A 55,023-nucleotide genomic window follows, 5' to 3' on the forward strand; every position below is an offset into this window, starting at 1 on the left:
GCCGGCCACAACCCAGCCCCGCCGGCGTTTGAGGCGCAGGGGCCCGGGGACTGGTCCCCGGCAACGGCGCCGCACCCGAGCCGCCAGGATTACAGCAGGCCCGCCGCCGCCAGGAGGTACGCGACCATCGGGTCGTAGAAGCGCGGGTCGCGGACGTGGTCGTCCAGGGGGACCGCCACCTGAAGGGTGCCTTCGGCCTCGGCCAGGAAGAGCGCGGGGTCGTTGCAGTCGGCGTAGCCCACCGCGTCCAGCCCGCGCTGCGCCGCGCAGCCCGCCCAGCCGTGGTCGGCGACGACCAGGTCGGGCTGGGGGCGGCCCAGCGCCGCCAGCGCGTCCAGGATCGCCGCCATCGGCTCCGGCGAGTGGGTGTGCCAGAGTGTCGCACCCCGCTCCAGGACCGCGACGTCCGCGAACTGCCACACCGAGCCCTCGTCGGCGACCAGCCCCTGCGGGATCACCACGATCTCGCAGCCCGCCGCGCGCAACGCGTCGGCCGTGGCCCGGTGCACGTCCAGCAGCCCGCCCGGGTGCCCCGTGGCCAGCAGCACGCTCTGCCGGTCCAGCGCGGCCTTGCGCAGCCGCGCGGCCATCCGGTCGAGGGCGGCCACGGTGAGTTCGGGGTCGATGGTGTCCTGGCCGACGCGGTGCCCGGGGTCGTCCACGACACCGCAGCGCTCGGCCATCACCGCGAGCACGTCCTGCTCGTCCGTCCAGCGGTCGCCCAGCTCCAGGCCCAGCCAGTAGTGCCGGTCGCCGTTGGCGAGCTTGCGGTAGTGGGAGAGGTTGTTGTCGCGCGGGGTGGCCACCTCGCCCGCGATCCGCGTGCGGACCAGGTGGTCGATGAGTTCGGCTCGGCTGGGGACAGGCGTCTCTATCGGCTTCGGCATGCGGCCCATTCTGCCGCCGCGTGCCCGGAGCCGTCCCTTCCATCCCGGCCCCCGTCCCGACCCGCGGACGCGCCTCGTCATCCCGACAGCGCCCCGAAGGCTCCGTTCGCGAGCCGGCGCAGCAGCGACTCCGTCGCGTCCCGGCCGAGCGCGGCCAGGTGCGGGGTGGAGTTCAGCAGGCCGAAGACCGCGTGCACGGAGACGCGTACCTCCGCCTCGCCCACCTCGGGGTGCAGCTCCCGTACGACGTCGACCCACAGCTCGACGTACTTGCGCTGGAGCTGCCGCACGAGCTTGCGGTCGGCCTCGCGCAGCCGGTCCAGCTCCCGGTCGTGGAGGGTGATCAGCGCCCGGTCGTCGAGCGCGAAGTCGATGTGGCCGTCGATGAGGGAGGCCAGTACGCCGGACGGGTCGCCGGCCGCCTCCTCCACCCGGCGCCGGCCGCCCGTGAGCAGCCGTTCGCTGATGCCGACGAGCAGCTCGGCGAGCATCGCGTCCTTGCCCGCGAAATGCCGGTACAGGCCGGGGCCGCTGATGCCCACCGCGGCCCCTATCTCGTCCACGCCCACGCCGTGGAAACCGCGCTCGGCGAAGAGGCGCGCAGCCTCGCCGAGGATCTGCTCGCGCCGGGTCGGGGCGGCTGCTCTGGTGCTCATGGGAATCCATTCTAGACAGGGCCGTTAGCGGTCGTTAACCTAAGTCCCACATGCGTTAACGCTCATTAACCGAATGAACCAGAGCGCACCGAGCAAGGGAGCTCGACCGATGCAGCAGGCACCAGTGCTGACGAGCGCCGCCGACCCGGCGTCCGATGCCTGGCGGGCCAACGAGGCCGCCCACCGTGAGCTCTCCGAGGGCCTGCGGGCCCGGCTGGAGGCCGCCCGGCTCGGCGGCGGCGAGAAGGCCCGCGCCCGCCACACCGCCCGCGGGAAGCTGCTGCCGCGCGACCGCGTGGACGCCCTCCTCGACCCCGGGTCCCCCTTCCTGGAGCTGGCCCCGCTGGCCGCCGAGGGCATGTACGGGGGCGCGGCCCCGGCCGCCGGGGTGATCGCCGGCATCGGCCGGGTCAGCGGCCGCGAGTGCGTGATCGTCGCGAACGACGCCACCGTCAAGGGCGGCACGTACTACCCGATGACCGTGAAGAAGCACCTGCGCGCCCAGGAAGTGGCCCTGGAGAATCGTCTCCCCTGCCTGTACCTGGTCGACTCGGGCGGCGCCTTCCTCCCCATGCAGGACGAGGTCTTCCCCGACCGGGACCACTTCGGCCGCATCTTCTACAACCAGGCCCGCATGTCGGGGGCCGGCATCCCGCAGATCGCCGCCGTCCTCGGCTCCTGCACCGCGGGCGGGGCGTACGTACCGGCCATGAGCGACGAGGCCGTCATCGTCCGCGGCCAGGGCACGATCTTCCTCGGCGGCCCGCCGCTGGTGAAGGCCGCCACGGGAGAGGTGGTCACGGCCGAGGAGCTGGGCGGCGGCGAGGTCCACTCCCGGACCTCCGGGGTCACCGACCACCTCGCGCAGGACGACGCCCACGCGCTGCGGATCGTACGGAACATCGTGGCGACCCTGCCCGGGCGCCAGGCCCTTCCCTGGTCGGTCGAGGCTCCCGAGGAGCCCAAGGTGGACCCGTACGGGCTGTACGGCGCGGTCCCCGTCGACTCCCGCACCCCCTACGACGCCCGCGAGATCATCGCCCGGATCGTGGACGGCTCCCGCTTCCAGGAGTTCAAGGCGGAGTTCGGGCAGACCCTGGTCACCGGCTTCGCCCGGATCCACGGGCACCCGGTCGGGATCGTCGCCAACAACGGCATCCTGTTCTCCGAATCGGCCCAGAAGGGCGCGCACTTCATCGAGCTGTGCGACCAGCGCGGCATCCCGCTGCTCTTCCTCCAGAACATCTCCGGCTTCATGGTCGGCCGGGACTACGAGGCGGGCGGCATCGCCAAGCACGGCGCCAAGATGGTCACGGCCGTGGCCTGCACCCGGGTCCCGAAGCTCACGGTGGTGGTCGGCGGCTCGTTCGGCGCCGGCAACTATTCCATGTGCGGGCGCGCTTATTCGCCGCGCTTCCTGTGGATGTGGCCCAACGCCAAGATCTCCGTCATGGGTGGCGAACAGGCGGCGTCCGTTTTGGCGACGGTCAAGCGGGACCAGATCGAAGGCGCGGGCCACGAGTGGACAGCTGAGGACGAGGACGCTTTCAAGGCCCCGGTCCGAGCGCAGTACGAGGAGCAGGGCAACGCGTACTACGCCACGGCACGGCTTTGGGACGACGGGGTCATCGACCCGCTGGAGACAAGGCAGGTACTCGGACTGGCACTGACCGCGTGCGCGAACGCCCCGCTGGGTGATTCACACTTCGGCATCTTCCGTATTTGAATCCTCCCCCTCAATGAGGGGGATTCCTGGCTCACGCTGCTCTATCGCTCAGCGAACGATCGAGTCTTCTGCGATCAACACCAGCCGGGTTGAGACCAGCCCGGATATGACGACAAGCTATGGGATTTCACATGCGTGCTTGGTTCTCGCTACGCATTCCACGACCCTACCGAAGGTTTGGGTGACGTGAGGAACTTTTCGATGTTCAGCACTGTTCTGGTCGCGAACCGCGGCGAGATCGCGGTCCGGGTCATCCGCACGCTGCGGGAGCTCGGCATCCGTTCCGTGGCCGTCTTCAGCGACGCCGACGCGGACGCCCGGCACGTACGGGAGGCCGACACGGCCGTCCGCATCGGCCCGGCGGCGGCCGCCGAGAGCTACCTGTCGGTGGAGCGGCTGCTCGACGCGGCGCGCCGGACGGGCGCCGAGGCCGTCCACCCCGGCTACGGCTTCCTCGCGGAGAACGCCGCCTTCGCGGCCGCCTGCGCGGACGCGGGCCTGGCCTTCATCGGGCCGCCGGCCTCGGCGATCTCCCTGATGGGCGACAAGATCCGCGCCAAGGAGACCGTGAAGGCGGCGGGCGTGCCCGTGGTCCCCGGTTCCTCGGGCAGCGGGCTGTCCGACGCCGAACTGGTCTCGGCCGCCGAGAAGATCGGCATGCCGGTGCTGCTGAAGCCCTCGGCGGGCGGCGGCGGCAAGGGCATGCGGCTGGTACGGGACTCCGCGCTGCTCGGCGAGGAGATCGCGTCGGCCCGGCGCGAGGCGAAGTCCTCCTTCGGCGACGACACCCTGCTCGTGGAGCGCTGGGTGGACCGGCCCCGGCACATCGAGATCCAGGTACTGGCGGACGCCCACGGGAACGTGGTCCACCTCGGGGAGCGCGAGTGCTCGCTCCAGCGGCGCCACCAGAAGGTGATCGAGGAGGCGCCGTCGGTCCTGCTGACGCCGGAGCTGCGGGCCTCGATGGGCGCGGCGGCGGTGGAGGCGGCGCGGTCCTGCGGGTACGTCGGCGCGGGGACGGTGGAGTTCATCGTCCCGGGCGGGGACCCCTCCTCGTACTTCTTCATGGAGATGAACACCCGGCTCCAGGTGGAGCACCCGGTCACCGAGCTCGTCGTGTCCATCGCCGGGGGCGGGCTGGACCTGGTGGAGCAGCAGCTCCGGGTCGCGGCGGGCGCGGAGCTGGGCTTCGGCCAGTCGGAGGTCCGGCTGACCGGGCACGCGATCGAGGCCCGCGTCTGCGCGGAGGATCCGGCGCGGGGGTTCCTGCCGTCCGGGGGCACCGTCCTGGCCCTGTCGGAGCCGTCCGGCGGCTCCGTCCGTACGGACTCCGGTCTGGTGGCGGGGGTCGACACCGGGTCCACGTACGACCCGATGCTGTCGAAGGTCATCGCCTACGGCCCCGACCGGGCGGCCGCGCTCCGTGTACTGCGGGGTGCCCTCGCGGACACCGTGATCCTGGGCGTCCAGACCAACACGGGCTTCCTGCGGAGGCTGCTCGCGCACCCGGATGTGGTGTCCGGGGACCTGGACACGGGCCTGGTCGAGCGGGACCTGGCCGGGCTCCTCCCCGAGGGGGTCCCGGACGAGGTGTACGCGGCGGCCGCGCTGCTGGCCGGGGGCTCTTTCCCCCACCCCGCCCCTTCCCGGCGTGCCGGATTTGCGGCTCCGCCGCGTGGGGGCTCCGCCCCGGATCCCGGTCCTCAAACGCCGGACGGGCTGAAAGCGTGGGTCGACCCGTTCGACTCCGCCAACGGCTGGCGCCTCGGCGGCACCCCCGCCTGGACGGTCCACCACTTCCGCCTCCCGGGCCAGGACCCGGTCACGGTCCGCACCCGGCCCGCGGGCACGGGCGTCCCGGGACGGGGTCCCGGCGCACACGGCACGCAGGCCGAAATCCTCCTGCCCGCACCCGACGGCGGCGCCCAGCCAAATCCAGCCCCGCCGGCGTTTGAGGCGCGGGGTCTGGGGCGGAGCCCCAGCGCCCCGGCCCGGGGCCGGATCGTGCACCGCACCCCCGACCACCTCACGGTCGAACTCGACGGAGTCACGCACCGCTTCGCCCACGCAGCCTCCCCCGAAGGGACTTGGCTCGGCCGGGACGGCGACTCCTGGCACGTGCAGGCGTACGACCCGGTCGAGGCGAACCTCCGCGGAGCGGGACGCGGCGGCGCCGACACCCTCGCGGCGCCGATGCCCGGCACCGTCACGGTGGTCAAGGTCGCCGTCGGCGAGAAGGTCGCCGCCGGGCAGAGCCTGCTCGTCGTCGAGGCCATGAAGATGGAGCACGTCATCTCCGCCCCGCACGCCGGCACCGTCACCGAACTCGACGTCACCCCCGGCACCACGGTCGCCATGGACCAGGTCCTGGCCGTGGTCACCCCGGACGAGGAGGGGACGGGCGAATGAACGGGCTTCCGATGAGCTTCCCGGACGAGGGCCTCCCGGCCCGGATCCGGATCCACGAGGTCGGCGCCCGCGACGGGCTGCAGAACGAGAAGACGGCCGTCCCGACCCACGTGAAGGCCGAGTTCGTGCACCGGCTGGCCGCCGCCGGCCTCACCACCATCGAGGCCACCAGCTTCGTGCACCCCAAGTGGGTCCCCCAGCTGGCCGACGCCGAGGAGCTGTTCCCCCTCCTCGCCGACGTGCGGGCCGCGCTGCCGGTCCTCGTCCCCAACGAGCGCGGCCTCGACCGCGCGCTCGCGCTCGGTGCCACCCGGATCGCCGTGTTCGGTTCGGCCACCGAGACCTTCGCCTCCCGCAACCTCAACCGCACCGTCGCCGAGTCCCTCGCGATGTTCGAGCCCGTCGTGGCCCGCGCCAAGGAGCACGAGGCGCACGTCCGCGGCTACCTCTCCATGTGCTTCGGCGACCCCTGGGAGGGCCCGGTCCCGGTCCACCAGGTGGTCGGCGTCGCCAAGGCCCTCCTCGACCTCGGCTGTGACGAGCTGAGCCTCGGCGACACCATCGGCGTCGCCACCCCGGGGCACGTGCAGGCCCTGCTCTCCGCGCTCAACGAGGAGGGCGTGGGCACCGACCGGATCGGCGTCCACTTCCACGACACCTACGGCCAGGCCCTGTCCAACACCCTCGCCGCGCTCCAGCACGGCGTGACCACCGTCGACGCCTCCGCGGGCGGCCTCGGCGGATGCCCGTACGCCAAGAGCGCCACCGGCAATCTCGCGACCGAGGACCTCGTCTGGATGCTCGACGGCCTCGGCATCGAGACCGGGGTCGATCTGGCCGCCCTCACCGCCACGAGCCTGTGGATGGCCGAACAGCTGGGGCGTCCCAGCCCCTCCCGTACCGTCCGCGCCCTCTCCCACAAGGAGTAACGAAGACCATGGCCCTCGACCACCGGCTCACCCCCGAGCACGAGGAACTCCGCCGCACCGTCGAGGCGTTCGCGCACGATGTGGTGGCGCCCAAGATCGGCGACCTGTACGAGCGGCACGAGTTCCCGTACGAGATCGTCCGCGAGATGGGCCGCATGGGCCTGTTCGGCCTGCCCTTCCCGGAGGAGTACGGCGGCATGGGCGGCGACTACCTCGCCCTCGGCATCGCCCTGGAGGAGCTGGCCCGCGTCGACTCCTCGGTCGCCATCACCCTGGAGGCCGGCGTCTCGCTCGGCGCGATGCCCCTCTACCTCTTCGGCACCGAGGAGCAGAAGCAGCAGTGGCTGCCGAAGATGTGCTCCGGCGAGATCCTCGGCGCCTTCGGCCTGACCGAGCCCGGTGCGGGCAGCGACGCGGGCGGCACGCGCACGACCGCCGTCCGGGACGGCGATGAGTGGGTGATCAACGGCTCCAAGTGCTTCATCACCAACTCCGGTACGGACATCACCGGTCTGGTCACCGTCACCGCCGTGACGGGCCGCAAGGCGGACGGCCGCCCCGAGATCTCCTCGATCATCGTCCCGTCGGGCACCCCCGGCTTCACGGTGGCCGCCCCCTACTCCAAGGTCGGCTGGAACGCCTCGGACACCCGCGAGCTGTCCTTTGACGGCGTACGGGTCCCCCTCGCCAACCTGGTCGGCGAAGAGGGCCGCGGCTACGCCCAGTTCCTGCGGATCCTCGACGAGGGCCGCGTGGCCATCTCGGCGCTCGCGACGGGCCTGGCGCAGGGCTGCGTGGACGAGTCGGTGAAGTACGCCAAGGAGCGGCACGCCTTCGGCAAGGCGATCGGCGACAACCAGGCCATCCAGTTCAAGCTGGCGGACATGGAGATGCGCGCCCACATGGCCCGGATCGGCTGGCGCGACGCGGCCTCCCGGCTCGTGTCCGGGGAGCCCTTCAAGAAGGAGGCGGCCATCGCGAAGCTGTACTCCTCGACGGTGGCGGTCGACAACGCGCGCGACGCCACGCAGATCCACGGCGGCTACGGGTTCATGAACGAGTACCCGGTGGCCCGCATGTGGCGCGACTCGAAGATCCTGGAGATCGGCGAGGGCACGAGCGAGGTGCAGCGCATGCTGATCGCCCGTGAGCTGGGGCTTTCCGCCTAGCGACAGCCGGTGGTGCGGCAAGGGGCCCTTCGCGAGAAGGGCCCCTTGCCATTTTCAGCCAAGGTTAGGCTAACCTTCCTATCGAACACCCGAGCCGCCCGAGTACGTACGAAAGTGGACATCCCCATGCCCAAGTCCCGCTCCTCCCTCCTCACCCGCCGCGGTCTCATCGCGGCAGGTGGCGCCCTCGGCCTCGTGGCCGCGCTCACCGCCTGCGGTGGCGGCGACTCCGCGAAGGACGGTTCGGGCGAGAAGGGCACGGGCGCCGCTTCGGGCGCGTGGAGCTTCAAGGACGACATGGGCAAGGACGTCACCGCCAAGTCCACGCCGAAGAACATCGTCGCCTTCACCGGCACCGCGGCCGCGCTCTACGACTACGGGGTGAACGTCAAGGGCGTGTTCGGCCCGACGAAGACCGCCGACGGCAAGGCCGACGTGCAGGCCGGCTCGATGGACATCTCCAAGGTCGAGATCATCGGCAACGTCTACGACGAGTTCAACGTCGAGAAGTACGCGGCCCTCCAGCCCGACCTCCTGGTGACCAACACCTGGGAGAAGGACAGCTACTGGTACCTGCCCGAGGCCTCCAAGGACAAGATCCTGAAGCTGGCCCCGGCCGCCGCGATCGGCGTGGGCGGCGACGTCACGATGGACAAGGCCCTGGCCCGCACCGCGGACCTCGCGAAGTCCCTGGGTGCCGACCTGAGCACCAAGAAGACCGTCGACGCCAAGGCCCGCTTCGAGGCCGCCTCCGCGAAGCTCCGCGAGGCCACCAAGGCGAACCCCGGCATCAAGGTGCTCGTCGGTTCCGGCGCCGCCGACCTGTTCTACGTCTCCACCCCGGCCACCTCCGCCGACCTGAAGTACTTCCAGTCGCTCGGCGTCGAGTTCGTCACCCCGGACAAGGTCGAGGGCGGCTTCTTCGAGAGCCTCAGCTGGGAGAACGCCGGCAAGTACAAGGCCGACGTGGTCCTCCTCGACAACCGCACCGGCACCCTCCAGCCGCAGGAGCTGAAGGCCAAGCCGACCTGGGCCGAGATGCCCGCCGTCAAGGCCGGTCAGATCACCCCCCGCGTGACCGAGCCGATCTACTCGTACGAGAAGTGCGCGCAGATCGTCGAGGAGCTCACCAAGGCCATCCAGAACGCCAAGAAGGTCAGCTGACCCCTGACCCGTCCGGCCCCGGCGCCTCACCCAGGCGCCGGGGCCTTCTGCTTCGCCCGTCGCCGCACCGATCCCAGGGGGGACCCTCCGCATGACCGCCAACGCCACCGCCGACGCCGCATCCGAGGAATCGATCCCTCACTTCCGGTTCTTCGCGCTCGAAGTGCTCCGCACGCGCCGCCTCGGCCACTCCTTCCTGCGGATCACCTTCGGCGGCGCCTCCCTGACGGACTTCCGCTCAGGCGGCTACGACCAGAGTCTCTCCCTCTTCCTGCCGCCCGCCGGCCGGGAGCACACGGTGCTGCCGTCCACGGGCGAGGACACCTGGTTCGGGGACTGGCGCGCGATGCCGGACGAGGAGCGCCCGGTGATGCGCTCGTACACGGTCCGCGAACAGCGCCGGACCCCCGGCGGCGTGGACGAGGTGGACATCGACTTCGTCCTGCACGGATCCGCCTCCCCCGCCTCGTCCTGGGCGGGCCGCGCGGTGACCGGCCGCCGGATCATGGCCATCGGCCCGGCCGTCGCGGAGAACAAGTCCGTGCGCTTCCAGCCGCCGGCCGCCACCGACACGATCCTGATGTACGCCGACGAGACCGCCCTGCCCGCGGCCGCCGCGATCCTGGACCGGCTCCCCGAGGGCACCCCGGTCAGGGCCTGGTTCGAGGTCCCGCACGAGGACGACCGGCTGTACCTGCCGACGTCCGCCGACGCGGACGTCACCTGGGTCGTACGGGAGCCGGGCGCCGGCCGCGAACGCACCGACCGGGTACTGGAGGCCCTCCGGGCGGCCGAACGGCCCGCCTCCGCAGCCCCGTACGCCTGGATCGCGGGCGAGTCCGCGACGATCCGCGCGGTCCGCAGGCACTTCGTCCAGGACTGCGGCGTCGACCGCCGCGCGGTCCGCTTCACCGGCTACTGGCGCCTCGGCGCGACCGAGGACCAACTCCTGGCGGAGGCCTACGCCGGCCAGTCCCCCGACGAGGACCCGACGGCGGCGCTCTAGGCCGGGCCGTCCCTTGAGGTCAGGCGGCCCCGCCCCTACCGCACGAAGGTGTGTCCGCGAAGCCCTGACCGGCCCTCTTCGCGGACACGCCTCGCGTGTTCCTCAGTCCGCTGCCAGCGCCCGCTGGAAGTCGGTGACGATCCGCCGATAGCCGGTGTGCCGTGTCGCTCGCGCATGCCGCAGTGCCCACACGGCGGGCCCGTCGTCGTCATCGGCCGGCCCGGACCCCGCCAGACACGAGGTGCACTCGACCTCGTAGATCGCCTCGCTCCCCGTCCTGTCGGGGGTCAGCAGCCAGGCGCTCACGGCGCCTTCACGGACAACTCGGCCCACACCCGCTTCCCGGGCCCACTCCGCTCCCCGACGGCCCAGCTGTCGGCGACGGCCGCCACCAGGTAGAGCCCGCGCCCGCCGTCACCGTCCTGGTCCGACTCCCCGACGACGGGCCGCGCGGGACTGGTGTCATGCACCTCGACGCGCACCCCGTTCCCCAGCCGCACATACCGGGTCTCGATCTCCCGGTCGCGGGGACCGACGGCGTACCGCACGGCGTTGGTCACGAGCTCGGACGCGACGAGCAGCGCGTCCCCCTCCAGCTCGGAGAGGCCCCAGTCGGCGAGGGCCTTACGCAGCTCCGCCCGCGCGAGCGGCACACACCGAGCCTCCCGCCGCCAGCGCCGCACCACCTGCTCGGGTTCGCTCACCGGGCCACCGCCCGCCCGTGGATGACCCGGGGCCCGAGATCGATCCCGTAGGTGGCGAGCACGAGAACTTGCCGACGCCACCACTGCCGTAGCGGTGACACCAGCCCGATAAAATGCAGCACGTTGACGCTCCTTCGTAAGCGTTGGCCACGCCCCCGGACTGTTCGCGCAGTCGCGGGGGTCTTCTGTTGCAGACACTCGGATAATCACTCACCGCTTCGAGTCAACACGTTGAGTGACACAAGTCCAGAGTCCTCCGCTCTCGCGCGAATCGCAAGTGACTCTTTGGAACTCGTCCCATGATCTTTTGTGAGCGGTAACCTCGTGCCTCACAGGTCCAGTTGGGGAGAATCCAATGTCCGAGAGCAGGCCAACTGTTCGACGCCGTCGGCTCGCAGCACTCCTGGTCAAGTTCCGCGAGGAGGCTGGCAGAACGCCCGAGGACGCTGCCGAGCGCATCGGCTGCCACAGGACAAAGATCAACCGCATCGAGAACGCTCGGCTTGGGATCTCGCTCGGCGAGCTGCGGGACCTGCTGACCTTCTACGGCATCACCAGCGACACACAGATCGATGAGATGGTCACACTCGCCCGCCGAGGCCGAGCACCCGGCTGGGTGCAGCGGGCGAGCCTGGCGCGACCGTCCTACTCCGACTTCATCGGCTACGAGGAGACGTCCGACTACATCCGGTCGTTCCAATCGAACCTGATCGCAGGCCTATTGCAGACCGCCGACTACGCGCGAGCCGTGATCAACGCTGCACAGGCGGGGCTGAGTAGGGACGAAGTCGACGCGCTGGTCACCGCGCGCCTGGAACGGCAGAGCGTCCTCCACCAGCCCAAGCCGCCGCGGCTCTCTGTCATCCAAGGCGAGGCCGCACTGCGCATTGCCGTGGGTGGCCACTCAGCCATGGGCCAGCAGCTCGATCACCTGGCCAAGATGGCGCAACACCCGCGCATCGAGCTGCAAGTGATCCCCGACCGGGCAGGTGCGCACGCCGGACTGTTCGGTTCGTTCGTCCTCTTCGGCTTCCCCAACCGGGACTTCTCCGACGTCGTATGCGTCGAACACCGGACGGGAACGCTGTTCATGGAGACGCCAGAGGAGACCGCAGAATATACGCTGATCTTCGATTCGCTCCGAACCATCGCGCTGAGCCCCGACGACAGCCTGGAACTGATCGCCAGCGTGCGCGGGGCGCTGTAGCGGCACTTTGGAGAGGACAAGACCGATGCAAACCCCGGCTCCCCAGGTCACTTGGCATAAGAGCAGCTACAGCGGATCCGGAGGCGACTGCGTCGAGGTGGCGGAGACGAGCAACGGCGGTCGCGCAATCCGGGACAGCAAGGACACCACCCGCCCCGGCCTCCGCTGCGCGGCCCCGGCTTGGGCCGCCTTCGTCCACGGCCTGAAGGACTCCGCGCACAACTAGGGGCGCCTCAGCCCCTGTTCAACTCCCCGCGCGGCCGGAGCGCACGGCGTGCGGGGGCGCGCGGTCCGTGCCACCGGGCGCGCCGCCATCCGAGGCACATTCCACCCGGACGATTGACCACCCTGAGCGCACGTCCGAATACTCGGCGTGACGGTCGCCGTGGATGACGCCGCGCCGACGGGCTCCTGGGTGGAAAGGGTGGCGCAATGGGCTTCTTGAGGGCTTCAGGCAAAGAACTGCACAGGGCGGGGGCGGGCGGGCCCGCACGGCGGGCCGTACTGACCGGGGCGCTGGGCGTGGCGACCGGACTGGCCGGTGCGGTCGCGGGCTCCGTCGCAACCGCAGGACCGGCGGCCGCGCAGGCCCTCGGGTCGGCGCGGGCAGAACAGGCGGACTGGCGGTACTGCGCCAAGTGTTACGGGCTCTTCTTCCGCGGCTACACCACGGACGGCGCCTGCCCGACTGGCGGCGGCCACGACGCGGCGGGCTTCAACTTCAACATCCCGCACGATGTGCCCGAGACCGCGAAGGCCCAACGGAACTGGCGGTTCTGCGACAAGTGCTTCGCCATGTTCTGGTACGGCCGTTCGGACAGCGGCATCTGCCCCACCGGCTCCGGCCACCGGATGGCCGGGTACGACTTCGTCCTCCCGCACGACATCCCGGTGTCGGCGAACTCACAGCGGAACTGGCGGTTCTGCGACAAATGCTGCTGCCTGTTCTTCTACGGGCACAGCGACAACGGCCGCTGCGCGGCAGGCGGCGCCCACCGCCGTGCAGGAGACTTCGACTTCGTCCTGCCGTACATCCCCGGGTAGGCGCAGTTGGGCGTACCGGGGGTACCAGCACCCCCGGAAGCGGCCGCGCCCCGGCCTCTCCCACGGCACGTCCGACGCCCGTCAGAGCAACAGCGAGGTCAAGTCCGTCGTCTTCCAGGGCATCACGTACGTCGGTATCCGTGACCTGGAGGACCCCACGCCTCCCCCGCCCGTGGAGGGAGAGGGCATCCAGCCGGACGACTGGAAGTGGTACGACCTCAGCACCCTCCAGAACTACCTTCTGCCGTGTTGATCGTTCGGACGAGTGCAACGACAAGGGGGCCATGCCGGGCGTTCACCCTTCCCGAACTCGGGGGCCGGGAGAGCGTCCGGCGCGACGGCGACAGCGCGCCAAGCCCTCGCCCGGCTCCGCCATGCCGTCCTCGAGGTGCATGGAGCCGGTGTTCAGCATGAGTTCCGCCAGGCCGATCCGGGATGGACGGTGAAGGAGTTGCCGCAGGAGGGGTGACGCGGCCGGGTGCGCGGGTGGACACTCCGTGCCGCGCGTAGAAGTGACACGCGTAGAACACCTGCGAGACGCCCGCACGAAACCCACCACGACTACAACTTCCTTGCTGCCCCGGGGCGTTCCCCAACGCGAGGGGCGGCGCTCGCGAACCGTCCGTCCCCCGCTCGCGAAGGGCGACCCCTCATGGATCTCGGCCGCATATCCGCACCCCGCAGACCTATCCGCACGCGTCTGCTGACATCCGCCGCGCTGGCCGTGTCGCTGTCGGCCGCTCTGATCGCCTTCCCCGCAACCGCGTCGGCGGCTACCGTCACCATCGCCGCCCTCCAGGGCACCAAGCGCGTCTCCCCGTACAACGGCCAGGAGGTCACGGTCAGCGGGATCGTCACCGCCATCCGCTCCACCGGCTCCTCGCGCGGCTACTGGATCCAGGACGCTGTCGGCGACGGCAACCCCGCCACAAGTGAGGCCGTCTTCGCCTACACCGGTTCCACCACCCCGTCCACGAAGGTGGGCAACAAGGTCACGGTGAAGGGCAAGGTCGCCGAGTTCTACCCGGGCGGCTCGGCCGAGGGCGGCCAGTCGGTCACCCAGCTCACCCAGCCGGAGATCACCTCGACCGCGTCGACCGGCAACCCCCTCCCGACCGCGTTCACGATGAATGCCGCCTCGATCCCCGACGCGTACGCGCCCACCGCGGGTGGCGGCTCGATCGAGGGCCTCACCCTGGCACCCGCCACCTACGCGCTCGACCTGTACGAGTCGCTGGAGGGCATGCGCGTCCAGGTCTCCGGCGCCCGTGTGGTCGGCGCGAGCAACCAGTACAACGAGCTGTTCGTCACCGCCGAGCCGGCCGAGAACCCGAGCCCGCGCGGCGGCACCGTCTACGGCTCGTACGCCTCCCAGAACGTCGGCCGCATCAAGATCGAAACCCTGCTGGCCTCGCCCTTCCCCGTCGCGAACGTGGGCGACGCGCTGAGCGGCACGACGGCCGGGCCGCTCGACTACGACAACTTCGGCGGCTACGGCATCCAGGCGACCACCCTCGGCACCCTCACCCCGGGCGGCCTCGCCCCCGAGACCACACGGGCACAGACCGCCGGCGAGCTGGCGGTGGCCACGTACAACGTCGAGAACCTCGACCCGACCGACCCGCAGGCGAAGTTCGACCGCCTCGCCGCCGGCATCGTGGGCAACCTGGCCACGCCGGACATCGTGGCCCTGGAGGAGGTCCAGGACGACAACGGCGCCACCAACAACTCCGTCGTAGCCGCCGACCAGACGTACGCGAAGCTGATCTCCGCGATCACCGCCGCGGGCGGACCGGCGTACGCCTACCGGCAGATCAACCCCGTCGACGACCAGGACGGCGGCGAACCCGGCGGCAACATCCGTGTCGGCTTCCTCTACAACCCGGCCCGCGTCGGCTTCACCGACCGCCCCGGCGGCGCCTCCACCACCGCCGTGTCGGTCGTGAACAACGCCGGCACCGCGGCCCTTTCCGTCTCCCCCGGACGCATCAACCCGACCAACGCCGCCTGGAACAGCAGCCGCAAGCCGCTGGCCGGCGAGTTCACCTTCCAGGGCAAGACCGTCTTCGTCATCGCCAACCACTTCACCTCCAAGGGCGGCGACCAGCCCCTGCACTCCCGCTTCCAGCCCCCGACCCGTAGCTCGGAGACCCAGCGCGGTCAGCAGGCCGCGCAGGTGAACACCTTCGTCAAGCAGCTGCTCGCGGTGCAGTCCTCGGCCCGGGTGGTGGTCCTCGGCGACCTCAACGACTTCGAGTTCTCAGGAACGATGTCGGCGCTCGCCAGCGGCGGCGTCCTCACCCCGCTGGCCGGCTCCCTCCCGGCCGGCGAGCGCTACACCTACGTCTACCAGGGCAACTCGCAGGCGCTGGACCACATCCTGACCAGCCCCGCCCTGGCCTCGTCGGAGTACGACATCGTGCACATCAATGCCGAGTTCGCCGACCAGGCCAGCGACCACGACCCTCAGGTGGTGCGCCTGACCCCCTGACGTTCGCCGTACCGGTGGGCACGGCGGCTGTCGTGCCCACCTTCACGCCCCGTCACAGGTCCCACGGCACGTCCGGCGCCCGGTAGTACGTGATGTCCTGGGAGTCCAGCCGGGGCGCCTGGGCCGCCAGGCGCTGCCGGTACGCCTCCCAGCGGAGCGAACCCGCCGGGGACCAGCCCAGTTCCGCCAGGCTCAGGACCCGGGGGAAGGCCATGTACTCCCAGTCGTTCCGCGTCGCGATGGTCTCCGTCCACAGCGGGGCCTCGACGCCCAGGACCGCCGACTCCGGGACACCGGCCAGGTACGCCCCCGGGTCCCACTCGTACGACCTCCGCACCGGCACGTACCCGGCCCAGGCCAGCCCCTGCTTCGTCTCCTTGTCGTACTTCATGTCCAGGTAGAGCCGGTCCGCCGGGGACAGGATCACCGGGTTGCCGGCCTTGGCCGCCGCGGCCACGGCCGCCTTCTCGGCGGCCGCCGTGCGGTCGTGGCCCCAGTACTGGAGCACCGCCCCCGGGACCGGCCGGGCCGTGGCGAGCTGGTGCCAGGCCACCACCGTCTTGCCGTGCTTGGCCACCACCGCCTGCGCCCGGTCCATGAAGGCCGCGTAGTCCGCCGCGGGCGTGGAGTGCGCCTCGTCGCCGCCGATGTGCAGGTACGTGCCGGGGGTCAGCTCCGCGATCTCCCCCAGCACCTGGTCGATGAACTCGTAGGTCCGCTCCTTGCCCACGCAGAGCGAGCTGAAGCCGACCTTGATCCCGGTGTAGCGCTCGCGCGCCTTGCCGTCGCAGTTCAGCTCCGCGTAGGCGGCCTGCGCGGCGTTCACGTGGCCGGGCATGTCGATCTCCGGGACCACGTCCACGTACCGCTCCGAGGCGTACGCCACCAGGTCCCGGTACTCGTCCTTCGTCCAGTGCCCGCCGGGTCCGCCGCCGACCTCGCTCGCACCCCCGTACTCCGTCAGCCTCGGCCAGGAGTCGATCGCGATGCGCCAGCCCTGGTCGTCGGTCAGGTGCAGGTGCAGGGTGTTGACCTTGTACTGGGCGAGCTGGTCGACGTACCTCTTGACCTGCTCCACCGTGAAGAAGTGACGGGCCACGTCCACCATCGCCCCCCGGTACGCGAAGCGCGGCGCGTCGGTGACCGTGCCGCCCGGCACCGTCCCCGGACCGGACACCGGCAGGAGCTGGCGCAGCGTCTGGCCCGCGTGGAAGAGGCCTTCGGGGGTGCGTGCGGTGAGGGTGACCCCGCCTGGACCGGACTCCAGCCGGTACCCCTCCTCCCCCGCCCCCTCGGTCTCGCCGTCGATCCGCAGCCGGATGCCGTCGCCCTGCACGCCGTCGACCACGGGCAGCGGCAGCCCGCTGGGGCCGCGCAGCTGCTCGGCGAGCAGTTCGCCGACCTTGCGGACCTCCTCGTCGCCGGTCAGGCCGGTACGGATGACCGTGCCCGGGCCGAAGGCGTACCCCGGGCCTTCGGCGTGCGCGGAGACGGGCGCCGGCAGGAGCCGTTCGTAGGGCGCGAGCGCGACGGGGGACCCGTCGCCGGACCGGGCGTCGTCCCCCCTGGCGGCGCTGCTGCAAGAGGCGGCCGCGGGGACGGCGGCGAGGACGAGGAGGGCGGCGAGCGTGCGTCGCGGAACTCTCATGGGCATAGGTATAGGCCAACCGGGCTCGTGGGGCCGATGCAAGAATCCAAGGATGGCGGAAATCATCCAGAAGGACGGCACATGGACCTTCGACGGGGACGCGGTGCGCATCGTGCCGGGCCGCGACAAGGGGGTGGGATTGCTGCGCCAGACGCTGGGCGAGGTGCTCGTCCCGCTGCGCGCGCTGGCCGGCATCTCCTACGAACCGGGGCGCAAGGCGGGCCGGCTGCGCCTGCGGCTGCGTGACGGCGCCGACCCGCTGCTCCAGGTGACGGGCGGCCGGCTGCCGGAGGCCTCCGATCCGTACCGGCTGACCGTGGAGCCGGACCGCGGCGGGGTGGCGGAGTACTTCGTGGACGAGGTGCGGAGCGCCCTGCTGCTGGACCAGGTGGATGCCGGGCCCGCCGACTCCTACCTCCTGCCGGGTCCCGCCCTGCCGATCACGGTCGGCGCGGGCGACGGGACGGTGGCCTTCGACGGGGACCGGGTGTCCCTGGAGTGGAGCTGGTCGGCGGAGGAGGCGAAGAAGTCCGGCGGGGCCCGGGAGTTCCGGGTCGCGGACCTGCGGTCGGTGGAGTGGGCCCCGTCCCGGGGGCTGGAGCACGGGTGGATCCGCTTCGCCCTGGCCGGTGCCCCCGTCCAGAGCGCGCCGCCGAAGTACGACCCGTACACGGTGGAGCTGTTCGGCTTCAAGAAGGACCCCCTGATGGCGCTGGTCGCGGCCGCCGTCGCGGTCCGCATGCCGCACCCGGCGGCGCCCGAGCCCGGGCCGCAGACCGGAGCGAAGTCCGGAGCGAAGTCCGGAGCGCAGCCCGCCCTGGGGTCCGCCCCGGCGGCGGAGGGCCACGACACCCTGCTGCGCCGGCTGCGCGAGCTGGGAGAGCTGCATCAGGCGGGGATCCTCACGGCCGAGGAGTTCTCGACGGCGAAAGCGGCGATTTTGGGTCGTTTCTGACCACCAAGGACCGGAATTCGCCCCTCCTCTGGTCCAGACCAGCGCAATCCTGCCCGATTTCGGGCAGGATTTTTGCGTTCTGCGGCTCGTGCCGCCAATATCGACGGATGCCCGACCGCCGCCCGTCGCACGACGACCTCGTCGACCACTTGGTGCGCAGCACCTCGCTCCAGCGGGGCGAAGCCGCCCGAGTGGTGCTCGACGTTCTCGCGTACTTCGACGAGAGCACCGAGGAGTTCGTCCGCCGGCGCCACCGTGAGCTCCAGTCCGGGGGCGCGGTCAACGCGGACATCTTCGAGCGGATCGCGGCCGAACTGCCGCACCGCGCCGTGGCACCGCCGGAGCTCTCGCTCCGGCAACTGCGCCGCATCGTCTACGGCTGAGACACCTGCCGGGGATCCGGACAGCGGCAAGAGCAACCGAACTTCAGGAGGGGAAAGACCTTATGTGCGGAATCGTGGGTTACATCGGCAAGCGTGACGTGGCACCGCTGCTGCTGGAGGGCCTGCAGCGACTGGAGTACCGCGGATACGACTCCGCGGGCATCGTCGTCAACAGCCCGAAGGCCGCGGCCCTGAAGGTCGTCAAGGCCAAGGGCCGCGTACGCGAGCTGGAGTCCCGGGTACCCAAGCGCTTCGCCGGCACCACCGGCATCGCCCACACCCGCTGGGCCACCCACGGCGCCCCGAGCGACCTCAACTCCCACCCGCACCTGGACGCCGACAACAAGGTCGCCGTCGTCCACAACGGCATCGTCGACAACGCCTCCGAGCTGCGCGCCAAGCTGGAGGCCGACGGGGTCGTCTTCCTCTCGGAGACCGACACCGAGGTGCTCGTCCACCTCATCGCCCGCGCCCAGGCCGACACCCTGGAGGAGAAGGTCCGCGAGGCGCTCAAGGTCGTCGAGGGCACCTACGGCATCGCCGTCATGCACGCCGACTTCCCCGACCGCATCGTCGTGGCCCGCAACGGCTCCCCGGTCGTCCTCGGCATCGGCGAGAAGGAGATGTTCGTCGCCTCGGACATCGCCGCGCTCGTCGCCCACACCCGCCAGATCGTCACCCTCGACGACGGCGAGATGGCGACCCTGAAGGCCGACGACTTCCGGACCTACACCACCTCCGGTACGACGACCACCGCCACGCCCGAGACCGTGGAGTGGGAGGCCGCCTCCTACGACATGGGCGGCCACGACACGTACATGCACAAGGAGATCTCCGAGCAGGCCGACGCGGTCGACCGCGTCCTGCGCGGCCGGATCGACGACCGCTTCAACACCGTCCACCTGGGCGGCCTGAACCTGGACCCGCGCGAGGCGCGCGGCATCCGCCGGGTCAAGATCCTCGGCTGCGGCACCTCGTACCACGCCGGCCTGATCGGCGCCGGCCTCATCGAGAGCCTGGCCCGCATCCCCGCCGACGCCGAGCCGGCCTCGGAGTTCCGCTACCGCAACCCGGTCGTGGACCCCGACACCCTCTACATCGCGGTCTCCCAGTCCGGTGAGACGTACGACGTGCTCGCGGCCGTGCAGGAGCTCAAGCGCAAGGGCGCCCGCGTCCTCGGCGTGGTCAACGTGGTCGGCTCCGCGATCGCCCGCGCCGCCGACGGCGGCGTGTACGTGCACGCCGGCCCCGAGGTCTGCGTCGTCTCCACCAAGTGCTTCACCAACACGGTCGTGGCCTTCGCGCTGCTCGCCGTGCACCTGGGCCGCATCCGCGACCTGTCCGTCACCGACGGCAAGCGGATCATCGACGGCCTGCGCAAGCTGCCCGCGCAGATCCAGGAGATCCTGGACGGCGAGGAGGACATCAAGAAGCTGGCCGCGGAGTACGCCGAGGCCAAGTCGATGATGTTCATCGGCCGCGTCCGGGGGTACCCGGTGGCCCTGGAGGCCTCCCTGAAGCTCAAGGAGATCTCCTACATCCACGCCGAGGCCTACCCGGCCTCCGAGCTCAAGCACGGTCCGCTCGCCCTCATCGAGCCCTCGCTGCCGACGGTCGCGATCGTCCCGGACGACGACCTGCTGGAGAAGAACCGCGCGGCGCTGGAGGAGATCAAGGCCCGCAGCGGCCGGATCCTGGCGGTCGCCCACACCAAGCAGGAGAAGGCCGACCACACGATCCTCGTGCCCAAGAACGAGGACGAGCTGGACCCGATCCTGATGGGCATCCCGCTGCAGCTGCTGGCGTACCACACGGCCCTGGCCATGGGCCGGGACATCGACAAGCCGCGCAACCTGGCGAAGTCCGTCACGGTCGAGTAGGTCTCGCAGGCCTCGCAGGGCCGCGCACACGAGGAAGGCCCCCGGGGATCCCCCGGGGGCCTTTTCGTGCGTTGCGTGGTGCTGCGCCCGTGGTCCGTCAGCTCGCGGCGACCGCGCCGCGCGAACCCTTCCCGAAGGCCATCGGCCAGCTCGCCAGCGCCGCGGTGGCCCCGTACCAGGCCAGCAGTCCGGAGAGCGCCGCCACCCAGCCGGCCGCCTTGGCCAGCCCGTCGCTCTCGGCGAAGGTGCCTATCGCCAGGAGCAGCAGGGAGAGGGTGAACAGGCCGTACACGCCCTGACCGAACAGTCCGCCCGAAGCCGCGGCGGTGAGGGTCAGTGCCAGCATGGCGAACAGCACGAGGAACATTCCGGCCGCGTCTGCCGAAACCTTTCCGTCGGCCCCGTTGGCCCAGGTGAACCAGAAGGTGCCGATGCCCGCGAAGGCCGTGCCGTTGAAGCCGTTGCCGCCGCGGTACTCGAGGACTCCGAGGACGAACAGCGCGAGGCCGCCGAGGTACATGGCGAGCGACACGGAGTTGGCCGCGGTCACACCGTCGATGATGCCGGTGGTTCCGATACCGAACGCGAGAAGGGTGAGACCCAGGGCGATGTGCCCGAGGGTCGAAGTCGAGGCCGTGCTTCCCGCAGAGACACCATTGTCCACGGCGGGCTCCCTTCGATCTGCAGTTGTTTGCTGCGTCCCAGCAGCCTTTATCTACCCCTTACATGGGGGTGCACAACCGCACAATCGACATACAGTCGGTTACGGGATGACAACGACCGGTCGCTGCGCCCGCTTCGCCAGCCGGCCCGCCACCGATCCGAAGATCCGGCCGACGATGCCGTGCGTGGAACCGACCACGATGGCGTCCGCCGAGTACTCCCGGCCGACCTCCTCCAGCTCGTGGCAGATGTCCCCGCCCCGCTCGACGAGGATCCACGGAACCTCGGAGAGGTAGTCCGCGCAGGCCAGCTCCAGCCCCAGCACCTCGGTGCGGTGGTCCGGCACGTCCACGAAGACCGGCGGCTCGCAGCCCGCCCACACGGTGGTGGGCAGCCGGTTCGCGACGTGGACGATGATCAGACCGGAGCCTGAGCGACGGGCCATCCCGATCGCGTACGCGAGAGCGCGCTCACTGGACGTGGATCCGTCGAAGCCCACCACGACCCCGTGCCGGAAGGCCGGGTCGCAGGGATGACGTGGTTGTTCCACCGCGCGCAGGTCGGCCGATTCGGGGTCGGCGAGGCGTTTGCGCTTACGGTCCGCGGGTTCGGAGAATTCGTGACCGGCCATGGGTGTCTCGGCGAAGAGGTCCTCAGGGGAAGGGACAAGGGGACGGGGCGCCAATAGGCGGAAGCGACGATTCAAGCGGGACGATTCCAGAAAACGACAACTCAGTGTGACCGAGCTCTGTCCGGGAAGCATCTTCCCAAGCCCATACCCACCAGGGTACGGCGACACTCCTGTGCTGCACAGGTCATGTCGCCCTTGGAGAGCGTCCCAGGGAGCATGCCGCAGCCACGCCTCCTTGGCAATGTCCGCTGCCCCCTACAGCCAGTGACGAGGAGCACCCCATCGGGTGGGCACCACCCGTGCGCGCAGTGACCGAGCCGCGCCGCACGCCGTTGGACACGAGTCCGACCGTCCAGGAAGAGCCCGCAGGGAGCACGCCGTGCCCGGTCATCCGGTTCACCCCGTCCAGCCCGCTCAGTCGCCCGCTCAGCCGACGCAGTCCGTCCACATGCCACCCCCTCCCCTTCACTCGTCCGGGCAGGCCGCCCGGAGGCCCCACGAGGACCCCGCGGGTGACGTGGTGCGCTGGGCGGCTTTCAGCTGCCTGCTCGTCCCCGTGGTCCTGGTCGTCTACGGGACCTCCTTCGGCGGGGCCGCCGTCGCCACCCTGGGCCTCGCGGCCGTCACGGCGGCCTGCCGGGTGCTGCTGCGCCACTCCGAGCAGGCGGAGCGGAATGCCGCCCGGGTCCTCACGGAGGACCGGTTGACGCCCGCGCATCGGGGCCGGCACTCGCGCTCCGGCGCCGGGGGCCAGCGCGGATGTCAGGTTTCCTCTGGGATGTCCCCGCAGGACTGACTTATTCGCACACCCACACCCGCATGTTTTCAGCCAACTTCCCGGCAGGTCACCCCCCTTGCCGGAATGTCCCCCCGCCCCCCTCACCATCAGCGACTACGGCGCCACAGGGGGTCTTTGACCCTACGAGTACTGGCCATGGCCGGACAGTGCGCTTTCCACCCGGGTAGCGGAGTGGAAGGCTTCCTGATCGAATGCTTTTCGCCAAGTTGCCAAGTCGACATAGCGCTGCGTGCTGAACTTGTCACGCCGACACCACGGGACGCAGTAGATTCGATCATGTATTTACGGCGGGGGAGCCACGTGCAAGGCCGAGGGGATACGTGCAGGTGCGACCAGACCAAGGAGTCGCGACACCCAAGGGGGGCTTAGCGCCATGAGCCAGGATTCCACCGCCGTCGTCGTTGACGGCAGGAAGCTCGCGGGGCGTCGCCGCAGGGAGATCGTCGCGGTGCTGCTCTTCAGCGGCGGACCGATCTTCGAGAGCTCCATTCCACTTTCCGTGTTCGGCATTGACCGGCAGGACGCGGGAGTTCCACGCTACCGATTGCTCGTGTGCGCCGGTGAGGACGGTCCGCTGCGGACCACCGGCGGACTCGAACTGACCGCGCCATACGGGCTGGAGGCGATCGCCCGGGCAGGCACGGTCGTCGTTCCCGCGTGGCGTTCCATCACATCGCCGCCGCCGCCGGAGGCGCTCGACGCACTGCGTCTGGCGCACGAGGAGGGGGCCCGGATCGTCGGACTGTGCACGGGGGCATTCGTGCTCGCCGCCGCCGGTCTGCTGGACGGCCGGCCCGCGACGACGCACTGGATGTACGCGCCGACGCTGGCCAAGCGCTACCCGTCCGTCCACGTCGATCCGCGCGAGCTGTTCGTCGACGACGGCGACGTGCTGACGTCCGCGGGCACCGCGGCCGGAATCGACCTGTGCCTGCACATCGTGCGCACGGACCACGGCAGCGAGGCGGCGGGAGCACTGGCCCGCAGGCTCGTCGTCCCGCCGCGCCGCACGGGTGGCCAGGAACGCTACCTCGACCGGTCGCTGCCGGAGGAGATCGGCGCCGACCCGCTGGCCGAGGTCGTCGCCTGGGCGCTGGAGCACCTCCACGAGCAGTTCGACGTGGAGACGCTGGCCGCGCGCGCCTACATGAGCAGGCGCACGTTCGACCGGCGGTTCCGCTCGCTCACCGGCAGTGCGCCGCTGCAGTGGCTGATCACCCAGCGGGTGCTTCAGGCGCAGCGGCTGCTGGAGACCTCCGACTACTCGGTCGACGAGGTCGCCGGACGCTGCGGGTTCCGCTCGCCGGTCGCGCTGCGCGGGCACTTCCGCCGCCAGCTGGGGTCCTCCCCGGCCGCATACCGCTCCGCCTACCGGGCCCGCCGCCCGCAGGCGGACGTGGTCCAGGTGGCTCAGCTGTCGGATTCGCCGGTCCCGCACCAGCGCACTCCGCAGCCGCAGCGGGCGGCCGCGGCCCTGGCCGCGTCCGGTCCCACGGTGACGGAGCTGTACGCCCCGGGCCGGGTGCTGCGCGAGCACGCGTAACAAGGTCCCGGGAAGGTCCCCCGCACGAGTGGTCACCTCGGTGGTCACCGTTGCGGGGGACCTTCCGCATAAGGTGGGGCGCATGAACGATCGCATGGTGTGGATCGACTGCGAGATGACCGGGCTCTCGTTGACGGACGACGCACTTATCGAGGTGGCCGCACTGGTCACCGACTCGGAGCTCAACGTGCTCGGCGAAGGCGTGGACATTGTGATCCGCCCGCCGGACGCGGCCCTGGAAACCATGCCCGACGTGGTGCGCCAGATGCACACGGCGTCCGGCCTGCTCGACGAGCTGGCCGGCGGGACCACCCTCGCGGATGCGGAGGCGCAGGTCCTGGCCTACGTACGGGAACACGTGAAGGAACCCCGCAAGGCCCCGCTCTGCGGAAACACGGTCGGTACCGACCGCGGATTCCTGCTGCGCGACATGGCCGCACTGGAGGGCTACCTGCACTACCGGATCGTGGACGTGTCCTCGATCAAGGAGCTGGCACGCCGCTGGTACCCGCGCGCCTACTTCAACAGCCCGCCGAAGAACGGAAACCACCGGGCGCTCGCGGACATCAAGGAGTCCATCGCCGAGCTGCGCTACTACCGGGAGGCCGTCTTCGTACCGCAGCCCGGTCCGGACTCGGACACGGCGCGCACCATCGCCGCCAAGCACGTCGTCCCCGGCGCCTGACACCACCGGAGAGGGGTGCGGGAAAAGGGGGGAGCGAGCACCCTCCCGGACCCTGTACCCTTTTCTTCGGCCGGTCGGTTTTCCGACCGGACATGGTGGGTGTAGCTCAGTTGGTAGAGCACCTGGTTGTGGTCCAGGTGGCCGCGGGTTCAAGTCCCGTCACTCACCCTGTGGGAAGGCCCCGATCCGCGAAAGCGGACCGGGGCCTTCCGCGTTCTCAGAACAGCAGGTTGTACTCGGCGAAGCCGGTACCGAGGACACCGACCTTCACCCGCGAGCCGAACGGCTGCGTCGCGGTTCCCGTGCCCTTGTAGAGCCACAGGACGCCGGCCTTGTCCCGGGCCACCATGTCGGCCTTGCCGTCGGACGTCAGGTCACCCGGCGCGACGATCGAGTTGTAGATCTGCCAGCCGGTGCCTATCTGCTGCCTGCTCGCCAGCGGGTTCGAGGCCGACCCCGTGCCCCGGTAGAGCCACAGCTTGCCGTCCTTGTCCCGGGCCACCAGATCGGCCTTGCCGTCACCGGTCAGATCGACGCCGCCGACGAGCTGGTCGTAGATGTTCCAGCTGGTGCCGATCTTCACCTTGGTCCCGAACGGCTTCGAGTTCAGGCCCGTGCCCGGGTACAGCCACAGGCCGCCCGAGGCGTCCCGCGCCAGCAGGTCCGCCTTCTTGTCGCCGGTCACGTCGGAGACACCGACCAGCGTGTTGTAGACGTTCCAGCCGGAACCGACCCGTATCCGGTCCTTGTAGATGCCGCCGTCACCCGACGTCGGGTGGAGCCACAGCACCCCGGCCTTGTCCCGCCCCACCGCACCCCGCCCGGTGCTCTGCACGGTCACCGGCCCCAGCCGGGTCAGCGCGGTGTACTGGTTCCAGTCGAAGTTGCCGCCGACCGGGTCGACCGGCGTGAACAGCTCGGCGGCCTTGCCCGTGCCCTTGTAGTCCCACAGACCGCCCTCGGCGTCGCGGCCCACGATCCGGTACCGCTGGGTCACCGGAGTGGAACTGGCGATCGCGAAGTCCGAGGCCGTCTCCGGGTTGTCGCCCCAGCCGGAGGTGTACACCTCGTAGACCGCAGTGGCGCTCAGCTTCCACGCGGGCGTGGTCGCTTCGGACTTCAGCGTGTAGGTGACCGTGTAGTCACCGGGCTTCGCGATGTCGCAGCGGACCTCGTTGCCATACCCGAGGTCGCCGAGGGAGTGGGAGCACTCCGCACCGGCGGCACCGCCGGCGTCGACCCCGGCGACCGTGACCTTCAGCTCGCCGTCGTCCCACCGGCGGAAACCCGCCGCCGGGGAGAGGCTCACCTGCAGCTTGCCCTTGTCGACCGCGTGCAACTTCACCGTGTGCTGCACCGTGCCGCCGGCCCGCAGCGTCGGCGTCGACTGCGTGACGGTGTTCTGCGCGACGTGTGCCTTGCTCTTCACGGTGACCGTCGCATGCGCCCGACGCGGGCCGATGGCCTTGGATCCCGCCGTCTGCGCCTCCTTGATGCCCGCGGTGATGCTGGCTCCACGTGGCACGTAGACGAGGCTGTAGTAGGCCGTCACGCCGTGGCCTGCGGTACCGGCCGCCGAGACACTCGGGCCCGGATTGCCCCATTCCTTGACGTCACACAGGTACACCCCGGCGACACCCGCCTTCGGCGCGCAGTCACCGGTCGGGTCGACCTTCAACCCGGTCGGTACCCCACCGCCGGACCAGCCGGCGTCCGTGAGCGGCTTCTTGCTCAGGGCGTAGACGTACGTACCGTCCGGCCGCCCGCTGTCCTGGCCGCCCGTGGTCCCCGGCGACAGCTCGGCCCGCCCCTCGCCGGGCATGAGGACACCGTCCAGCAGCCCGTCGAAGTAGAACGTCGGGTCCCCGGCCGCCACGGCCGTGCCCGCACCCGCGATACCGCCGGTGACGAGCAGCGCAACCACGACACCCGCACCCAAAAGCCTTTTCATGTTCCCCCCTGGCAAATCGATCAATCGGCGGACGCTAGCACGCGCCATCCTCGGCGGATGCGGTCGGGGCCGCCCTTGATCGCCTACGCCCGAAAGGCGTCCGCGTGGTCCGCGCACCACGTCTCGAAGGTGCGCGGCGCATGGCCGGTGAGGTGCTCCACCGCGTCGGTGAGGTCGACCGGAAGGCCGTCCGAGGCGGCCCAGAAGTCGAGCAGGGCCTCCGCGTACGGGCCCGGTATGTAGCCGTCGACCTCGGACTTCCACTGCTCGCGCGAGACGGCCTCGAAGGGTATGGAGTGGCCGACGGCGTCGCCCAGTATGGCCAGCTGGGCGGCGAAGGTCAGCGTCTGCGGACCGGTCAGGGTGTACGCGCGACCCCCGAGCGAGGGGTCGGTGAGGACCGTGAAGGCGGCTTCGGCGAGGTCGGTCTCGTGGACCGGGTCGCTGTACGCACCCGGGTAGGGCAGGTGAACCGGGCGGCCCGATTTCAGCGACCAGGCCCAGCCGAGGGCATTGCTCGCGAAGGATCCGGGGCGCAGGAGTGTCGTCCGCAGCGGGGAGGCGAGGAGGGCCTGCTCCACTGCCAGGTGGGAGGCGGCGAGGGGACTGTCGGCGGCGTTGGGGGCGAGGGCCGAGGAGGAGGACAGGAGGACGACGTGTTCGACTCCGGCGCTGACGGCCTCCTTCACGAATGCATCGACGGCTGCGGCCTCGGCATAGAGGAAAACGGAGCGAACGCCGGCGAGGGCTTCGGGGAAGGTCGTCGGGTCGGTGAGGTCGCAGTGGACGGTGCCAGGTGTATCCGGCTCGCGGGATCCGAGGCGGTGCGGGACGCCGTGGGCGGTGAGGAGGGACGAGAGACCGCGGGCGATGGAGCCGCGGCCACCGGTGACGAGGACCTTCGAGTTACTCGAGATGTTCGACACCTTCGACACGTTCGACATGGCGGATTCCTGCTCTTCCTGCTCTAGACTGAGTACGTGACGCAGATTCTGTGTGACGCATTCTCTGCGTCACACAGATAAATTTGAGCACGGAGAAGCCGATGTCAACCGATTACGCTCGTTCGAGTGATGAGTGGACCCGCGCCGAGCTGCTCGCGCGGATCGTCACCGAGAGCCAGCGGCACTACGCCGACTACTCGCTCTTCAACCAGGCCATGGCCGACCGCGTCGGCCTGCACCCCACCGACATGCAGTGCGTCGCCCTCCTCGACATGGAGCCCGGCCCGGTCAGCACCGGTGACATCGCCCGTCTCACCGGTCTGACCTCCGGCTCCGCCACCCGCCTCGTGGACCGGATGGTCAAGGCCGGCATCGTCGAGCGGCACGCCGACCCGAACGACCGCCGCCGCTCCCTCGTCGTCCTCTCCCCCGCCGCCCGCGACCGGATCGGCGCCGCCTGGGAGACCCCGGGCCGTGCCTTCGGCGCCGTTCTGGCGAGCTACTCCGACACCGAGCTCGCCGTCATCGCCGACTACCTGCACCGGGCCGCCGAGGTCGGCCGCGCCCAGGCCAAGCGGCTGACCTCCGGGAACACGGACTGAGACCGGCCCCTACCGAACCGGCCGCTCCGGCGCTAGCCTCCCGCCCAACGGGCAACAGCGCGCGCCGGAGAAACGGGAGGGTCGGCGTGCGGCTGGAGGTTGTCCATGCCCGCGCAGTCCCCCACGCCGTCCCCCAAGTCCGCAGCCATACCCACACCCGCATCCACCCCCGCCGGCTTCCGCGCCGTGTTCGCCCTCGGCGGCCGGGCCCTGCCCGTCTACGGGTTCCTCGCCCGGCTCCCCGCCGCGCTGTGCCCCATCGGGACGCTGCTGCTCATCAACGAACGCGACGGCATCGGCGACGCCGGGACCATCGCCGCCGCCCTCTGGCTCGGCCAGGCCCTCGGGGGCCCGGTCATCGGCCGGCTCGCCGACCGGCGCGGCCACCGGCCCGTCCTGCTCGTCGCCTGCGCCGCGAACGCCGCCGTGCTCCTCGCCCTCGTCGCCGCCGTCCTCGGCGGGCTGCCGCTCGCCGCCCGCATCGCGCTCGCCGTCGCCGCCGGGCTCACGGCGGCGCAGGTCGGGCCGCTGGCCCGGGCCCGGTGGGCGCGGCTGGCCGGAGAGGACGAGGCCCTGGTCGGGGCCGCGCTCTCCTTCGACACCACCCTCGACGAGGTCGGCTTCATGGTGGGGCCCGCGCTGGCCGGGATCCTCGCGGTGACCGTCCACCCCGCGTCGGCGCTGATCCTCGCGGCCGCCCTGGGCCTGGTGTTCGGGACCCTCTTCGCCCTGCACCCCACGGCGCCCGGCCCGACGGGACCCGGCGCCACGGGACCCGGCGCCGCGCCGCGGGGCGACGTACGACTGTGGTCTCCGGGGCTCGCGCTGCTCTTCGTCGTGGCCGTCCTGCAGGGCGCCGCCTGGAGCGGGGCCAACACCGGGGTCAACGCGCTCGCCGTGGCGGTCGGCTCCCCCGGGGCCGCCGGGCTCGTGTGGGCCGCCATGGCCGTGACCAGCTCGGTGGCCGGCTTCGTGACCGTGGCCCGGCCGGGGTCGGCCGGCCTGACGGTCCGGCTGCGCTGGACCATCGCCGCCCAGGCACTGCTGACGCTTCCGCTGCTGGCCGTCTCCGGCCTGTGGGGCTCGGCCTTCGCCGTCGCCGGCATCGGACTGGCCGTCGCCCCGCACCTGATCGCGCTGTTCGGGCTCGTAGAACGGGCCGGTCCCGCACGGCGGATGGGCGAGGCCATGACCCTGGCCGGCAGCGGCCTGATCATCGGCCAGGCACTGGCCGCCGCGGCCGCCGGTCCGCTCGCCGCGGCCTACGGCTACCGGGCGGCCTTCGCCGTCTCGTGCGCGGCCGCGGCCGCCTCCGCGGTACTGGCGTGGGCAGCCGCCGACCGGGTCCTGGGGCCGGGACTCAGCCCGGCGAGGCCTTCATCGCCGCCAGCCCCTTCGCCAGATCCTCGGCGTTCATCACCGGGCCGACCTCCAGCTCGGCGTTGAACTGCAGGAACAGATCCTCCAGCAGGGGCGGCAGCTGGGCGCTGTCCTGGAGGTCGAAGACCATCCAGCAGGACCGGACGCCCTCGTGGAGGCCGAAGTAGGCGGCCTCCGGCTTCACGGTGGCCATGAGCTTCTTGATGGCCTCGGGAAGGGCGCCGCTCTTGATGCCCTCGTTCGTCCTTGCCGTGTCCATATGGGCCCTGAGCATGACTCTCATGCGCGGCTCCTTTCGTCACGGCCACCCTGAGCGCGGGTGCGGGCGGCGGCAACATCTCCGCCTCCGTCCGGGGCGCGGGCTACTCCGTCCGGTTCGTGCCCTGGATGTGGAAGTTGAAGTCCGTGTGCCCGAGGGTCCCCATCAGCCGGAGCCAGACCGGCAGCAGCATCTCCGTACCGCGCGCCGACTCGATGCCGCCCAGGTCGATGACGGTGTGCTCGCGCCAGTCGAAGGAGTACAGGAGCTCCCGTACGGCCTTCTTGGCCCCGGCGTCCTCACCCGAGAGGAAGACGGTGTGGTCGCCGGGGACCCTGGCCGGGTCGACCATGACCTGGCAGTTCATCGTGTTCAGCGTCTTGACCACGCGCAGCCCCGGGAAGGTCCGCTGGATCAGCTCGCCCAGGCTGTCGCTGTCGACCGGGTCGAGTCCGGGCGGGAACCCGCGGGAGAAGTCCAGCGGGTTCGCGATGTCGATCAGGATCTTGCCGTCCAGGTGCGCGGCGTCCGCCGCCGTCAGGGCGGCCACGCTGACCTGCCCGCCCGTGGCGTTGACGAGCACCTCGCCGAGCCGGGCCGCCTCCGCGAAGGGGGCGAGGCCCGCCTCCGGGTGGGCCTGCTGCCACACGGCGTACTCGCTGCGCTCGAGGGTGACCCCGGGGTCCCGGGTGCCGATGACGACCTCGTGGCCGAGGGAGAGCAGCCGGGCGGCCACCGTACGGCCGACGATCCCGGTGCCGAGGACTGCGTAGCGCATGACGGCTTCCCCTCACAAAAGGAAAGAACGGAAGGAACCAACGAGAAGGGCGGACCCACTCAAGCAGCGAGAAGGGCGGCCCCACTCAAGCAGGTCGTACGGATTCCCGCGCGGGAGGCGTCGACTCCGCGCCAACCTCAGCTAGTCCAGGATCCCCACGTCGTAGAAGAACTGATAGCGCGTCGGGTCGTCCGGCAGGAACCAGTGGAAGCCCTCCTCCAGGAAGACGGCCACGACGTTCACGGCGATCACCAGCCCCAGGAACCACAGCGCGACCAGCCCCACCGTGCGGTACGCCCCCGGGCCCTCCGCCGGGACGGCCCGGTCCGCGGTGGCGTGGGCGAAGGCCAGGACGATGCCGATGGCGACGACCGAGGCCTGGAAGAGGATCCACGCCCAGACGTAGAGGTGCAGGCCGAACACCTCGCTCCCGTACCCCTTGTCGCCCGGCAGGACGTGCAGCATCGTCTGCCGCCACGAGGCGAACGAGCCGGCGATCACGGCGACCAGGGACAGGCCCCAGCCCATCATGTAGTCGCGCCCGGTCACCGCCCCGCGCGACAGCGCCGTTCGGATGATGTGGGCCGCCCCCATCGCCGCCATCAGCATGAACATCCGCTGCACGATGCAGAGCGGGCACGGGTACTCCCCCATGCCGAACTGGTAGAAGAGCCCGCCGCACACCACCCCGGTCCAGCCGATGACGAAGGCGCACGCGAACCAGAACTGGACGCGGCCCAGCAGGCCGCCCTCCAGCGGAGCCTCCGGGAGGAGGCTGGACATCGCGGCCACGGTCAGTAGCTCAAGGTGAGGGCGAGGCTGCTGGTGATGTGGTGCGCCATCAGCAGGATCACGGCGAAGAGCATGAGCCACCAGGCGCCGAGCACGACGAACCGCGGGGCGTCCCGGTACATCGCGATCAGCGTGGCGAGGAGGCCGCCGAAGATGAGGGTGTCCATGGCGCGGACCGTACCGACAGGGGGACATACCGGGCGCGCGGCGCGCCCCCGCCGCCCCCAGGGTTACGTCAGTTGCGTCGCCGCTTGCGTCGGCCGCGTCCGGCGCGGGCGGACTCGCCCCGCGCCCGCCCGTCCAGCGCGATCCACACCCGCACCTCGGTGCCGCCGAGCACCGAACGCCCCAGCCGCACGTCGCCGCCCGTCGACTCCGCGACCCGCCGGACGATGTCCAGCCCGAGGCCCGTGGACCCGTCGCGGCCGCCGTCGTTGCCGCGCCGCAGGGCCGCGTCCGGATCGGCGATGCCGCCCCCGGCGTCCGAGACGAGCACGATGACCGCGTCACCGGCGTCGTGGACGTCCACCGCGAAGGGGGTGCCCTCGGGGGTGTGCCGGAACACGTTGCCCAGCATGGCGTCCAGCGCCGCGGCGAGCTCCGGCCGGGCCACGGGGATCCGTACCGTACGGTCGACCCCCGCGAGCCGCACCTCGCGGCCCTCGTCCTCCGCCAGCGCCGACCAGAAGGCCATCCGGTCGCGGATCACCTCGGAGGCGTCGCAGCCGGCGCCCGCCCCCTGCACGCCGCCCGGCCCCTGCGCGGCGGCGGGCCGCTGCTCGCGGGCGGTACGGATGATCGTGTCGACCTCCCGCTCCAGCTGCTCCACGGCCGCCCGGGTCTGCTCCGCGGCCGGGCCGTCGCCGAGCGAGGCCGCGTTGAGCCGCAGCACCGTCAGCGGCGTCCGCAGCCGGTGCGACAGGTCGGCGGCCAGCTCCCGCTCGTTAGCCAGGAGTTCCACCACCTGGTCCGCCATGGAGTTGAACGCGACGGCGGCCGAGCGCAGTTCCTTCGGCCCCTCCTCCGGGACCCGCGCCCCCAGCCGCCCCTCGCCCAGCCGGTGCGCGGCGTCCGCGAGCCGCTCGGCCGGCCGCACCAGGCGGGCGCCGAGCCGGTCCGCGACCGCCACCGAGCCCACGACCAGGGCGAGGCCGACGCCCGCGAGGACCACCCAGGCGGTGGCGACGCCATTGCTGACCTCGCTCTCCGGAACGAGGATCTCCACCACGGCGATGTCCCCGGAGCCGAGCGCCACGGGCTGGAGCAGCGCGAAGCCGCCGCCCGCCACCGGGGCCGTCGCGGCCCGCCCGATCCGCCGGGTCTCGGAGACGGCCCGCTCACCGGCCCAGCCGTCGCCGATGTCCACGCGCGGGGCGTCCCCGACGGCCGGCACGTGGACGGCCATCCGCCGGTCGGCGCCCATCTGCGTGGACTCGACGGCCTTCTGCAACTGCACCGGGTCGGTGGTGATGGACAGCGTCGGCCCGATGGTGGCGGCCTGCCGTTCGGCGTTGGAGAACGCCCGGTCGCTGGCCATCTCCTGGACGACCAGCCCGAGCGGTACGGCGAAGGCCACGACCACCATCACGGTGACCGCGAGGCAGACTTTGACGAGAGCCCACCTCACGCCGGCGGCTCCAGCTTCACCCCGACACCCCTCAACGTGTGCAGGTAGCGCGGGCGGGCGGCGGTCTCGCCGAGCTTGCGGCGCAGCCACGACAGGTGGACGTCGATGGTCTGGTCGTCGCCGTACGACTGCTGCCAGACCTCGGCGAGCAGCTCCCGGCGGGCCACGACCACGCCCGGCCGCCCGGCGAGGAAGGCCAGCAGGTCGAACTCCCGCCGCGTGAGGTCCAGTACCGCCCCGTCCAGCTCCGCCTGTCGGCGCAGCGGGTCGATGGCGAGGCCGCCGACGCGCAGCACGCGGGAGGGCGGCTCGGCCCCGGCGGAGGAGCGGGCACGGCGCAGGACCGCGGCCATCCGGGCGGAGAGGTGCTCCACGGAGAAAGGTTTGGTCAGGTAGTCGTCGGCGCCGTCGTTGAGCAGCCGGACGATCTCCGCCTCGTCGTCGCGGGCGGTCGCGATGATGACGGGCACGTCGGTGATCCCGCGCAGCATCTTGAGCGCCTCGGCCCCGTCCAGGTCGGGCAGGCCGAGGTCGAGGATCACCACGTCGAAGCGGTTGTGGGCGACCTCGCGCAGCGCCTCCAGGGCGGTGCCGACGCTGCGCACGGTGTGCGAGGCCTCGGTCAGGTGCCGGATGAGGGCGGAACGTACGAACTGGTCGTCCTCGACCACGAGCACACTTGCCATGGCCCGCACCGTAGCCCATTCGGGGGACGGCGAGGGGTGCCGGGCCAGGTCTGGGACGGGTGGTGCAGTATGTCCCCCGATGCGACGAGGACTTGTCGGTAGAGCAGTCGGCCATGCGGCGGCGTGGACCCTGGCGACCGGGGCGGCGGTGACGCTGTCGTGGTGGGGTGTGCACTCGGTCATGTCCGGTACCGCCTACGATCCGCCGCTCGCGGTGCCGCTGGCCACGCAGCCCCTCTCCTCCTCCACGCATCGGGCGCAGCCGCCGGATCCGACGCCGTCTCCTTCCCCGTCCCCGTCCGCGGCGCCGACCTCGCCCTCGCCGTCCCCGTCCCCGTCCCCTTCCGCCAAGTCCTCCGCGCCGCCCACGCCCCCTCCGCGGCGGCAGGGGGCCGCGAGCGCGAGCGCGAACGTGAAGGCGTACAGCGTCTCGGGCGGCCGGGTCGTCTTCGATCTCGGCGCCACCTCCGCCGAGCTGGTCTCGGCGACCCCGCTGGCCGGCTGGCGGATGCAGGTCTGGAAGCAGCCGTCCTGGATCCGCGTCACCTTCACCCGTGACGGCCGCGAGGTGTCGGTGTTCTGCACCTGGCACGACCACCCGCCGCTGGTGGAGATCGTCGACCCATAGGGCCCGTCCCCGGGATCCGGCCCGCCGGATACCGTGGCGCCATGAGCACCGGCGCGCGGTACGTCACCGACCTGATCGACGCCTGCGAGCGGTACGGCGACCGCCCCGCCTTCGGATCCGGTCCCTGGGTCCTGACCCACTCCGAGGTGCTGGCCTGGACGTACCGGCTGGCGGGCGCGCTCGCCGACCTGGGCATCCGGCGCGGCTCCGGGCTGGCCTGCGTATCGGCGGGCAATCCGCCCCGGACCCTGCTCGTACGGCTGGCCGCGCACGTGCTGGGGGCCCGGCTGACCCACGTGTGCGTCGGCCCCACGACCCACGGACTCGACCACCTCCTACGGGACTGCGAGCCCGCCCTGGTCGTCCACGACACCCCGGTGCCGCCGGGCCCCGCGGCCCGCATCGGGCTGGCCGCACTGCTGGAGCTGGCCTCCGCCCGGGAGGCCCTGCCCGTCGCGGTGGCGGCGCGCGACGGGGACGTGGCCCGGGTGACCTACACGGGCGGGACGACGGGCCGGCCGAAGGGCGTCGCCTCGACCTTCGCCGCGATGGCGGCCCGTACGGCCACCCGCGCCGACTCCCCGAACACCGCGGGCTCCGCGCCGCTCACGTTCGTGTCGACCGACTCCCTCTCCCAGCGCTCGGGCGGCCGGTGCCTGGAGCAGCTGCGGGCCGGCGGCCGCTCCGAGATCCTGCACCCCTTCGACACCCGGGAGTTCGCCGAGGCCTGCCGGCGCCTCGGGCCCGCGGCCACGTACCTGACGCCCTCGATGCTGTACCGGCTGCTCGACGACCCGGAGACCGCCGACGGCGTACCCGGCCTGGTACGGGTCTCCTACGGCGACTCCCCCGTCCACCCGGAGCGGCTGCGGCGGGCGCTGACCCGGTGGGGTCCGCAGGTGCGCTGGACGCAGGGCTACGGGATGAACGAGGCCGGGGTGCTCAGCCGGCTCTCCCCGGCCGACCACGACGCGGCGGTCGCCGACCGCCCCCACCTGCTCGGCTCCGTGGGCCGTCCGGCGCCCGGGGTGGAGGTCGAGGTACGGGGCTCCGCGCCCGGGGCGACCGGGGAGGTGTGGGTGCGCTCCCCGATGGTGATGGCCGGCTACCGCAATCAGCCCGCCCTGACGGCCGACGCCCTGCACGACGGCTGGCTGCGCACGGGGGATGTCGGGCATTTCGACGCCGACGGGTACCTGTACCTCGACGACCGGGTCAAGGACGTGGTCATGGTGCACGGGGCCAACATCTACTGCGGCCCGATCGAGACGGCCCTGACCCGGCACCCCGCCGTGGCCCGGGCTGCCGTCGTGGGGCGGACGGACCCGCTCACCGGGGAAGCGGTGTGCGCCTTCCTCGTCGCGGCCCCCGGGCACACCCCGACGGAGGAGGCGGCGGAGGCGGCGTGCGCGCTGGTCGCGGCGGAGCTGGCGCCGGGGCAGCGGCCGACGGCGGTGTTCTGGCTGCCCGCGCTCCCGCTCACGGACCGCGGCAAGCCGGACAAGCGCCGCCTGCGGGAGCTGGCCGCGGCTTCCGGGCAGTAGCCCCGGGTCAGCGGAAGACCGACGGCGGGGGCTCCGGCGAGGCCACCGCCGAGGCGTCCGAGACCGGGACGGCCCCGCCCGCGAAGTCGATGAGGGCCCGGCCGTGTTCGACGCGGCCGGGGTGCGGATCGCTCGCCACCCGTCGGGTGAACTCCGCCACCGGGAGCTCCCGGTCGGCGGCCACCAGCACGGCGTTGCCGAAGCGTTTCCCCCGCCACACCACGGGGTCGGCGGCCAGCGCCAGTTCCGCGAACCGGGACGCGGCCGTGGCGATCTGGCCCCGCAGATGGGAGAGCGGCGGACCGTCCGCGAGGTTCGCCACGTACCAGCCGCCCGGCGCCAGGGCCCGGCGTACGTCGTCCAGGAACTCGGCGCTCGTCAGGTGTGCCGGGGTGCGGGCCCCGCTGAACACGTCGGCGATCACCAGGTCGGCCCAGCCGTCCGGGATCTTCGCCAGCCCGGCCCGGGCGTCGACCGCGCGGACCCGGACCCGGGCCTGCGGGTCCAGCGGCAGGTGTTCCCGTACGAAGGCCACGAGCCCGGCGTCGATCTCGACGATCTGCTGCGTCGACCGGGGGCGGGCGGCGGCCGTGTAGCGGGCGAGGGTGAAGGCGCCGCCGCCGAGGTGGAGCACGTTCAGGGGCTGGCGGGCCGGGGCGAAGAGGTCGATCAGGTGGCCGATCCGGCGCTGGTAGGAGAAGTCCAGGTGCCCGGGGTCGTCCAGGTCCACGTGGGACTGCGGGGCTCCGTCGATCAACAGGGTCCAGGCGCGCGGCCGCTCCCGGTCGGGCTCCAGCGCGGCGTGACCGCCGTCGACCTGCCCGGCCGGGGCCTCGGAGGCATCGCGCCCGCGCCGCTTGTCATCGCCCTTGACCTTGCCCTTGCCCTTGCTCGCCACGCCCTCATTATGGCTGGTCAGGGCCGGGGGCGGGGTCCGGCGGGCGTTACCGGCAGTTGTCGGCGGCCTCGATCAGCCGGGCCGCCTCGCCGAGCGCCGCCCGCAGCACCTCCGGGTCGGTGACCGGCCCGACGGCCTCCGGCGGCAGCAGCCAGCCGGTGTCGCCCGCGGTGGGCGAGGTGTCGCCGAAGCGCATGCCGCGCCCGTTGGTGTGCGTACAGGCGCTGCCCGGGAGGTCCCAGGCGTCGGCGGTGCCGGGCGGGACGAGGAAGCCGAGGGTGCTGCCGGAGCCGTCGTGCAGGACCGGGCCGACACCGCCCGCGCGGCTGGCCTGACCGGCGGCCCGCTGGATGATGTCGACGGCCTCGAGCCCCTGCCGGGTGGGCACGGTGACCAGGTCCGGTGCGCCCGCGATGAGGACCGCTCCGGGGTCGGGCGCGGTGTTCGTATCCGTGCTCTCCATGCCGCCCTCCACCAAGGGAACCCCTCCTCGATCCGCGTACGAGCATCGCGGGAGCGGTCCCGGAAGCCGGCGGGCTTCCTCCCACTCCGCATGGGTTCAACGCACGGGAACGTCAACAGGTGCGGTGGCAAGACGCTGCAAAGGATGGCAGTTCATGGCGGATCGCGGGTGAGATATCCGTTTTGTAGCCAAACCCGGGGTGAACACCCCAGCCCCGGCGGTACTTTCATGCCGCCGGGGCTCACCCGCCATCGGGATGGTTCGCAGCCAGAGAGGCCACGTCCGTGACTCCGCTCCCCCACCTATGCAGAGGGGGGCTTCCAGCCCGAAGGCTGCGGTCCAGCCCGAACCGACCCCTTACGGGGCAGAGGGAAACTACCAGAGAGCAAGGGAACTGATGGCGGCGTCCCCCCACTCACCCAACACCCCCTTCCGGCGGCTGCGCGGTCAGCATTCCCCGGCCGAGTTCGCCGCGTTGGTGCGCAGGGCGGCGAAGGAAATCGGAGAAACGGTTTCCTGCGACGCCCGTTACATCGGCCGGGTCGAGTCCGGCGAGATCCGCTGCCCCAACTACGCCTACGAGCGGGTCTTCCTCCACATGTTCCCCGGCCGCACCTTGGCCGACCTGGGGTTCTCGCCGCGCGAGACGGTACGGGGCCGGCTCGCGCAGCGCGAACAGGCCGCACCCTTCTCCGCCTTCGCCAAACGCCCCCACCCCACCGGCTTCCCTGCCCCTTCGCGTTCCAAGGAGAGCGACGTGCTGCGTCGCGCGTTCATGGCGGGGGGCTCCGCGACCGTCGCGGCCGCAACCCTCAGCCTCACCCTGCTCGGCGACACCCGGCGGATGCCCTCCCGGGCCGGCGAGTCCGAGGCGGCCGCCGTCGAGGACGCCGTACGCCAGATCCGGCTGCTGGACGACCGGCACGGAGCCGACGCCCTGTACCGGCGGGCCGCCGAACCCCTGCGCACCGCCTACGCGTTGCTCGACGCCGGGGCGACCCGGCAGTCCACCGAGGACCGGCTGCACGCGGGCGCGGGGGAACTCGCCATCTCGGTGGGCTGGCTCGCGCACGACTCGGGCCGGTTCGACGACGCCCGCTCGCACTACGCGGAGGCGCTGGCCACGGCCCGGGTCTCCGGGGACGCCGGCCTGGAGGCGCACGCCTTCAGCAACATGGCCTTCCTCGCCCGGGACTGCGGGCGCCCCCGCGAATCGGTACGGGCGGCCCAGGCGGGCCGCCGCGCCGCCCGTTCGCTCGGTTCCCCGCGGCTGCTGTCCCTGCTCGCCCTGCGCGAGGCCGGCGGCTGGGCGGGCCTGTCCGACCGCAAGGCCTGCGAGGAGGCGCTGACCCGGGCGCACACGGAGTTCTCGCGCGGCGAGGCGGGGGCGGACCCCGAGTGGATGTCCTTCTTCGGCGAGGCCGAGCTGGAGTCCCTGGAGTCCCGCTGCTGGGCCGCGCTCGGCGAGCACGCCCGGGCCGCCCGGCACGCCCGCCGGGCGGCGGACCTCCAGGATCCGCACTTCGCCCGCAACGTCGCCCTCTACACCGCCGAGCTCGCCGACAACCTGGCCCACGCGGGCGCCCCCGACGAGGCGGCCTGGGCGGGCGGCCGGGTGCTGGAGCTGCTGGAGGAGGTCCAGTCGACCCGGATCCAGTCCATGCTGGCGGCGACGGCCCGCACGCTGGTCCCGCACCAGCGGTCGCCGCGCGTGGGCGCGTTCCTCGGGCGGCACGCGTCGGCCTGACCGGGCGGGAGCTGTAGCGGCGGCCGACGGACCCCTGACGGTATGATGACTGGTATGGCAACGAAGAAGTACACCGTGACTCTGCCCGAGGAGCTGGCGGAGGAGATCCGCGCCGAGGTGGGGTCCGGCGGCTTCAGCCGGTACGTCACACAGGCCATAGAGCGCCAGCGCGAGCGGGACCACCTTCATGAGTTCGTCGGCTGGTGGGAGGGCGAGCACGGGGAGGTCACCGACGCCGAGCTGGCGCTCGCCGAGGCGGAGCGGCTCTCCCTCCAGCGGGAGCACGCGGAACGCAAAGCCCGGTCCGTGCCGGACCGGAAGGCGAGTTGATGTCCGAACTCGTCTACTTGCTCGACAGCGAGGGCCTCTCCCAGGCCCTGCTCGGCAACCGCGTCATGGGGGCCCGCCTCAAGGACGCGGACCGCTCGGGAATCCGAGTGGTCACCAGCTCCATGACGCTCATCGAGGCATACCACCAGCGTGTGAAGAAGGCCGCATGGACTTGGACCCTTTCCAAGATCGCGGTGGAACCAGTCACCCGCGAGATCGCGGGCGAGGCGATCGAGCTGCTTGAGACTGCCGGCCTGCACGGCCGCAAGTACGCCGTCGACGCCGCCCTTGCGGCCGTGGCACTGCGCCAGCGCGGTGACGTCACGATCTTCACGTCCGACGAGGAGGACATGAAGCTGCTCTGCGGCGACCGCGTCGTCGTACAGGGAATCTGAGACGGGGAACCCGGTGTCTGTTCTTGGATCTGGAACCAGGCACCGGCGGGCCGCCCCCGGCGGGCAGACCGCAGACCGTCGGAGAGCGGCCCTTTCGGCAGGCCGCCGCTACCCCTCCAGGTGCCCCGTGTCGTTCCAGCGCTCCAGCGCGGGGGCCCCGTACGCCCAGCCCAGGACCGACAGCGAGGTCGGCTCCAGCCGGATGCGGGCGCCGAAGGAGGCGTCGAAGCCGAGCCAGCGCGCGGCCAGGGTGCGCAGGATGTGGCCGTGTGCGAAGACGAGGACGTCGCGTTCGGCCGAGCGGGCCCAGGTGACGACCTCGTCCGCGCGGGCCGAGACGTCCGCGACGGACTCGCCGCCGGGGACCCCGTCGCGCCAGATCAGCCAGCCGGGCCGGATCGCCTGGATCTCGGCCGGGGTCATGCCCTCGTAGTCGCCGTAGTCCCACTCCATCAGCGCGTCCCACGGCTCCGCCTGGACGCCGAAGCCCGCCAGGTCGCAGCTCTCGCTCGCCCGCACCAGGGGGCTGGTGCGCACTTCCAGCCCGCGCAGGCTCGCCCACGGGTCGCGGGCGAGGCGCTCGCCGAGCAGCTTCGCGCCCCGCTTCCCCTCCTCCAGCAGGGGCACGTCCGTGCGTCCGGTGTGCTTGCCGAGCTGGGACCACGCCGTCTGGCCGTGGCGGGCCAGCAGGATGCGGGGGGCCATATGAGTTCTCCCGGTCGAGGGGGCGAATGGATGGGACGATAAGGGGCGCAACATCGATGGGACCATTCGCACGGCTTTGCGAGGATTCCGTCGTCCATCCATCATCCATCAGGTAACGGGATCCCCCTCCTGACGGAGGGGGCCTTCAGTCACCTCGGTTGAAGGCCGCCGTTACCAGCACCAGCCAACGCGTATGTGGAGGTGAACGAAGTTGGCTACGTACCGCGTAGGACAGAAGACCGACCAAACTGTGCTTCCTCAGCAGCTTGCTCTCGAATTCGAGTCAGCAGACACCCCCCGGATCGGGGACGAAACGGGACCCGAACGCCGCAAGGCACCCGGCGCGGTACATGTGCGAGGGGAGATGCCCGACGCTTCACCTGGCGCCGGACGCGTCACCCCCGACCGCGAGGTCGGGGAGAAGGCCCGTGAGGGCCACCCTGTCGTCTTCGTCCTGGACAAGCACGGCACACCGCTGCAACCGACCAGCCCTGCCAGAGCCCGCAAGCTCCTCAAGCACGGCCGGGCCGTCGTGGCCCGCCACACTCCGTTCGTCATCCGGCTCAAAGACCGCACTGTCTCCGAATCCCAGGTGGACGGCGTGGAACTCGGAATCGACCCCGGCTCCAAACACACCGGGATCGCTGTGTTCACCGCGAAGGACGGTGAGCGCCGTGGGCTGTACTCGGTCGAGCTGGCCCACCGGGGCGGCGTGATCCGGGACAAGCTCACCGCTCGTGCCGCCTACCGGCGCGGCCGGCGCACCCGCAACCTGCGCCACCGCGCACCCCGCTTCTCCAACCGGGCCCGTCCCAAGGGCTGGCTCGCCCCGTCACTGCGCCACCGCGTGGACACCACCATGTCGTGGACCACCCGGCTCGCACGCTGGGCACCCGTCCGCGCCGTGCACGTGGAACGGGTCGCGTTCGACACCCACGCCATGTCCCATGGCGGACCGCTGGCAGGAGCCGAGTACCAGTACGGCACATTGCACGGCACAGAAGTCCGCGAGTACCTCCTCGCCAAATGGGGCCGGGGCTGCGCCTACTGCGGCGCCACCGGAGTCCCCCTCAACATCGACCACATCCATCCCCGCTCACGCGGCGGCAGCGACCGCATCTCCAACCTGTGCGCCGCGTGCATCCCCTGCAACGAGAAGAAGTCCAACCAGCCCGTCGAAGACTTCCTCAGTCAATCACCGCGCGTGTTGGCCCGCATCCTCGCCCAGGCCAAGGCTCCCCTGCGGGACGCGGCAGCCGTCAACGCCACCCGCTGGGCCTTGTGGCGCTCCCTCGATGCCGCGTTTTCTACGGTGCGCACCGCGTCGGGTGGCCGCACCAAATGGAATCGATATCGGACCGGCACCCCAAAGACACACACTCTCGACGCCTTATGCGTAGGCGAACTCGACACCATCACCCGCACCCCAGCCACGGTGCTTTCGGTCACGGCAACCGGGCGCGGCACCTACGCGCGCACCCGCACCGACAAGTACGGCTTCCCCCGCCTGCGCCTGCCCAGGCAGAAGCAGTTCTTCGGCTACCAGACCGGCGACCTCGCCCGCGCCGTCGTCCCCACCGGCAAGAGGGCCGGCACCCACACCGGCCGCATCGCTGTCCGCGCCACCGGCAGCTTCAACGTCAAAAGCGCGCACGGCCTCGTCCAGGGCATCCGCCACAAACACTTCCGGCTCCTCCAACGAGCCGACGGATACGCCTACACCACCCGACCCGAAGGACCCACCACCCCTGCCTGACCGCCCCCGACAGAATCGAGCGATATCCGGCACTCCGCGCCTCCGATCCAAGGATTGGGTTCCTCCCCGGCCAAGGCAGGGACCATCCACGAAAAATGAACGCGATGAACGGCAGGCAACCTCCGCCTGTACACAGACGTCCTACGCCGTATGACCAATCGCCCGCAGCCCCCTCGATGGTGGGCAGAACTGCTGCTCCTGGGACTCGTCTACGCGGCGTACTCGGGTGGCAGACTCCTCGTCCGGGGCGACGTCGGGCTGGCGGTGGACCACGGGCTCGCGATCCTGCGCCTGGAGGAGCTCCTGGCCATCGACCTGGAGCGGCCGCTCAACCGGCTCTTCACCGGCCAGCCGGTCCTCGGCATATCCGCCGACTTCCTCTACGCCTCCCTGCACTACCTCGTCACCCCCGCGGTACTGGTCTGGCTCTACCGGCGCCGCCCCCAGCAGTATCGATTCGCCCGCACCTGGCTGATGCTCTCCACCCTCCTCGGACTCGTCGGCTTCGCCCTGGTGCCCACCTGCCCGCCCCGGCTGCTCGACGCCTCGTACGGGTTCACCGACACGATGGCCCGGTACAGCTCATACGGCTGGTGGGGCGGGGAGGCCAGTGCGCCGCGCGGGCTCGGCTCCTTCACCAACCAGTTCGCGGCCATGCCCAGCCTGCACGTGGGGTGGGCCCTGTGGTGCGGGGTCGTGCTGTGGTGCTGCGCGCGCCGGCCGCTGGTCCGGGCGCTGGGGGCCGCGTACCCGGCCGTCACCACCGTGGTGGTCATGGGCACGGCCAACCACTACTTCCTCGACGCCGTCGCCGGGGCCGCCGTGATGGGGGCCGGCTACCTCGCGGCCCGCGCCCTGCCCGCCGGGATCACCGGAATCGCCGGGATCACCGGAGCCGGACTCTCCGCGTCCGGCGGGTCCGCCGAGCCCGCCCCGCACACCACCCGAACAGCCGGTTTCCGCGGTAAGTCCACGATTGTCAGTGTCGGATGGGAGACTTCCGCGGGTGAGCTCCTACCCGTCCAGCGCCTCGCCGCCGCAGACCCCGCCGCGGTCCCCCGTGCCGACGGCGCAGCCGGCGGCATGGCAGGCCACTCAGGCCGCGCAGCCGATGAATCCCCCGAATCCCCCGAATCCCCCGAAGACGCTGCGGCAACGGCTCGCTGATCTGCGCGGCCCCGACGTCGCACCGCGCCCGCTCGACGCCCGCGCGCTGGCGGCCCTCGCCGCCAACCCCGGCTGCGGCAGACGCGCCCTGCTCGACGGCGCCGGCGTGGACAAGACCATCCTCGCGGCGGCCCTCGGCTCCCCCGCCGCCTTCGGCCAGTCGCAGTTCGCCATAGTGCGCGGCAACTCCTTCGAGGCCAAGGTCAAGGGCGACGGCGGAGCCGAGCTGCTGCGGCTGGTGTACGAGCACCTCGGCGCGGGATCCGGCGGCGCGGCCGCCCCGCCCGGACCGGACGCCCTGACCCCCGACCTCACCGCCGCCGGCCCCCAGGGCCGCGCCGCCCGCACCGCGCTCGCGCTGCGCGAGGCGACCGCCGCCGGCGCCTGGACCCTGCTCGACCACCCCATGCTCGCGCTGGAGGTGGCCGGCTCCCCCGCCTACCTGGAGCCGGACGCCGTCGTCGTGCACCCCGACGGGCGCTGGACCGTGGTGGAGATCAAGTCGTTCCCGATGATCGACGGGGCCGCCGACGCCGCGAAGGTGGGCGCCGCCGCCCGCCAGGCCGCGGTCTACGTCCTGGCCCTGGAGACGACCGCCGCGAAGGTGGCCGGCGCCGAGGTCGGGCACACCGTGCTGCTCGTCTGCCCCAAGGACTTCTCCAACCTGCCCGCCGCGGCACCCGTCGACATCCGCCGCGAGCGCTCGGTGACCCGGCGCCAGCTGGAGCGGCTCACCCGGGTCGAGGACCTGGCCGGGGCCCTGCCCGAAGGCCTCAGCTTCGATCCGGCGCGCTCCTGCGAGGAGCTGACCGAGGCCGTGTCGGCCGTGTCCGCCGCCTACGCCCCCGAGTGCCTGGCCGCCTGCGAGCTGGCCTTCCACTGCCGGGACCGGGCGCGCGGGGCCGACGAGGTGACCGCGCTCGGCCGCTCCGTACGGGGTGAGCTGGGCGGGCTGACCACGGTCGAGGCCGCCCTCGCGGCGGCCGCAGGCTGCGGAGCCCCCGGCGGCACCGGAGGCACCGGCACCGACGGCACCGGCCCTGCCTCCGACGTCGCCTTCGATGACCCCACCGCGGCCGCGCTGCGGTACGCCACCCGCTTGCGCGCCGAGGCGCTGGAGCAAGCCCCTGCCCGCATCCGCCCGAAGGCCGTCGAATGTCCCTGCTGAACACCCTGGCCCGGCTGGAGGCCGTCCGCGCCGGGCGGGCCCAGCCGCTGGCGACCGTACGGCACCGGCATCTCGGTGAGCAGCCGCTGGTCTTCGTACCGCTGACGACGGCGGGTGAGGCCGGGGCCCCGCTGGGCGCGATGTTCGGAACCGACCGGCACGACCCCCGGATCCTGGTCGTGCCGCAGCCGCGCGACCGGGACATGCGGTGGGAGTTCCTCGCCGAGCTCGCCCGGAACCTGATGCCGTACATCGACGGCTACGCGGACGCCGTCGAGCCGGTGGAGCGCAGCGAGACCGACCCGGAGACGGGCAAGCGGGTCAAGGTGGAGGCCGAGCTCTGCCTGGACGCACCGCAGCTGATCGTGCCGAGCCGCGCGGGCATCGAGTACGTCCGGCTGCTGGGGCGGTCCATGCGGTTCCGGCGGACCGCCGAGGAGGACCCCGAGAACCCGTATCCGGTGCCCGCACAGGTGCCGCTGCTGGGCCGCTGGTTCACCCACTTCGCCGAGCGCTCGCGGGTGCCGGGGTCCTCGATGCTGCTGTCGGCGACGGACCTGCTGTCCCGGCACTGGGCGACCGGCCAGAGCAACCTGGAGGACCAGCACCTGCAGGCGCTGCTGGCGTGGATCGACCCGCCCGAGGGGGCCTCCGGCGCCGAGCTGGCGCTGCGCGCCGAGCTCGGCCGCGGCGAGGACGGACAGTTGCTGCTCCCGCCCGCCGGTCCGGCCACCGATCCGGCCTTCGACAACAAGCTGCTGGCCCCGGCGATCGCGAAGTTCGACGCGGCGCGCGCGGCGGAGCCCAGGGACGGGGACGGTCCGCGGTTCGCCGAGCGGGCGCTGCGGCGGCTGGTCGTGGACCAGATGCAGAGCACCTGGTGGGCCGTGTGGCACGCGCTGGACCTGATGCGCGAACTGCCGGCGGGCGAGCGCACCGAGGACCGCTGGACCGGTGACCGCTGGTCCTACACCGGCCACCGGGACCGGGTCCGGGCGGGCGAGGGCCCGCAGCCGCGCCGCGACGACGCGGTGACGGCCGCGCGCAAGCTCGCGACGCGGGAGACCGAGCAGGTACGGCTCGACGCCCAGGAGGCGCTGGACGACCTGCTGGTGATGGCGGGCCGGCGGCTCGCGGGCGAGGCCTTCGCCGGTGAGGTCACCGAGGTGGTCATGGAGTGGACGGAGTCGAAGCGGCCGAGCCCGCGCCCGCTGGTGTGGGTGGCCACGGAGGACCGGCCGCAGCTCACCGGGGACGGCGGTGGCGGGGGCCCGAAGGTGTACCGCTCCCTGGAGGGGCGCCCGCAGAGCGCCCAGTTCGTACGCTGGGAGGAGGACGGCCGGCTCGTGCTGCGCGTCCTGGACAAGATGGGCCGCGGCAAGGACCCGGAGCCGGGCTCGGTGCCGGAGAAGGGCGACCGGGTGTGCTGGACGCTGTTCGAGCACGATGCGCGCGGCGGCCCCAGGCTGCCGGACGCCGAGCAGACGCCGTGGACCCACGGCGGGCCGCCCGCGCACCTGACCGGTGACGCCCCGATCCTGCCGCTGCCCGACCCCGTGACCGCCGAGGACCTCCTGTGAGCACCGCGAGCACCGCTTTCGATCCGGGTGCGGCCGCCGGCCGGGCCACCGACGCCATCCTGCGCGACACCCTGCACGGCGGGGCCCGGGGCGTGGTCGTCGACTCCCCGCCGGGGGCCGGGAAGTCCACCCTGGTGGTGCGGGCGGCCCGGGACCTGGCGGCGGCGGGGCGCCGGCTGATGGTGGTCGCGCAGACCAACGCGCAGGTCGACGACCTGGTGCTGCGGCTGCACGCGAAGGACCCGGAGCTGAAGGTGGGCCGGCTGCACAGCAGCGAGGGCGACGCCTACGATCCGGCCCTGCGCGACCTGGACTCGGTGGTCCTCTCGGCCAAGCCGGCGGACCTCGCGGGGCTGCCGGTGACCATCTCGACGGCGGCCAAGTGGGCGTGGGTCAAGGACGTGGAGCCCTGGGAGCACGCCATCGTGGACGAGGCGTACCAGATGCGCTCGGACGCGCTGCTGGCCGTGGCCGGGCTGTTCGACCGGGCGCTGTTCGTGGGCGACCCGGGGCAGCTCGATCCCTTCAGCGTGGTCGGGGCCGAGCAGTGGGCGGGCCTGTCCTACGACCCCTCCGCCTCGGCGGTGTCCACCCTCCTCGCGCACAACCCGGACCTGCCGCAGCACCGGCTGCCGGTGTCCTGGCGGCTGCCGGCTTCGGCCGCGCCGCTGGTCTCCCGCGCCTTCTACCCGTACACGCAGTTCCGCAGCGGTACGGGCCCGGGCGAGCGGCGGATGTCCTACGGGGTCGCGGGCGACGGCTCGGGCCCCGACCGGGTGCTGGACGAGGCCGCCGAGTCGGGGTGGGGGCTGCTGGAGCTGCCCGCCCGGCACACCCCGCGCACCGACCCGGAGGCGGTCCGCGCGGTGGCCCTGGTGGTGCGCCGGGCGCTGGACCGGGGTGCGGTGACGGTGGACGAGCAGGCGGGCGGCCCGTCTGCGCTGACGGCGGACCGCATCGCGGTGGGCACCGCCCACCGGGACCAGGCGGCGGCGGTCCGGGCGGCGCTGTCCGCGCTCGGGGTCACGGGGGTCACCGTGGATACGGCCAACCGGCTCCAGGGCCGCGAGTACGACCTCACGGTGTTCCTGCACCCCCTGTCGGGCCGCCCGGACGCGACCGCCTTCCACCTGGAGACGGGCCGCCTCTGCGTCCTGGCCTCACGGCACCGGCACGCCTGCGTGGTGGTGGCCCGGGCGGGGATAGCGGAGCTCCTGGACGCCCACCCGTCCTCGGAACCGGTGCAGTTGGGCGTGACCATGAAGTTCCCGGACGGCTGGGAGGCCAACCACTCGGTGCTGGCCCACCTGGCCGAACACCGGGTGGCCTGGCGGCCGTAGCCCGGATCAGCGGGTCTTGCGCTCGACGCCGAGGCGGGTGCGGAGCAGTTCGCCCACCTCGGCGAAGGTGCGCAGCTGCTCCGGGGTCAGGATGTCGATCAGGTGGCGGCGCACCGATTCCACGTGGAGCGGGGCGGCCGTCATGATCGTGGTGACGCCCTGCTCGGTGAGCACCACTTCGGCGCCGCGCCCGTCGTGGGCCACCTCTTCGCGGCGGACGATGCCCCGCTGCTCCATCCGGGTGAGCTGGTGGGAGAGCCGGCTGCGGGACCACTGCATGAGCACGGCGAGGGCGCTGATGCGCATGCGGTGGCCGTCGGTGGAGCCGAGGACGGACAGGACGTCGTAGTCGGCTTCGGAGAGCCCGCTGTCCTGGGTCAGATCGCGTGCGATATCGGCGTTGACGAGCGGAAACATCCGCCGCCAGGCATACCAGGCCTGCTGTTCGGGCTCGCTGAGCCAGCGCGGCGCGGTCTCGTTCCCCGTCTCGTTCCCCGTCTCGTTCTCGGTCATGCTCGAAGTCTAGACCGGTACGTGACACGTCACCTATCTAGTTGACACGTCACCCACTCTCACGCTTCCATAGGTGACACGTCAACAAAACCCCGAGGAGCCCACCGTGAATCCGAACCCGCACCCGATCCGCCTGCACGTGATCTCCGCGTCGGTCCGCCCCACCTCCGCCGCCCGCCCCCTGGCCCGCTGGGCCGCCGGCCAGGCGCATGAGCACGGAGGGGGGCGGTTCGAGGTCACCCCCGTCGACCTCGCCGAGATCGCCCTGCCCTTCCTGGACGAGCCCGCATACGCCTCCACCGGGATCTACGCCCATCCCCACACCCGCGCCTGGAGCGGCCTGGTCGACTCGGCCGACGCCTTCCTCTTCGTCCTGCCGATGTACAACGGCGGCTTCACCGCCCCCTTCAAGAACGCCATCGACTTCCTCTACCGCGAATGGCACGGCAAGCCGGCCGGCCTGCTCTCCTACAGCGCGGGCGGCTCCGGCGGCGCTCCGGCCGGGCGGATGCTGCGGCCGGTGCTGGAGGCCGTCGGCATGGTGGCCGCCGAGGCCTCGGCGGCCGTCCCGGGCATCACCGGACTGGTCACCGCCGACGGGTTCCGGGCTCCGCAGGACCTCGCGGGCGAGCTCGCGGCCGTACTGGACGAGCTCGCCGCCCTGGCGAGGACTCCGGTCAGCGCGTGACGAGCGCCCCGGTCAGGTGGTCGTGCGCCGCGTGCGCGTGCAGGCGTACGCCCGTGATCAGGGTGTCGTCGTCGGCGTAGAAGGCGGGGTGGTGGTTGCCCACCAGGCCCCGGCCGCCGGGGACGGCCACCGGTTCGCCGCTCGCCGGGTCCAGGGCGGTGTCCTGGACGCCGAGCATCACGTACAGCCCGCCGAAGCGGGTGATGAGCTCGGAGACGTCGTCGTAGCCGAGCGTGCCGCCGACCTCCACCACCCGGTCCGTGCCCGCGACCCGGCGCAGGGTGGGCAGCGCGGCCTCGACCCAGGCCGCGTCGTTGCGTACGGCGGGCACGTCCTGGAGCAGCTCGACGGTCGCGGAGGCCCCGTAGGCCTCGGCCGTGTGCTCGGCCAGCACCGTCAGCCGGCGTTTGACCTCGGCCATGTCCCGCTCCTCGGCGCAGCGGATCGTGCCCCACAGGGTGACGGTTTCGCCGATGACGTTGTACCGGCCGACGTCCTCGATGTGGCCGATGGAGACCGTGACCGGGGAGAACGCCGACACCTGCCGGTAGAGCTGGCCGATCCCGGTCAGCAGCGCCCCGACGGCGGGCATCGGGTCGATGCCGTACCAGGGGGACGAGGCGTGGGACTGCCGGCCGGTGACGGTGACGCGGACCAGGCAGGAGGCCCCGTACATCGGGCCGGACTTGTAGCCCACCCAGCCCTTGGGGTGCGGGGTGACGTGCATGCCGAAGGCCATCGTGGGGACGGGATCCGCGAAGGCCCCCTCGGCCACCATCAGGCGCGCCCCGCCCTCCTCGCCGACCGGCGGGCCCTCCTCGGCGGGCTGGAACACGAACAGCACGGTCCCGGGCAGCCGTTCCCGCACCCGTACGTCGGCCAGTGCGCGCGCGGCTCCGAGGAGCATCGCGGTGTGGCAGTCGTGGCCGCAGGCGTGCGAGGCCCGGCCGGTGGCGGCGAAGTCCGCGCCGCAGCGGTCGGGGACGGGCAGCGCGTCCATGTCGGCCCGCAGCGCCGCCACCCGGTCCCCGGGCAGGCCGCCGCGCAGCACCCCGACCACGCCGTGCCCGGCGATGCCGGTCCGCACCTCGTCCAGTCCGAACGCGCCGAGCTCCCGCGCCACGAGCCGCGCGGTGGCGGCCTCGCGGTTGGGCAGCTCCGGATTCTGGTGGAGGTGACGGCGCCAGCCGATCACCTGCTCGATGCCCTCGTCGCAGAGCTTGTCCAGCGTCTCGTGCACACCATCGGTCATACGCACGTTCTAGCCCATGCGCCGGGGCCCTCGGGCGCCCTTGCGCGAAGCTGGACAATGGACGGTGGCCCGGAAGCTTTTCTCACGTCCAGCAGGAGGACACGCATGGCAGAGCCCGAGCGGACCGAGCGGAGGCTGCGGCCCGCGCAGTTGCTCTTCGAGCCGTCGGAGACCGTCACGGACCCGGAGCACTTCTTCGACCTGGAATCGATCGACGACCCGCGGGAACTGCTGGTCCGGGCGACGGAGCTGACCCTGGCCTTCCGTGCCGCCCAGGAGCGGGCGGTGGAGTTCCAGGCGGTGGCGGCGGCGCAGCTCGCGGATCCGCGGCGGTTCGACCGGCTGCCGGCGGCGGCGATCGCGGAGCAGGCGGAGTGGACCGAGGACTACGCCCGCAAGATGATCGAGTTCGGCGAGTCCCTGCTGCGCGGCACCGCTCCCGAGGGCGCCTGAGGACACGCCCGGGGCCGCGACCCTGGCATATGCGGGGCGCAACATACCCCAGTCCCACCCTGCCTGTCCCGGTTTCCCGTAACTCCCGGAGATCGGTCCGCTACCCCGGGTAGACCTGACGGCATGACGACCCTGACCGGCTGCCCCGCGCTCGACCTGCGGACGACGACGACCGCCTCCGCGACCCACGTCACCCCGGCCGGCGCCGCCTGGCTGGCCTCGGCCTCCGCCCAGCCCGGAGGCACGCTGGCCGCCTGGCAGGCCCGGCCCACCGCGCCCGCCGTGCTGCCCTGCGGGACCGCCTTCGACGTCGTCAACGTCCCCCTCGTCCTCGGACGCCGGATGCTCGACCTGCTCTGGGCCGAAGGCCCCGGCTCCGGGCCTGCCGCCGTGCACCGCGGGCGGACCCTGCTCTTCGCCGCCCCCGGCACCGCGCACCGGCTCCCGGCCCTGCTGGCCTGGGAGGAGTGGGGCGCCCCCGTGCCCGCCCCGCTCTGCCACGGCCGCGGCGACGCCGTCACCGTGCCCCCGCTGGCCTCCGGCGGCGGGCCCTCGCGCTGGCTCGTGGCGCCCGATACCCGGCTGCCGTGGCTGCCCGGACCGGAGGCGCTGCTGTGGGCCTTCGTCCGTGCCACCCGAGCTGCGGATATCGATTTTTCCGATCGCCGGTCGGGGTGCTAATGTCTTCCTCGTCACCAAGCGCCGCTAGCTCAGTTGGTTAGAGCAGCTGACTCTTAATCAGCGGGTCCGGGGTTCGAGTCCCTGGCGGCGCACAGACGGAGAAAGACCCCCACTCAGGTGGGGGTCTTTTTCGTTTCCGTCGCGCGTTCCGTGAAACCCGGGATGCCGATCTCCGCGGGCCGCGATCACGCCGCGGCGCGGGCACGCGCTCCTGCGCCCCCACACCTAGGCAGAATGGTCCAGACCTTCTAGGGTGAGCGTTCGTCAAGTCCTTCCGCACGTAGTCGCCTTGGGGTGGTTGATGGTCACGCGCCGGTCCCTTCTGGTCCTCGCCGGGTTGAGCGCGGGGGCGGTCGCCCTGCCCTCCGTGCCCGCGCGGGCCGCCGGGCAGATCATCGATCTCCCCGCTCCCACTTCCCGGCGGCCGGTGGGCACCATCGACCTGCACCTGGTCGACCACGACCGTGACGACCCCTTCGCGCCGGACCGCAGGCCGCGCGAACTCATGGTGCAGCTCTGGTACCCCGCGCTCACCACCACCGGCTTCCGCCGGGCCCCGTACACCACGAGCCGGGTCGCCGCCGCCCTCGAGGCGGGTCTGCCCCTCGAGGCCGGCACGCTGGCGGCCGTACGTCCGCACGCCCGGACCGGAGCGCCGGCCGTGCCGGGAGCGCTGCCGCTGGTGCTGCTCGGGCACGGGCGCAAGGGCGGCCGCAGCAATTGCACCGCCCTGGCCGAGGAGCTCGCCTCGTACGGGTACCTGGTCGCGGGCATCGACCACACCTACGACGCGGCGGTGGTGGAGTTCCCCGACGGCCGGGCCGTCCACAGCGTGCTGCCCGAGGAGTCGGACGACTGGGACCGCCAGGAACGCCTCGAAATAGCCGCGCGCGTCGGCGACCTGCGGTTCGTCGCCACGACCCTGACCCGTCGGCGGCGCTCGCCCTGCGCGGACCCCCGCGGGATCGGCGTCGTCGGACATTCCATGGGCGGAGCCGCCGCCGCCGAACTCCTCCGGCTCGACGACCGCTTCGCCGTCGGGGTCAATCTCGACGGCGCCCTGTTCGGCTCATCGGTGGCCGACCTCGGGCTGGACCGTCCGTACCTGCTGCTCACCGCTCTGGAGGACCACGACACCTGGCAGCGCTGGCGCGGGCACCAGCGCGGATGGGGCCGCCAGCTGCGGGCTCGCGGCACCGGCCACCTCACCTACACCGATCTGCCGCACTTCGCCGTTCCCGGCGGCCTGGCGGAAAGCTGGCCGGCCGACCTGTACGCCGAACTGCTCGGGACCCTGGACCCGGCCCGCTCGACCGAGCTGATCCGGACCTACACCCGCCTGACCCTCGACCGGTTCCTGAAGGGCCGGACGTCCCCCCTGCTGAACGCCCCTTCCCCCCGCTACCCGGAGGTCGACTTCCGCTGGACCCGAGGCTGACGACGGCGCCCGCCGCCGCCTGCCGCCCCTACCGCGTGATCTTCACCGTGTACGCGCCCGACTGCGTGCGGTCCGCCACCTCCACGGTGATCCCCTCACCCGGGACGGTGAAGGCCTCCCCCACCTCCAGCGGGGCGTCGGCCAGCGGCGGGTACACGGACCGGTCCCAGCAGGCCTCGGTGTCGGGGTGCGCGTCCACGACCTCGATCGGCCCGCCGCCCGAGGCCGCCTCGTTGCGGACCCGGTAGACGAGGACCCCCTCGGTGCAGGTGTCCCCGTCGTTGCCCGCGGAGCCCCGCGCCTCGACGGCGATCGCGCTGCCGGCGCCCGTACGGATCACCGCGAGCCGGGTGCCGCCCGTACCGCCCGGGCGCGGGGCCTCGGACAGCGGCTGGAGGGTGTGCAGGGAGGAGCCGGATCCCACGCAGTCGACCTGGGAGGCGTCCAGCCAGCCGAGCTTCCACTTCTGCCAGGCGAAGAGGTCCGGGGCCATGCCGAACTGGCTGCCCATGACGTCCCAGTCCCCGACGTAGGTGTCCCAGTCCCCCTTGCCGTCCGAGGGCCGGTGGTAGAGGTCCGGCAGGTCGAAGACGTGCCCGGTCTCGTGGGCGAGCACGTTGCGGTCCGGCGGGTGCTTCTCGAAGACCGTGACGATGCGGCGCAGGTCGGTGCCGTCGGCCCGGATCGGCTGCTCGAAGTTGACGACCTTGGTGGCATCGGAGTCGACGCCGGGCGCGTCCGGGTCGGCGACGAAGTAGACGACGTCGTACCGGCCGAAGTCCACCGCCGGGTCGGCCCCGGCCACGGCGTCGCGCAGGTAGGCGGCCCGGTCCGCCGGGGCCCAGTCGCGCTGTATCCCGTAGGCGGCGGACGGCTTGGGCATCTGGATCCACTGCTTCTGCGGGTGCGGGACCAGGCGGAAGCGGCCGTAGGAGGCGCGCTCGAAGAACTCGCTGGTCGCCGGGAAGTAGTCGGCGGTGAGCTCCCCGGTGGTCAGGGTGGGGCGGTGGTCGGGGAAGGAGAGGAAGACCATGACCGCGTTGAGGGTGCGCTCGGGCTTGGGATAGGCGCCGTTCCAGCTGTCCACGCCCAGGGAGTGGTGGGCCGCCGTACGGGTCAGCGCGCAGGGTCCGGCTCCGGGGGCGGCGACCGCGGGTCCCGCGACGAGCGACATGGCGGCGAGCGCCGTCAGGGAAGTGAGCGCCGCCGCCGTGGTTCGCATGCGGGAGCGGTCCACTCCCCCGGGTGTCTGCTGTCGCGGCACATCGACCTCCGGTGGTGGATTAGTACCTCTTCATCCACCTTGGGGCGATTGTCTTACTAATGCCCTGTTCCGCTGCCCCACACGAGTGAGCACTAGGGCAAGCCGGTGACGCCGGGTTTCGCACATGCGCCTACGGAAAGTCACGACCGATCAGGTCGGATCAGCGGTGGGCGCCGGATGCTCACAGCCGTGCGGAAACGATCAGTCGCCGTCAGGTCGACGATCCGTCATCACGCCGAACTCCCGCGCCCCGCACGGCGTCGCCGCTGGATAGGGCCGTCCGGCAGCCTCTATGATCGGCACACTTTCCTGCACGGACACTCACACGCACTGCGGGAGCCAACGGTGAGCGGAACCCCAGATGGAACCGGTTCGGCGGCCGACAGCATCCGACCGGCCATGACGCAGCGTCACCCGGCAGCGCCGGCGACGACGGCAACCCCGGACCGCGCCGAAAACCACGACGACCACCGGGCCGACCACCGGGCCGACCACCGGGCCGACTACCGGGCCGCCTTCAACGCGGCCCACCTCCCCATGGCCGTCGTCGACCGCACCGGCCACATCTCCGGCGCCAACCAGGCCCTGGCCGCGCTCCTCGGCGCCGAGCCGCACGTCCTCGCCGGGCAGTCCGCCGCCGAACTGGTGGACCTGGCCTCCGAGGCCCGCACCTGGCACGCCTACCAGGAGGTGCTGCGCGGCCGGCAGGCCCGGCTCCGCTGCACCCGCCGCCTCAAGCACCCCGACGGGCACTCCCTGTGGACCGAGATCACCCTCGGCCCCGTACCCGGCACCGACACCGGTGACGTGCTCCTCTCCGTCGCCGACATCAGCGACCGGCGCGACCTCCAGGCCCGGCTGCGCCACCTCCAGATGCACGATCCGGTGACCCGGCTGCCCAACCGGGCGCTGTTCTTCGAGCGGCTCTCCGCCGCCCTGGAGGCCTCCTCGTACGGGCAGAGCGGCACGGGCCGCATCGGGCTCTGCTATCTGGACCTGGACGGGTTCAAGGCCGTCAACGACACCCTGGGCCACCGGGTCGGCGACCGGCTGCTGACCGCCGTCGCCCAGCGGCTCACCCAGTGCGCCGACCAGTCCGGCTACGGGCGCACCGGCGGGCACCTGGTGGCGCGGCTCGGCGGCGACGAGTTCGCCCTGCTGGTCGAGGACTCCACCGGCACCGAACAGCTCGCGGACCTGGCGCGGAGCGTCCTGGCCGCCGTACAGGAGCCCTTCGACCTGGCCGGTCAGCGGCTGTCGGTCTCCGCGTCGATCGGCGTGGTGGAGCGGGCGGCCGCCGGGACCTCGGCGACCGGCCTGATGCAGGCCGCGGACACGACCCTCTACTGGGCCAAGGCGGACGGCAAGGCCCGCTGGACCCTCTTCGACCCGGAGCGCAACGCGCACCGCATGAC

At 72.0% G+C, this 55,023-nt stretch carries 53 protein-coding genes, 2 tRNA genes and 1 pseudogene (1 of these 56 only partly in view); 35 read left to right on the plus strand and 21 right to left on the minus strand.

From position 1 onward, the window contains the following. Positions 1-89: 89 nt before the first annotated feature. Both MTF69_RS22725 and MTF69_RS22730 read right to left on the minus strand, forming a co-directional pair. Positions 90-887: a phosphatase gene (locus MTF69_RS22725; RefSeq protein ID WP_243337070.1), complete on the minus strand. Its 798-nt coding sequence runs from the start codon at positions 885-887 to the stop codon at positions 90-92. Between the two features lie 77 nt (positions 888-964). Beyond that, positions 965-1,543 (minus strand): TetR/AcrR family transcriptional regulator, encoded by a 579-nt coding sequence (locus MTF69_RS22730; RefSeq protein WP_243337072.1) that lies wholly within the window; start codon positions 1,541-1,543, stop codon positions 965-967. Between the two features lie 109 nt (positions 1,544-1,652). On the opposite strand from MTF69_RS22730, the gene MTF69_RS22735 reads away from it, so the two are divergent. The 6 genes from MTF69_RS22735 (at position 1,653) to MTF69_RS22760 (ending at position 9,946) form a co-directional block, all read left to right on the plus strand. Then, positions 1,653-3,269, plus strand: coding sequence for a carboxyl transferase domain-containing protein (locus MTF69_RS22735; protein ID WP_243337073.1), 1,617 nt, complete (start codon positions 1,653-1,655; stop codon positions 3,267-3,269). Between the two features lie 201 nt (positions 3,270-3,470). Beyond that, on the plus strand, positions 3,471-5,678 hold the full coding sequence (locus tag MTF69_RS22740; protein WP_243337074.1) for a biotin carboxylase N-terminal domain-containing protein: 2,208 nt from the start codon (positions 3,471-3,473) through the stop codon (positions 5,676-5,678). After that, on the plus strand, positions 5,675-6,607 hold the full coding sequence (locus tag MTF69_RS22745) for a hydroxymethylglutaryl-CoA lyase (RefSeq protein ID WP_243337077.1): 933 nt from the start codon (positions 5,675-5,677) through the stop codon (positions 6,605-6,607). The genes MTF69_RS22740 and MTF69_RS22745 overlap by 4 nt, the downstream gene beginning before the upstream one ends. Before the next feature lie 8 nt (positions 6,608-6,615). Continuing rightward, positions 6,616-7,776: an acyl-CoA dehydrogenase family protein gene (locus tag MTF69_RS22750; RefSeq protein ID WP_243337078.1), complete on the plus strand. Its 1,161-nt coding sequence runs from the start codon at positions 6,616-6,618 to the stop codon at positions 7,774-7,776. A gap of 126 nt (positions 7,777-7,902) precedes the next feature. Then, entirely contained in the window at positions 7,903-8,940 is a 1,038-nt protein-coding gene (locus tag MTF69_RS22755; protein ID WP_243337080.1) for an ABC transporter substrate-binding protein, read from the plus strand. A gap of 91 nt (positions 8,941-9,031) precedes the next feature. Further along, a complete protein-coding gene (locus tag MTF69_RS22760) occupies positions 9,032-9,946 on the plus strand; it encodes a siderophore-interacting protein (protein ID WP_243337081.1) in 915 nt (304 codons plus the stop codon). 102 nt (positions 9,947-10,048) lie between these two features. Here MTF69_RS22760 and MTF69_RS22765 read toward each other — a convergent pair whose 3' ends face one another. Further along, the gene (locus tag MTF69_RS22765; RefSeq protein ID WP_243337082.1) at positions 10,049-10,252 is read right to left on the minus strand and encodes a hypothetical protein; all 204 of its coding nucleotides are present in this window, start codon (positions 10,250-10,252) and stop codon (positions 10,049-10,051) included. Beyond that, positions 10,249-10,650, minus strand: a complete 402-nt coding sequence (locus MTF69_RS22770) for an ATP-binding protein (RefSeq protein WP_243337083.1) — start codon at positions 10,648-10,650, stop codon at positions 10,249-10,251. The genes MTF69_RS22765 and MTF69_RS22770 overlap by 4 nt, the downstream gene beginning before the upstream one ends. A 355-nt stretch (positions 10,651-11,005) precedes the next feature. Here MTF69_RS22770 and MTF69_RS22775 point away from each other — a divergent pair, with 355 nt between their 5' ends. From MTF69_RS22775 to MTF69_RS22790, 4 genes are all read left to right on the plus strand, one after another. Then, the gene (locus MTF69_RS22775) at positions 11,006-11,857 is read left to right on the plus strand and encodes a helix-turn-helix transcriptional regulator (protein ID WP_243337085.1); all 852 of its coding nucleotides are present in this window, start codon (positions 11,006-11,008) and stop codon (positions 11,855-11,857) included. Between the two features lie 25 nt (positions 11,858-11,882). Further along, on the plus strand, positions 11,883-12,083 hold the full coding sequence (locus MTF69_RS22780) for a DUF397 domain-containing protein (RefSeq protein WP_243337086.1): 201 nt from the start codon (positions 11,883-11,885) through the stop codon (positions 12,081-12,083). Between the two features lie 206 nt (positions 12,084-12,289). Next, a complete protein-coding gene (locus tag MTF69_RS22785) occupies positions 12,290-12,901 on the plus strand; it encodes a hypothetical protein (RefSeq protein ID WP_243337088.1) in 612 nt (203 codons plus the stop codon). A 652-nt stretch (positions 12,902-13,553) separates the two neighbouring features. Next, positions 13,554-15,392 (plus strand): endonuclease/exonuclease/phosphatase family protein, encoded by a 1,839-nt coding sequence (locus tag MTF69_RS22790; protein ID WP_243337089.1) that lies wholly within the window; start codon positions 13,554-13,556, stop codon positions 15,390-15,392. A gap of 52 nt (positions 15,393-15,444) precedes the next feature. Here MTF69_RS22790 and MTF69_RS22795 read toward each other — a convergent pair whose 3' ends face one another. Continuing rightward, positions 15,445-17,040 carry a beta-N-acetylhexosaminidase gene (locus MTF69_RS22795; RefSeq protein WP_243337090.1) on the minus strand — a complete coding sequence of 532 codons (1,596 nt, stop codon included), beginning with the start codon at positions 17,038-17,040 and terminating at the stop codon, positions 15,445-15,447. A gap of 52 nt (positions 17,041-17,092) precedes the next feature. Here MTF69_RS22795 and MTF69_RS22800 point away from each other — a divergent pair, with 52 nt between their 5' ends. From MTF69_RS22800 to glmS, 3 genes are all read left to right on the plus strand, one after another. Beyond that, positions 17,093-17,995: a DUF4429 domain-containing protein gene (locus MTF69_RS22800; RefSeq protein WP_243337092.1), complete on the plus strand. Its 903-nt coding sequence runs from the start codon at positions 17,093-17,095 to the stop codon at positions 17,993-17,995. A gap of 107 nt (positions 17,996-18,102) precedes the next feature. Then, the gene (locus tag MTF69_RS22805) at positions 18,103-18,378 is read left to right on the plus strand and encodes a hypothetical protein (RefSeq protein WP_214951593.1); all 276 of its coding nucleotides are present in this window, start codon (positions 18,103-18,105) and stop codon (positions 18,376-18,378) included. Positions 18,379-18,440: 62 nt separating this feature from the next. Then, complete coding sequence (gene glmS / locus MTF69_RS22810; RefSeq protein ID WP_243337094.1) at positions 18,441-20,258, plus strand: glutamine--fructose-6-phosphate transaminase (isomerizing); 1,818 nt, start codon at positions 18,441-18,443, stop codon at positions 20,256-20,258. A 97-nt stretch (positions 20,259-20,355) separates the two neighbouring features. Here glmS and MTF69_RS22815 read toward each other — a convergent pair whose 3' ends face one another. Together MTF69_RS22815 and MTF69_RS22820 are read right to left on the minus strand one after the other, a co-directional pair. After that, positions 20,356-20,922 carry a GPR1/FUN34/YaaH family transporter gene (locus MTF69_RS22815; RefSeq protein ID WP_243337096.1) on the minus strand — a complete coding sequence of 189 codons (567 nt, stop codon included), beginning with the start codon at positions 20,920-20,922 and terminating at the stop codon, positions 20,356-20,358. A gap of 99 nt (positions 20,923-21,021) precedes the next feature. Continuing rightward, the gene (locus MTF69_RS22820) at positions 21,022-21,552 is read right to left on the minus strand and encodes a universal stress protein (RefSeq protein ID WP_214951587.1); all 531 of its coding nucleotides are present in this window, start codon (positions 21,550-21,552) and stop codon (positions 21,022-21,024) included. Between the two features lie 517 nt (positions 21,553-22,069). Here MTF69_RS22820 and MTF69_RS22825 point away from each other — a divergent pair. The 4 genes from MTF69_RS22825 (at position 22,070) to MTF69_RS22840 (ending at position 24,747) form a co-directional block, all read left to right on the plus strand. Next, the gene (locus tag MTF69_RS22825) at positions 22,070-22,348 is read left to right on the plus strand and encodes a hypothetical protein (protein WP_374323575.1); all 279 of its coding nucleotides are present in this window, start codon (positions 22,070-22,072) and stop codon (positions 22,346-22,348) included. A gap of 376 nt (positions 22,349-22,724) precedes the next feature. Continuing rightward, entirely contained in the window at positions 22,725-23,894 is a 1,170-nt protein-coding gene (locus MTF69_RS22830) for a helix-turn-helix domain-containing protein (RefSeq protein ID WP_243337100.1), read from the plus strand. Positions 23,895-23,976: 82 nt separating this feature from the next. Further along, positions 23,977-24,579: an oligoribonuclease gene (gene orn, locus MTF69_RS22835; protein ID WP_243337102.1), complete on the plus strand. Its 603-nt coding sequence runs from the start codon at positions 23,977-23,979 to the stop codon at positions 24,577-24,579. A gap of 95 nt (positions 24,580-24,674) precedes the next feature. Further along, positions 24,675-24,747, plus strand: a tRNA-His gene (locus tag MTF69_RS22840). 49 nt (positions 24,748-24,796) lie between these two features. Here MTF69_RS22840 and MTF69_RS22845 read toward each other — a convergent pair. Next, positions 24,797-26,530: a VCBS repeat-containing protein gene (locus MTF69_RS22845; protein WP_243337104.1), complete on the minus strand. Its 1,734-nt coding sequence runs from the start codon at positions 26,528-26,530 to the stop codon at positions 24,797-24,799. Positions 26,531-26,613: 83 nt separating this feature from the next. Further along, positions 26,614-27,474 carry an NAD(P)H-binding protein gene (locus MTF69_RS22850; protein WP_243337106.1) on the minus strand — a complete coding sequence of 287 codons (861 nt, stop codon included), beginning with the start codon at positions 27,472-27,474 and terminating at the stop codon, positions 26,614-26,616. A 101-nt stretch (positions 27,475-27,575) separates the two neighbouring features. Here MTF69_RS22850 and MTF69_RS22855 point away from each other — a divergent pair, with 101 nt between their 5' ends. Both MTF69_RS22855 and MTF69_RS22860 read left to right on the plus strand, forming a co-directional pair. Next, positions 27,576-28,076, plus strand: a complete 501-nt coding sequence (locus MTF69_RS22855) for a MarR family winged helix-turn-helix transcriptional regulator (RefSeq protein ID WP_243337109.1) — start codon at positions 27,576-27,578, stop codon at positions 28,074-28,076. 105 nt (positions 28,077-28,181) lie between these two features. Then, complete coding sequence (locus MTF69_RS22860; protein ID WP_279346115.1) at positions 28,182-29,522, plus strand: MFS transporter; 1,341 nt, start codon at positions 28,182-28,184, stop codon at positions 29,520-29,522. Here the strand turns inward: MTF69_RS22860 and MTF69_RS22865 are convergent. The 6 genes from MTF69_RS22865 to MTF69_RS22895 all read right to left on the minus strand — a co-directional run bounded on the left by MTF69_RS22865 (position 29,437) and on the right by MTF69_RS22895 (position 33,598). Beyond that, complete coding sequence (locus MTF69_RS22865) at positions 29,437-29,739, minus strand: hypothetical protein (RefSeq protein ID WP_243337111.1); 303 nt, start codon at positions 29,737-29,739, stop codon at positions 29,437-29,439. The two genes, MTF69_RS22860 and MTF69_RS22865, sit on opposite strands and share 86 nt — an antisense overlap. Positions 29,740-29,818: 79 nt before the next feature. Then, a complete protein-coding gene (locus MTF69_RS22870) occupies positions 29,819-30,493 on the minus strand; it encodes an NADPH-dependent F420 reductase (protein ID WP_243337112.1) in 675 nt (224 codons plus the stop codon). A gap of 141 nt (positions 30,494-30,634) precedes the next feature. After that, a complete protein-coding gene (locus MTF69_RS42975; RefSeq protein WP_279346116.1) occupies positions 30,635-31,276 on the minus strand; it encodes a disulfide bond formation protein B in 642 nt (213 codons plus the stop codon). 11 nt (positions 31,277-31,287) lie between these two features. Continuing rightward, a complete protein-coding gene (locus MTF69_RS22885) occupies positions 31,288-31,452 on the minus strand; it encodes a DUF5993 family protein (RefSeq protein WP_243337114.1) in 165 nt (54 codons plus the stop codon). A gap of 68 nt (positions 31,453-31,520) precedes the next feature. Beyond that, the gene (locus MTF69_RS22890) at positions 31,521-32,912 is read right to left on the minus strand and encodes a HAMP domain-containing sensor histidine kinase (protein WP_243337115.1); all 1,392 of its coding nucleotides are present in this window, start codon (positions 32,910-32,912) and stop codon (positions 31,521-31,523) included. Further along, positions 32,909-33,598, minus strand: a complete 690-nt coding sequence (locus MTF69_RS22895; RefSeq protein ID WP_243337117.1) for a response regulator transcription factor — start codon at positions 33,596-33,598, stop codon at positions 32,909-32,911. The genes MTF69_RS22890 and MTF69_RS22895 overlap by 4 nt, the downstream gene beginning before the upstream one ends. 79 nt (positions 33,599-33,677) lie before the next feature. Between MTF69_RS22895 and MTF69_RS22900 the strand changes: the two genes are divergently transcribed. Further along, a complete protein-coding gene (locus tag MTF69_RS22900) occupies positions 33,678-34,226 on the plus strand; it encodes a hypothetical protein (RefSeq protein WP_243337119.1) in 549 nt (182 codons plus the stop codon). Between the two features lie 41 nt (positions 34,227-34,267). Then, positions 34,268-35,770 (plus strand): class I adenylate-forming enzyme family protein, encoded by a 1,503-nt coding sequence (locus MTF69_RS22905; RefSeq protein WP_243337121.1) that lies wholly within the window; start codon positions 34,268-34,270, stop codon positions 35,768-35,770. Between the two features lie 7 nt (positions 35,771-35,777). On the opposite strand, the gene MTF69_RS22910 is transcribed toward MTF69_RS22905, so the two are convergent. Continuing rightward, the gene (locus tag MTF69_RS22910; RefSeq protein ID WP_243337123.1) at positions 35,778-36,668 is read right to left on the minus strand and encodes a spermidine synthase; all 891 of its coding nucleotides are present in this window, start codon (positions 36,666-36,668) and stop codon (positions 35,778-35,780) included. 46 nt (positions 36,669-36,714) lie between these two features. Then, positions 36,715-37,131 carry a hypothetical protein gene (locus MTF69_RS22915; RefSeq protein WP_243337127.1) on the minus strand — a complete coding sequence of 139 codons (417 nt, stop codon included), beginning with the start codon at positions 37,129-37,131 and terminating at the stop codon, positions 36,715-36,717. 397 nt (positions 37,132-37,528) lie between these two features. Between MTF69_RS22915 and MTF69_RS22920 the strand changes: the two genes are divergently transcribed. The 3 genes from MTF69_RS22920 to MTF69_RS22930 are packed head-to-tail and all read left to right on the plus strand — an operon-like array spanning position 37,529 to position 39,603. After that, positions 37,529-38,878 carry a tetratricopeptide repeat protein gene (locus MTF69_RS22920; protein WP_243337129.1) on the plus strand — a complete coding sequence of 450 codons (1,350 nt, stop codon included), beginning with the start codon at positions 37,529-37,531 and terminating at the stop codon, positions 38,876-38,878. 54 nt (positions 38,879-38,932) lie between these two features. After that, complete coding sequence (locus MTF69_RS22925; RefSeq protein ID WP_243337130.1) at positions 38,933-39,208, plus strand: hypothetical protein; 276 nt, start codon at positions 38,933-38,935, stop codon at positions 39,206-39,208. Beyond that, positions 39,208-39,603, plus strand: coding sequence for a PIN domain-containing protein (locus tag MTF69_RS22930; protein ID WP_243337133.1), 396 nt, complete (start codon positions 39,208-39,210; stop codon positions 39,601-39,603). Before MTF69_RS22925 ends, MTF69_RS22930 begins: the two co-directional genes overlap by 1 nt. Positions 39,604-39,711: 108 nt before the next feature. On the opposite strand, the gene MTF69_RS22935 is transcribed toward MTF69_RS22930, so the two are convergent. Beyond that, the gene (locus MTF69_RS22935; protein WP_243337135.1) at positions 39,712-40,308 is read right to left on the minus strand and encodes a histidine phosphatase family protein; all 597 of its coding nucleotides are present in this window, start codon (positions 40,306-40,308) and stop codon (positions 39,712-39,714) included. 364 nt (positions 40,309-40,672) lie between these two features. On the opposite strand from MTF69_RS22935, the gene iscB reads away from it, so the two are divergent. The 5 genes from iscB (at position 40,673) to MTF69_RS22960 (ending at position 47,319) form a co-directional block, all read left to right on the plus strand. Next, positions 40,673-42,064: an RNA-guided endonuclease IscB gene (gene iscB / locus MTF69_RS22940; protein ID WP_243337137.1), complete on the plus strand. Its 1,392-nt coding sequence runs from the start codon at positions 40,673-40,675 to the stop codon at positions 42,062-42,064. A 150-nt stretch (positions 42,065-42,214) separates the two neighbouring features. After that, positions 42,215-43,231: a phosphatase PAP2 family protein gene (locus MTF69_RS22945; RefSeq protein ID WP_243337139.1), complete on the plus strand. Its 1,017-nt coding sequence runs from the start codon at positions 42,215-42,217 to the stop codon at positions 43,229-43,231. Further along, on the plus strand, positions 43,176-44,399 hold the full coding sequence (locus MTF69_RS22950; RefSeq protein ID WP_243337142.1) for a hypothetical protein: 1,224 nt from the start codon (positions 43,176-43,178) through the stop codon (positions 44,397-44,399). Before MTF69_RS22945 ends, MTF69_RS22950 begins: the two co-directional genes overlap by 56 nt. Next, positions 44,387-45,979: a hypothetical protein gene (locus MTF69_RS22955; RefSeq protein ID WP_243337149.1), complete on the plus strand. Its 1,593-nt coding sequence runs from the start codon at positions 44,387-44,389 to the stop codon at positions 45,977-45,979. The genes MTF69_RS22950 and MTF69_RS22955 overlap by 13 nt, the downstream gene beginning before the upstream one ends. Then, positions 45,976-47,319, plus strand: a complete 1,344-nt coding sequence (locus MTF69_RS22960) for an AAA domain-containing protein (RefSeq protein ID WP_243337151.1) — start codon at positions 45,976-45,978, stop codon at positions 47,317-47,319. Before MTF69_RS22955 ends, MTF69_RS22960 begins: the two co-directional genes overlap by 4 nt. Before the next feature lie 6 nt (positions 47,320-47,325). On the opposite strand, the gene MTF69_RS22965 is transcribed toward MTF69_RS22960, so the two are convergent. Beyond that, on the minus strand, positions 47,326-47,832 hold the full coding sequence (locus MTF69_RS22965; RefSeq protein WP_243337153.1) for a MarR family winged helix-turn-helix transcriptional regulator: 507 nt from the start codon (positions 47,830-47,832) through the stop codon (positions 47,326-47,328). Between the two features lie 73 nt (positions 47,833-47,905). On the opposite strand from MTF69_RS22965, the gene MTF69_RS22970 reads away from it, so the two are divergent. Beyond that, the gene (locus MTF69_RS22970) at positions 47,906-48,520 is read left to right on the plus strand and encodes an NADPH-dependent FMN reductase (RefSeq protein WP_243337160.1); all 615 of its coding nucleotides are present in this window, start codon (positions 47,906-47,908) and stop codon (positions 48,518-48,520) included. On the opposite strand, the gene MTF69_RS22975 is transcribed toward MTF69_RS22970, so the two are convergent. Next, positions 48,510-49,772: a M20 family metallopeptidase gene (locus MTF69_RS22975; RefSeq protein WP_243337162.1), complete on the minus strand. Its 1,263-nt coding sequence runs from the start codon at positions 49,770-49,772 to the stop codon at positions 48,510-48,512. The genes MTF69_RS22970 and MTF69_RS22975 overlap by 11 nt on opposite strands. A gap of 105 nt (positions 49,773-49,877) precedes the next feature. Here MTF69_RS22975 and MTF69_RS22980 point away from each other — a divergent pair, with 105 nt between their 5' ends. The 4 genes and pseudogenes from MTF69_RS22980 (at position 49,878) to MTF69_RS22995 (ending at position 52,344) form a co-directional block, all read left to right on the plus strand. Next, positions 49,878-50,225, plus strand: a complete 348-nt coding sequence (locus MTF69_RS22980; protein WP_243337163.1) for a hypothetical protein — start codon at positions 49,878-49,880, stop codon at positions 50,223-50,225. Positions 50,226-50,348: 123 nt separating this feature from the next. Continuing rightward, positions 50,349-50,934 (plus strand): annotated as a pseudogene (locus tag MTF69_RS22985) (bifunctional DNA primase/polymerase). Further along, a tRNA-Lys gene (locus MTF69_RS22990) sits at positions 50,925-50,998 on the plus strand. Before MTF69_RS22985 ends, MTF69_RS22990 begins: the two are co-directional and overlap by 10 nt. 209 nt (positions 50,999-51,207) lie before the next feature. Further along, positions 51,208-52,344 (plus strand): alpha/beta hydrolase, encoded by a 1,137-nt coding sequence (locus MTF69_RS22995; protein WP_243337164.1) that lies wholly within the window; start codon positions 51,208-51,210, stop codon positions 52,342-52,344. Between the two features lie 28 nt (positions 52,345-52,372). Here the strand turns inward: MTF69_RS22995 and MTF69_RS23000 are convergent, their stop codons facing one another. Then, on the minus strand, positions 52,373-53,608 hold the full coding sequence (locus MTF69_RS23000; protein WP_243337165.1) for a M6 family metalloprotease domain-containing protein: 1,236 nt from the start codon (positions 53,606-53,608) through the stop codon (positions 52,373-52,375). 399 nt (positions 53,609-54,007) lie between these two features. Here MTF69_RS23000 and MTF69_RS23005 point away from each other — a divergent pair, with 399 nt between their 5' ends. Then, positions 54,008-55,023 carry the 5' portion of a bifunctional diguanylate cyclase/phosphodiesterase gene (locus MTF69_RS23005; protein ID WP_243337167.1) on the plus strand. 856 nt of this gene lie beyond the right edge of the window, so 1,016 of the gene's 1,872 nt are visible here — the first part of the coding sequence; its start codon is at positions 54,008-54,010; the stop codon falls past the right edge of the window.

The sequence above is a fragment of the Streptomyces sp. AP-93 genome (genome assembly GCF_022808175.1).
Classification (GTDB): domain Bacteria; phylum Actinomycetota; class Actinomycetes; order Streptomycetales; family Streptomycetaceae; genus Streptomyces.

What these genes read in the sequence shown, in the direction of transcription:
- MTF69_RS22725 (WP_243337070.1), bottom strand. Translation starts at nt 887, where the DNA reads ATGCCGAAGCCGATAGAGACGCCTGTCCCCAGCCGAGCCGAACTCATC.
- MTF69_RS22730 (WP_243337072.1), bottom strand. Translation starts at nt 1,543, where the DNA reads ATGAGCACCAGAGCAGCCGCCCCGACCCGGCGCGAGCAGATCCTCGGC.
- MTF69_RS22735 (WP_243337073.1), top strand. Translation starts at nt 1,653, where the DNA reads ATGCAGCAGGCACCAGTGCTGACGAGCGCCGCCGACCCGGCGTCCGAT.
- MTF69_RS22740 (WP_243337074.1), top strand. Translation starts at nt 3,471, where the DNA reads ATGTTCAGCACTGTTCTGGTCGCGAACCGCGGCGAGATCGCGGTCCGG.
- MTF69_RS22745 (WP_243337077.1), top strand. Translation starts at nt 5,675, where the DNA reads ATGAACGGGCTTCCGATGAGCTTCCCGGACGAGGGCCTCCCGGCCCGG.
- MTF69_RS22750 (WP_243337078.1), top strand. Translation starts at nt 6,616, where the DNA reads ATGGCCCTCGACCACCGGCTCACCCCCGAGCACGAGGAACTCCGCCGC.
- MTF69_RS22755 (WP_243337080.1), top strand. Translation starts at nt 7,903, where the DNA reads ATGCCCAAGTCCCGCTCCTCCCTCCTCACCCGCCGCGGTCTCATCGCG.
- MTF69_RS22760 (WP_243337081.1), top strand. Translation starts at nt 9,032, where the DNA reads ATGACCGCCAACGCCACCGCCGACGCCGCATCCGAGGAATCGATCCCT.
- MTF69_RS22775 (WP_243337085.1), top strand. Translation starts at nt 11,006, where the DNA reads ATGTCCGAGAGCAGGCCAACTGTTCGACGCCGTCGGCTCGCAGCACTC.
- MTF69_RS22780 (WP_243337086.1), top strand. Translation starts at nt 11,883, where the DNA reads ATGCAAACCCCGGCTCCCCAGGTCACTTGGCATAAGAGCAGCTACAGC.
- MTF69_RS22785 (WP_243337088.1), top strand. Translation starts at nt 12,290, where the DNA reads ATGGGCTTCTTGAGGGCTTCAGGCAAAGAACTGCACAGGGCGGGGGCG.
- MTF69_RS22790 (WP_243337089.1), top strand. Translation starts at nt 13,554, where the DNA reads ATGGATCTCGGCCGCATATCCGCACCCCGCAGACCTATCCGCACGCGT.
- MTF69_RS22795 (WP_243337090.1), bottom strand. Translation starts at nt 17,040, where the DNA reads ATGAGAGTTCCGCGACGCACGCTCGCCGCCCTCCTCGTCCTCGCCGCC.
- MTF69_RS22800 (WP_243337092.1), top strand. Translation starts at nt 17,093, where the DNA reads ATGGCGGAAATCATCCAGAAGGACGGCACATGGACCTTCGACGGGGAC.
- MTF69_RS22805 (WP_214951593.1), top strand. Translation starts at nt 18,103, where the DNA reads ATGCCCGACCGCCGCCCGTCGCACGACGACCTCGTCGACCACTTGGTG.
- glmS (WP_243337094.1), top strand. Translation starts at nt 18,441, where the DNA reads ATGTGCGGAATCGTGGGTTACATCGGCAAGCGTGACGTGGCACCGCTG.
- MTF69_RS22820 (WP_214951587.1), bottom strand. Translation starts at nt 21,552, where the DNA reads ATGGCCGGTCACGAATTCTCCGAACCCGCGGACCGTAAGCGCAAACGC.
- MTF69_RS22830 (WP_243337100.1), top strand. Translation starts at nt 22,725, where the DNA reads ATGAGCCAGGATTCCACCGCCGTCGTCGTTGACGGCAGGAAGCTCGCG.
- orn (WP_243337102.1), top strand. Translation starts at nt 23,977, where the DNA reads ATGAACGATCGCATGGTGTGGATCGACTGCGAGATGACCGGGCTCTCG.
- MTF69_RS22845 (WP_243337104.1), bottom strand. Translation starts at nt 26,530, where the DNA reads ATGAAAAGGCTTTTGGGTGCGGGTGTCGTGGTTGCGCTGCTCGTCACC.
- MTF69_RS22850 (WP_243337106.1), bottom strand. Translation starts at nt 27,474, where the DNA reads ATGTCGAACGTGTCGAAGGTGTCGAACATCTCGAGTAACTCGAAGGTC.
- MTF69_RS22855 (WP_243337109.1), top strand. Translation starts at nt 27,576, where the DNA reads ATGTCAACCGATTACGCTCGTTCGAGTGATGAGTGGACCCGCGCCGAG.
- MTF69_RS22860 (WP_279346115.1), top strand. Translation starts at nt 28,182, where the DNA reads ATGCCCGCGCAGTCCCCCACGCCGTCCCCCAAGTCCGCAGCCATACCC.
- MTF69_RS22865 (WP_243337111.1), bottom strand. Translation starts at nt 29,739, where the DNA reads ATGAGAGTCATGCTCAGGGCCCATATGGACACGGCAAGGACGAACGAG.
- MTF69_RS22870 (WP_243337112.1), bottom strand. Translation starts at nt 30,493, where the DNA reads ATGCGCTACGCAGTCCTCGGCACCGGGATCGTCGGCCGTACGGTGGCC.
- MTF69_RS42975 (WP_279346116.1), bottom strand. Translation starts at nt 31,276, where the DNA reads ATGTCCAGCCTCCTCCCGGAGGCTCCGCTGGAGGGCGGCCTGCTGGGC.
- MTF69_RS22885 (WP_243337114.1), bottom strand. Translation starts at nt 31,452, where the DNA reads ATGGACACCCTCATCTTCGGCGGCCTCCTCGCCACGCTGATCGCGATG.
- MTF69_RS22895 (WP_243337117.1), bottom strand. Translation starts at nt 33,598, where the DNA reads ATGGCAAGTGTGCTCGTGGTCGAGGACGACCAGTTCGTACGTTCCGCC.
- MTF69_RS22900 (WP_243337119.1), top strand. Translation starts at nt 33,678, where the DNA reads ATGCGACGAGGACTTGTCGGTAGAGCAGTCGGCCATGCGGCGGCGTGG.
- MTF69_RS22905 (WP_243337121.1), top strand. Translation starts at nt 34,268, where the DNA reads ATGAGCACCGGCGCGCGGTACGTCACCGACCTGATCGACGCCTGCGAG.
- MTF69_RS22915 (WP_243337127.1), bottom strand. Translation starts at nt 37,131, where the DNA reads ATGGAGAGCACGGATACGAACACCGCGCCCGACCCCGGAGCGGTCCTC.
- MTF69_RS22920 (WP_243337129.1), top strand. Translation starts at nt 37,529, where the DNA reads ATGGCGGCGTCCCCCCACTCACCCAACACCCCCTTCCGGCGGCTGCGC.
- MTF69_RS22925 (WP_243337130.1), top strand. Translation starts at nt 38,933, where the DNA reads ATGGCAACGAAGAAGTACACCGTGACTCTGCCCGAGGAGCTGGCGGAG.
- MTF69_RS22930 (WP_243337133.1), top strand. Translation starts at nt 39,208, where the DNA reads ATGTCCGAACTCGTCTACTTGCTCGACAGCGAGGGCCTCTCCCAGGCC.
- MTF69_RS22935 (WP_243337135.1), bottom strand. Translation starts at nt 40,308, where the DNA reads ATGGCCCCCCGCATCCTGCTGGCCCGCCACGGCCAGACGGCGTGGTCC.
- iscB (WP_243337137.1), top strand. Translation starts at nt 40,673, where the DNA reads ATGCCCGACGCTTCACCTGGCGCCGGACGCGTCACCCCCGACCGCGAG.
- MTF69_RS22945 (WP_243337139.1), top strand. Translation starts at nt 42,215, where the DNA reads ATGACCAATCGCCCGCAGCCCCCTCGATGGTGGGCAGAACTGCTGCTC.
- MTF69_RS22950 (WP_243337142.1), top strand. Translation starts at nt 43,176, where the DNA reads ATGAATCCCCCGAATCCCCCGAATCCCCCGAAGACGCTGCGGCAACGG.
- MTF69_RS22955 (WP_243337149.1), top strand. Translation starts at nt 44,387, where the DNA reads ATGTCCCTGCTGAACACCCTGGCCCGGCTGGAGGCCGTCCGCGCCGGG.
- MTF69_RS22965 (WP_243337153.1), bottom strand. Translation starts at nt 47,832, where the DNA reads ATGACCGAGAACGAGACGGGGAACGAGACGGGGAACGAGACCGCGCCG.
- MTF69_RS22975 (WP_243337162.1), bottom strand. Translation starts at nt 49,772, where the DNA reads ATGACCGATGGTGTGCACGAGACGCTGGACAAGCTCTGCGACGAGGGC.
- MTF69_RS22980 (WP_243337163.1), top strand. Translation starts at nt 49,878, where the DNA reads ATGGCAGAGCCCGAGCGGACCGAGCGGAGGCTGCGGCCCGCGCAGTTG.
- MTF69_RS22995 (WP_243337164.1), top strand. Translation starts at nt 51,208, where the DNA reads ATGGTCACGCGCCGGTCCCTTCTGGTCCTCGCCGGGTTGAGCGCGGGG.